The sequence below is a fragment of the Bombella saccharophila genome (assembly GCF_026385475.1).
Lineage (GTDB): Bacteria > Pseudomonadota > Alphaproteobacteria > Acetobacterales > Acetobacteraceae > Bombella > Bombella saccharophila.
The window spans coordinates 575,814-633,484 of sequence record NZ_JANIDW010000001.1 but is presented as its reverse complement, the minus strand read 5'-3'; the positions used below and the strand labels follow the sequence as shown (position 1 = coordinate 633,484).

Genomic DNA, 57,671 nt, shown 5'->3' with positions numbered 1-57,671 from the left:
TCCATTCGCAGTATCCAGGCCAAGCTGAACAGGGCCGCCACAACCTGACCAGAACATATAGCGAGTAATATGGGAAGGGAACCCGCATTTCCCAAGGCAGAAATCATACCTTGGAGGATAACGATACCCAACCCAGCTGCCATCACATATACAGGGAGAGGGGTTCTTAACCCCGCACGTGGTGGAATATATGTGATAGGCAACGTAACAAGAAGCATTACGGCCATCTGCAACGGCAAGAACAAGATAGCATATAGTGCCATAAAATAATTTGACTTAGGTAAATTTAAGGGGGCTTTTCCAGAAAAAATTTCTCGGAATTGATGGGGAGTATAATAAATTCCAGGAAGGGTCATATTAATGATCTCTGTTGGCGTGACCGCAAGAGACGGCGGAAAAAACTCAGACGTTATCTTTGCTTGCGTATTGTTTTGGTACAAATTAATGCGACTAAATGTCCCATGGGCCACCCATTGCTTATTTTCGTATGTTAAATTTTCGTAATATTGTGTGGCTGTAAGGGCTCCCCCTTCTGGATCACGGCGATAAAGCGTAACGTGCGATAATATATTCCCACCGTGACTTATGGATTCTATTCTAACAATGTCAGACCCCGTACGAAACCACAGACTATGGAGGTCATCTGTAGCATGAGCTTGAGTTGCGCCTTCATTCCACCAGCGGTTTAACTCCTGTTCAAAAGGAGGCACAACCCAAAATTTTAAAGCAATACAAATAATGCTTAGGAGTAATGGGCCAGGCAAAAGATAACGAAACATATTAAGTGTGGAAAGACCCGCGGCGCGTAATACAGCGATTTCGCTTGAAAGAGCCATTCTTAATAAGGTGAATAGACCGCCAATCATTACGGAAAGGGGCATAATCTCAACAAGTAGTGTGGGGAGATGTAGTCCTACATATTTTAAGATACCGATAAAGCCTAGATTACGATCAAGAATGGTCGAAGCATCATCTAACAAGGCTAGAATTTCAAGAAGTGCCGTCAATACGCAACAGCAAATGAGTATTTTAGAAATAAGAGGACGAAGGAAAACCTTCAATAAGGTGGTTTGGAAGAAGAGAAATCTCATATCATTAATCCATCTTTTTTAGATGTTTTTGCCGGCTATTGCGCCACGAAATTTGAGAGCGAGATAATAAAGCGGCCGTGCACCCAATACAAAAAATTGCTTCAGGCAACCAAAGTGTTAGCCATACTGAAGCTGTTCCGTTTGCAGCAAGGCTATCACCAAACAAAAGAACTTCGTCAAACCCAACGAGAATAACTGCAAGTAAAATTTGCCCAAGAGCAGACCGTCTGCGTTTCTTTCCAACAGCGAAAGCGATGGACAAAAAAGGAATAAACATAATGCTTATAGCGCGCGCTAAACGAAAATCTATTTCAGCACGAAGGCTTGTATGAGAAATATGTGATGAATTACTTCGTAAGGCTTGGATAAGCTCCATGGTGGTCAGTTCTCGCTCATCGTTACCGCGAGAGCGAAAAGCTTGTTGACTGCTAGAACGTTCAATCAAACGGGCAATATGTTCAAAATGGGTGACAGAAACATGACCATCTGGCTGTTGGGGTGATTGAGTCCGAACAATCTGACCATCCCAAAGGTCAAGTTGAGTGGATTTATCTCTTTCAGAGAGGGTAAGTAAGCCCTTGGGGGCTGTAATTAATTCCGTTGTACCATTTTCTTTCACGTCACGTATAAAAATCCGACGTAAACGGGAACCGCCATGATCAACATAATCGGCTGTTAAAAGAGTCGTTGTAGATGTTGTTGCAAACATATCAGATTGCAGGTGAGGAGCCCAGCCGGTATGTCTGGCAAAATAAAAACCCTCGCGATAATCATATCGAGCAATTGGTTGCAGATAACCGTAAAGTAAAACACTTAAAACAGCAAGAATAGTACCGACTTTGATATAAGGCTGGCTGATGCGGAGCAAAGAAATATGTCCTGCATATAACACGTCGATCTCATTATGCTCACTCATGCGATTAATCGTCATAAAAACGGAAATACAGAGTGCTGCAGGAAGTGCCAATCCCATGTAATGGGGAAGAAGATCACTCAAAAGAGTTAATAAGGTCGCAATAGAACTTCCACTGCTTGCAAGACGGTTGAAGAGAGCTAAGAGCCTATCCAGCAGTAAAGCAATGAGCATAGTCCCCAAAGCAATTGTGAAGGGAGGTATCAACTGGCGCAGCAAGTAGCGATCAAGAGTAGGCAGAGAACTGCGAATTAACATTCTACCCGCCTTAAAGAGGATGTAGCGGCAGTATGCCACGTAAAATGTGAAAAAGTATGCCCCGAAATGGTTTTACGTTGCACAGTAATGTTCCAACCTTCTCGGTCTGGTTTAAAGCTAAGATAATTCCAGCCAGCCATACGCCTTAGTTTTTGACTGTCCATCGCTGCGGCGCTAACCCCAAGTAAAGGTATGTTTGTGTTTTCAACCGTCGTGAAGGTAGCATCGTGGGAATGACCATGCAAAACTAGTTCAGCGCCACAAGAACTTAAAATTTCACCTAAGGCATGGGTATTGATAAGGGATTTTCTATAAGGGAGCAGGCCCTTGCGAGGAGGATGATGTAACATGACCACCCGGCAGTATCCCTCTTTTCCTAGTTCTGCAAGAAGTTTAGCTAAATTATTACGCTGTTTTTTGTTAATAAAACCATAAGCTGTAAAAGGAAGAGTTGGGAGTGCAGAGTTTAAACCAACAACAGCAACGCCATCAAAAAAACGAACAAAAGGAAATGTTTTTCCAGACCATTCTTCCCATAAGGCTAGACTGTTTTTATGAGAGATTGGCGCCATGAAATCATGATTCCCTGGCACGACGATTGGAAGGTTAGGTAAAGATTTAAGCCATGTTATAGCCTGTATATATTCTTCTTTTGTCCCAAAATTAGTTAGGTCGCCACTAATAAGTAAGGCACGTATGTGCGTATATGTAGAAATATTTTTAAGAAGTTGTTCAGTAATGATGGGGCGTAATAAATGACGTCTTTTGCTGGCCCATAACACACGACTCAATAATCTCTTATTGAGGAATGATGTCCATGGAATTGTAGGAGGAGGCAGGTGGGGATCTGATATATGAGCTAAATGAATTATGGAGTCGTGCCGATTAAGAGAGGAGGGAGGTATATTAAAAAACATTGTGGCACCATGGGTCACGATAGAGAACAGTCTTTACAGGGAAACTCCCTTCTGGTTCCTTTAACATAGTCATGTTAAAGGATTTCGACCAGCTTGTGAAACAAGATGGTATTCTGTTTCTGGGCGGGTGTGTGATGGATAATTGCAAGAGTTCTATGAAAAATTTACAACCAGCTCTGATCCATAATCCGAATAGTCGTAAAAACATACAAGATGATGGTCGTTTTATAAGGATGGCGCGTCGGAAGATGGGAGATTTTTGTGTCTCTACGTTAAATGATAGTTATCTTGCAGGCCATTTAGCCGAATTAAAAAAGAAAGGCGTCAATTTTATCGCTATTGATGGTGGCGATGGGACCGTAAGTGCTTGTCTAACAGCCATTGCCAATGCGTATCGTGGAATGCCTTTACCAGCGGTTGCTGTTTTGCCATCTGGCAATACAAATCTTATAGCTGGAGACGTGGGCTTTGGACTACGTGGAGAATTAGCTCTTGATAGAATTATGAATCCGGCGAGTTTAAGAAGTTCCATCCGAGCCCCAATTAAATTATCTTGGATAGGAAAAAACTGTCCTCCCGTATTAGGCATGTTTGGGGGGTGTACGGGCTATGCTCGTGCTGTTCGTATTGCTCATTCACCACATGTTTTAAGATTTGCCCCGCATGATCTAGCAGTTTTTTTCACAATCTTTAGTAGTTTGGCGAGTCTCTTGTTCCGTCGCAGTCGGAAATCTTGGATGAGGGGAAATGAATTATCTTGGCTTTCTGAAAATGATAATGGAATGAAAGAAGAAAAGAGAGGACGCAGTTTCCTTTACATGGCTACAGCTTTAGAAAAACTTTCTTACGGCATTTGGCCATTTTGGAATGCAGGATCAGGACGAAGTGGTTTTCATTTTTTAGATGTTAATGCCTGTCCTAAACGCCTTCCTTCGGCATTCTTTTATCTTTTGAGGGGGCGTGTCCCCGGTTGGTTATGGTCGCATGAAGATTATCAAAGTATGGTTGTAAAGAAGATGATTTTAGAAACTGATAGTGATTTTGTTTTAGATGGTGAGGTTTTTCCTGCGTCTGGGAATGAAAAAATTATGTTAGAAGAGGGGCCGAGCTTTCGGTTTTTACATGTTTGATCTAATAGATAAGATACTCATTAACGATTTAACCACATCAGTTCCTGAAGAAGTAGTAGAATTCTCAGAATCTATTGTTAATAGATTAAATGTGCTTCCGGTAGGAATATTGTTTTATGGATCCGTTCTACGAGAGCTGAATCCAGAAGGAATATTAGACTTTTACGTTATTACAGAGAAAACGTCTGTGTTTAACGGTAATGTTGTCTCGTGTTTGGCGAGTTATGTTCTTCCTCCTAATGTTTATTATATGGAACATAAGGTAAGAGGAGTAACGTTACGTGCAAAAGTTGCTTTTTTATCAGAAGAGCAATTTTTAAAAAGAAGTACCTTTTCTAGCATCGACACAACTATTTGGGCACGTTTTTGTCAACCTGTACGCTTAGTTTGGGTACAGAATCAGCAAGGGGCGGACTGTATTTTACGCAGTTTACGACAGTGTGTCATAACCGCGTCCTGTTGGGCAGCTTTATTAGGACCAGAGAGAGGAGAAGCCATGACTTATTGGCACAATCTTTTTTCACATACCTATGCCGTAGAGCTGCGTGTAGAAAAGAAAGGACGGAGTTCGACTTTATTAGAGGGGCGGGCAAGTCGATATACTGCATTACTTATAGGGGCATGGCAGAATGTAAATCTGCGATATTCCCAACAGGGTGATTTTTTGTACCCTCAATTAACTGCTTTATCTCGTAATAAAGCTAAGAAGAAATGGCAAAGAATTTTTTCTATTGGACGTCCATTAAATATAGCGCGTCTTATAAAAGCTGCTTTCACCTTCCAAGGTGGTATGGCGTATTTATTGTGGAAAATAAAAAGACACACTGGCATAGAGATTCATGTATCTGACTTTGAACGCAATCACCCTATATTAACCTTACCCCTCTTTTTATGGCGTATTAGAAGAATGAAGAAAAATATCAGTAAAATTTAAACGTTAATAGAAGCCCCCGTCAGTTGTTCTGATGGGGGCTTCGTGACTAAGCAATACCCAAATTTTTAGCAATTGCCCCGAAAGCTTCTACAGCACGGTCTATTTCCTCAAAAGAATGAGCAGCCATTACAGAACAACGCAATAATGGTCGATTATCCGGGGTAGCTGGTGGTAGAGAGAGATTAACATATACGCCAGCATCCAACAAAGCATTCCAAAAGGAAAGGGCCTGCGGCACGTCATCTAATGTTACAGCGATCACCGGAGAAATAAAATTACTGGTATTTAAGCCGACAGACTTAAATCCATTATGGAGGCGTGCCGCATTCCGCTGTAATTTTTCTCTTAGCTCCGGCGCGCTCTGAATTTCTTCTAGAGCTGCTAAGGTGGCAGCGATAATTTCTGGTGGCAGTGATGCTGTAAACATATATGGGCGTGAACACAGACGGATTAGGTCAATCTCATCGTGGTTCGTTACACAATAGCCCCCAACCGTTCCGAGTGACTTTGAAAATGTACCTACAACAAAGTCGATATCATCTTCACAATTCTGCATTTCTGCAACGCCTCGCCCATGTTGGCCGAGTACCCCAAAGGAATGGGCTTCATCAACCAGCAGTGGAATATTATGGCGTTTCTTAATTTCAATAAACTCATCCAGAGGAGCAATATTCCCTGTCATGGAATAAATACCCTCAGCAATGATAAGACGCGCTCCTGTTCCTTTATTGCTGCGAGCAACGCGTTTCTCAAGGTCAGCAGGGTCATTATGACGAAAACGAATAACTTGAGCGCCAGACAGGCGCGCGCCATCGTAAATAGACGCATGGCTATCCGCATCTAGGAAGAGCGTATCATCTTTATTTACGAGAGCAGAAATCGTACCTAAATTAGCCTGGTAGCCAGTAGAGAAAACCATAGCATGTTTTCTCTTAAATGTTTTGGCTAGGGCGTGTTCCAGCTTTTGATGCAAACTAAAGGTGCCGTTCGCAATTCGTGATCCGGTGGTCCCAACACCCATAGTCTTTGCCGCATGAATAGCCGCATCTCGGGCAGCATTGGATTGACTAAGCCCAAGATAGTTATTTGTCCCAAAAAGGAGCGTTTCACGTCCTTCAATAATGCCTACCGTAGCAGAGAGTGGCCGCTCTATAACAACACCAAAAGGATTGCGAGGACTCGCCGCCATGAGGGATTCATAATTCCCACGAAGAGTGGCATATTTATCAAACAACCCCACACTCATGCTTGCTCTGCCTTAATCGCGTGGAGGCATCCAGCTAGATCGTCAATAGTGCGGATGTCAGCGAGTTTATCAAGTGGGACAGAGACATCAAGCGTATCTTCAATTTCCATCACGAAATTCATGACAGCAAGACTATCAAAGGCCAGGTCCTCTACAATACGACTATCTCCGTTAATGTCACGTGGGACTTTAGGATTCTCCAATAACTTCTGGAGAATCATGTGGGAGATATCAGAAACACTATCGGTCATGTTTTGTCCCTTTGTAGCCTACGGAGGATGAGAGATTATAGAGCCATCCTTCGTAAGGAGATAGTCCTCTTGGACTTATTCAAATTCGTTGTTCAGATACATCGCTTTAGCGCGAGCCCTTGTCAACTTTCCGGAAGATGTCTGGGGGAGGGACCGGGGAGGGACCAACACAACATCTACATCGATTCCATGCATACGGCGGAAAAGAGCAATGAGTTCGTCTTTTAATGCGCGGCGAGGCTCATCATCGGTAAAACGACATTGCACCAAAGCGACTACAACTTCACCTTTTCCTGAATCAACAGAAAAAACAGCAACATCACGAGAGCGAAGAGAACTTATCTCATGTTCGGCAGCCCATTCCAAATCTTGGGGCCAGATATTACGAGCATTAATAATGATGAGGTCTTTTGCTCGGCCTGTAATGACGATTTGTCCGTCTAGCATATAGCCAATATCGCCAGTATTTAACCAGCCGTCAGGTGAGAGTACGGCTTCCGTTTCTTCTGGTCGGTTAAAATAACCTGACATTAAGCTTGGTCCGCTAACAAAGACAGTACCGACTTCACGCTCTTTTAGGGCATTACCGGAAGAATCGCGTACCTCAATCTGATGGTGTGGTAGGGGGAGGCCACAAAGGACAAAATCGCGCGCACTTTCCGTCCCTTCATGGGAGGGGCAGGCAAAATCCTCTCGCTCCATAGTCGCTAGATCAATCGTATCGACACGCAAACCCGTATTCAGCGGAGCAAAGCTGATAGCTAATGTCGTCTCGGCCATGCCGTAACTAGCAACGAAAGCGCGTTTATCGAAGTTACGCTTCTCGAATATTTCAGCAAAATTATGAATGATATGGGGGCGAATCATATCCCCACCAATACCGGCGACACGCCATGAGGACAGATCTATATCCTCCCGGGCACCACGTCGCGCGCACAACTCATATCCAAAAGAGGGACTATAAGACATAGTACCCTTATTACGCGCAATAAGCTCTAACCACACATTTGGCCGACGGGCAAACTCACGTGTTGGAAGCAAATCGACTGAAAGTTGACACGTCATGGGCGTAAGGAAAAAACCAACTAACCCCATATCATGATAAAGCGGCAGCCAAGAAACACAGCGATCCTCACGAGGATCATCACTAGGATAGACCTGCAGACCATATTTCGCGATAGCATGAGCGTTCGCCATCCCTGCCTTTTGGGTTACGCTGATTCCCATAGGGAAGCGCGTGCTGCCAGAGGAAAATTGCAGGTAGGAGAGTTCATCCCCAGTGACCTGGGGTAGAGGAATCTCCTTTTCTTCAAGGGCCATCAATTCTGCAGGGGAGCCACCGAAAACAAGGGAGAAGCCCTCAATAATATCAGCTGTCCATCCCCCGATGACGTCGGGCACCACAACAGCACGAGCATCTGCGCTAGTGATCATCCCACGTAGTGTGGCGATATAGCCTTCTTTCCCTCCAAAAGCGACCGGCAAGGGAAGGGGAGCAGGGACTAAACCAGCATACTGACAACCGAAAAAAATACGCGCGAAATCACCGTCGCTCTCGGCAATGATAGCGACTCTATCTCCAGGTTCTAAGCCTGCACTAAGCAAACGTCGAGCCGTTTTATGAGCCTGTTGGCGCAGCTTCCTGTAGGGTAAAGCCTCAAGGAGAGTGCCACGGCCTGAGTAAATGTTGAAACCACTTTCCCCCTGGGCTGCATAGTCCAAAGCAGCAGGAAAGCTGGGGAAATCTCCATAACGGCGTTCGATTCCTGAACGGCTCGGTGTGATGGAAAGAGCGGGGGGGGTATTTTGGTTGGCCTCGGTCAAACCTGAACTAGCTCCGTTCGGACCGTCAGATTAAGATATCTTAGGGCCCCTGCGAAATCAAAAAACATATCCCTTTTAACAGGGCAAAGGCTGTTAGGCCTATAGCTAAACAGCATCTGTGCCTGCTCTCTAATACAAAAAGGGGTTTCTCCTCAAGCTTATGTCATAATTTTCACGGACAAAATTGCAAAGAATGGCTATTTTAGTGCAATCTTTATAAAAGGTTGATGAGAAAGAACCTAAAAGAGGGGGCTTTGTGAAGCCATATTGCAAGCATAAGCAAGTGAGCGCACGTCTGATGGTGGACCTAGGGGCCGTTAGGCATAACCATGCATCCTTAGCGGCTTTTGCCTCGGGTGCGGAATGCGCTGCTGTTGTGAAAGCTGACGCATATGGCCTTGGAATGAAACAAATTTCGGCAGCCCTTGTTGGAAAGGTGAATACATTTTTTGTTGCTCACCCGGAAGAAGGTATTACACTGCGTAAATTATATCCAGATAAGACTATTTTTGTTTTGCATGGTTTCTTGCCTGGTTACGCTGAAGTCATGTCCTATTATAATTTATATCCTGTACTAAATAGTGTATCACAAGTACATAATTGGCAGTCTTTTTGTCATGATAAGGGATATAACTATCCTGCGGCTATACAATTTGATACAGGTATGTCACGTTTTGGTATTTCAGAGAGTGAGTTGCACAACGAATATGTACAAAGATTAAAGCCTGTGTTGGTTATGAGCCATTTAGCGTGTGCCGATCAACCAAATCATCCGGCAAATGCGGCGCAACGCGCGTGTTTTTTGAGGATGAGTGCCGCTTTCCCAGGTGTGCCACGCTCACTTTCGGCCTCAGCAGGAATTCTTTTAGGTAAAGAATATCATTTTGAAATGGTCCGTCCTGGAGTGAGTCTTTACGGATTGACCGAACAGCAAACACATATGTCGCTTCGTCCTGCAGTCGGGTTGGAGGCTCAAATATTACAGATTAGGGAAATTCCAGCAGGAGCAGCTATTGGCTATGGTTTAACCTATTGTGCTGAGCGCCCCACACGGGTTGCTACGGTAGGGATTGGTTACGCAGATGGGGTTTTTCGTTCTTTTGCTCAGAAAGGTTTTTTGTGGAAAGGAAACGTACCCCTGCCAGTAATTGGCCGAATTTCAATGGACAGTCTTTCTGTTGATATAACAGTTCTTTCCCCTGATTCTGTTTTAGAAGGTGATTGGTTAACATTGATTGGTCCTGAACAAGATTTAGCCCGTATGGCAGAGCAAGCTGGAACGATTAGTTATGAGATTTTAACGTCGCTGGGATACCGTTTTGATCGTTTTTATCAAGATTAAAAGAATAGCCTGTGTGTTTCGCAGAGCGGGTTTATGATTAGTTGGCATAATATATATTATAAGATTATTCCTAAGGAATCCTTTCTTGAGTGTGTTTAGATCAAAAGTGCTGTTATAACCTCCTGATGATTAGTCATTCATCTAACGAACGAAATTTAAACGCGACAGAAATTTGGGGACATCCTAAGGGCTTATGGGTGCTCTTTGGGACAGAAGGATGGTTATCGTTTGCCCAATATGGAATGCTCTCTATTTTAGTACTTTATCTCAAAGACCTCTTGCAGCATTCAGAACGAGTTCAGCATGTTATAGGGTTACAGTCCCTCCTGACTGTTAATCAATTTTTTTATAATCCGAGCGGTGTGGACGCCACTGCTGGTAGTCTTTCTGGATTCATAATGGCGGTGATTTTTGCCGCGCCTTTTATAGGAAGTTTTATAGCTGACCATGGTTTAGGACGCACGCGCTCCAGCTTAATTGGTATTAGCGTGTTAACAGTTAGTTTCGGCCTCATGGCCGTGGAAAAATACTTTATTATAGCGATAGGACTATTTTTAGTTGGTGTGGGTTTCTCAGGAAGTTTGAAAGCACAAGTTGGTGCACTTTATAGACTTGAGGATCGTCGACGGTCCGATGCTTATCAGATATATAGTCAGAGTATTCAAATTATGGCAATTATTTCTCCTCTTCTCTGCTCTTTTTTAGGTGCGATTGTATGGTACTGGGCTTTTCTTACGGCAGCTGCTGGAATGATTATTGCTTTACTTTTTTATCTTACAGGCTGCCACTATTTACCATCAGAAAGGCAATATCCCTTAGATTCCATTGAAAGTTCTCCTACAGCCCATTGTTCTAAAAGAGAAAAAAAACGCATTTTGTTTCTTCTTTGGCTTGTTCTTCTATTCGCAATAGGCGTGCTTCCCAATCAAGAAATTATGGACGGGTACCTTCTCTGGGGTGAAGAGCATTATCAGCTTACAATACTTGGTATTACGTGCCCTGTTAGTTCATTAATATCGTTAGACAGTATCATCAGTATGGTAACGGGGTTTGTCGTTTTGTGGTTCTGGCAATGGTACGATCTTCATCATGGTACTGTTCGTGATATGGCAAAAATCATTATTGGTAGTGCAATTGCAACATTGGGACCATTGTTTTTAATAAGCGGGGAATTCTTCTCTCCAAGACTGCATCAAGTGAGTCTTTGGTGGGGTGTGGCATTTCATATTGTTAACGATATAGGCTGCGGGATGACTTTTCCTATTGGTATGGCCCTCTTCTCCCGTTATGCACCATCGCGGTACAATACGACATTGATGTCGTGTTTCACACTGCATATCTTTTTGGGGAACCTCCTCGTTGGTAAATTAGCAGCTATGTTACATCAGATTCCCGATAGTATATTTTGGTTGCTGCATTCAGGAGGAGCTTTGCTTTCTACACTAGGTTTATTGGCATCCAATCGGCTATCGAAAAAACTATTCCCCATTAGCACTATGGTCTAATAAGAAGTTTACTATTTCTCAACATGGGGGGAAATAATAAAGCCGGCCTCATGAGCAGGAGAGATTGTTTCACCTTCTTTTGTAATAACAACATTGGCTCCTAAAGTACCCTCAAGGCGCATGTCATGCCGTCTAGTAATTTGACGTTTTACAATAGGGAACGTTTTTAACAATTTATCAAAATCAGCTTGGGGGATAGCAAGTAAATGAGAAAATTGTAAAGAGCGGACGGTATTCTGTGCGCGCTGTTTGAGTATATGGCTATTCGCCCCAATTAGATCCCCTGCCCCTAACATGACATCTTGAGTGTCCGTACTTGTAGCGCTTTCTACCAGTCCTGCCACTTGGGCATAGATTGTATGGATACGCTCTCCTTTGTGGATTAACACCTCACCTGGGGAGAGAAAACAGATAAAGACGCGCCCAGCCAGCTCATGCAACGCGCCATCAGGGACACCATTAAAAGCTTGAAACATCCGGAGGCGTTGCTCAATCCCACTCCGCAAATTGAAGCGCAGAGGTGTATCTAGTCGTGTTCTTTGTCGTTCGATAGAACGATGCAGTTCGCGGTGCAACTCTTGTGAAATAAGGTTATCTTTTGCGAGGGTTGTATATTCTTCATCTTCTAATCGAAGGGCTATTTGTCGCAATAGACGACTTTCCAAAGCTTCAGAATATCCAGAGTAATGTAGCCGCAACGTCGCTAAGGCATCTTCTAAGAGTTTACGCTGGCGGCCTAATACTTCAGAAACGATTTCTGTAATGCGGCGTCCTAATGTTGGCTCCATCCTTTCGCGAACAAAGCGAATCAAAGAGGTCGAAACAAGGTGAGAAATGATAAGTGTCTCGAAACGTTCCATCATGCATAGTGTTAATGGACGATCAATGTGGAAGCGTCGATGGAGCATTTGAGCAAAACGAAGGCGCCAGGAAGGCTGAAGACTTTTACGACGAGTTTTAACATAGCCGTACCGACCTTCTAATTGTGTGGCATCAACAATAGCTTCTATTGCGCGTAATAATGTCTCGATGACACGACGGCTTGACATCCCCTGGACACAAAAGAGGTCTAGTAAAAGAGAACGTTCTTGGTTGGCAATAGTCAGTAGGGCAAGATTCACCCTATCTCGGTCACTAAGAGCGGTCTCAAAATTATTACTAGCTTTCTCTTTTTCGGCTCGTTGTTCCAAACGCCCAATAACACCGCTGCGCGTGCGAAGACTAAAACTAAGTTCATCTGAAACATGCGCGACTCGCTGCGCAACATGGCTAAGACCAATACCGATAATCTGATTACGCAAAGCTTCATCAATGGGCGATAAGCGGTCTAATTTCAAAAATAAAACTAATGAGCGTAGCGTCGTCCCGTTTATAAGTAAGGTAACGAGCACAAAACCCGTCGCGACAATCCCTACAAAATGCGTGATGGAATCATTAATATGTGGGTTTTCATTAACTGCTAAAGCTAGGGCTAGAGTAATCGCTCCGCGCAAGCCACCCCATGCCATAGTAACTTTAAAACGCGTTGGGACGGGTGGAGATAAACGCGTAAATGTCAGAATTGGGAGCATGCCGAAGATCACAACAGCTCGTGCGAATAAACCAGCTAAACTGGCGATGACAATAAGGACTAGATCCCAGCGAGTAATGCCGATCATCATCCTGGGGACGAGTAATGCTGCAAGCATAAACACAAGGGTGCTCGCCCAGAATTCTAATTGCTCCCACAATTCTTTAAGAAAATGCCATGTTTGTGGACGGAACGTTGAAGGACCATATGCTGAGATAGTGAGACCGGCAGAGGCAGTGGCAACAACACCGGAAAACCCTAAAATATCATCACATAAAATATAAACACCGTATGGGAGTACGAGTGAAAGAGTAATTTCTGCGGCAGGATAACCACTAATTGAAGTGATCATAAGTAAGGCTAGCCGTGCAACGGCCACACCAATGATGATGGCCCCACCAAAATTAGCTAAAAAATCGGTACAGGCCTCACTAAAACTGATTTCATGATGTGCTGTAATAGCAGCGACAAGGATAGTGAAGATGGCAATAGCGGCAGCATCATTAAGAAGGGCCTCCCCTTCTACTAAGCGGCTTAACCGCGCGGCAGCCCCAATCTCACGAAAGATGCTTGCCACTGCCGAAGGGTCTGTCGTAGCAACAATAGCACCAAGTAAGAGACAAGCTACCAAGGTTTGTTGAGCAAAGGGGTATAAAGCAAAGCCGATTGTAGCTGTAGATACGATCACCGCTACAATAGCTAATAGCAGTACTGTTGCAATTTCATGTGTGAGGCTACGGACATTTATCCCCATCGCCCCTTTAAAAACTAACAAAGGGAGAAAGATGAGTAGAAAACCTTCACTATCGATAGGGAATGATAATAAAGCACTTGCTGGACCCTCCAATAGATCCAGCCCCATAGAGCTATTAATAAGGGAGGATATCCCTCCTAAGGCGATCCCTAAGAGAGCGATAATGACCGTTTCTGGTAGATTGATTTTCTTCGCCAGAGGGGGAATAAAACTGATTAGAGCGAGCAGAAAGGCAAGTGTTAGTAGAACCTCAGCAAGCCCCACTTCCATCAGACATCTCCCCTATCCATTTTGCTAGCCTTATTGTGAGATTACGCACAAAACCATTATTGCGCAACCCAGGCCCTCACCCCCTCTTGGATGCACTGAATTAGAAAAATATTAGTTCATTCAACTGTGACAGATTTTGCCAAATTGCGCGGTTGGTCCACATCCGTCCCTTTCAGCAAAGCAACCTCATATGCCAAAATCTGCACGGGGATTGTATAAAGGATGGGAGCTACAAAGGCATTAACATCCGGTAGGATAATAATATGTTCTGCAATATCCTTTAATTGCTCTGCTCCCTTGGCATCCGTAAAGACAAGGATGCGGCCGCCACGTGCACGTGCCTCTTGTAAATTGGAGAGTGTTTTCTCAAACAAAATAGTGGATGGTGCAATGGCTACAACCGGCACGCTGGGGTCAATAAGACTGATAGGCCCATGTTTGAGTTCACCTGCTGCATAAGCCTCAGCGTGAATATAACTAATCTCTTTGAGTTTTAGCGCTCCCTCCTGAGCAATGGGCATACAGATGCCTCGGCCTAAATATAAAACATCACGTGCTTGAGCGATGATGCGAGCCATACTACGAATTGCGTCGAATAACCCTAAAACTTCCATCGCGTGAGAAGGAAGATCCAAAAGACTATCGGTTAATTCACGTTCTTTAGCTTCATCAAGAAGAGAACGTTGACGAGCAAAATCAAGCGTTAAGGCTGCCAGAACAGAGAGTTGTGCGGTGAAGGCCTTCGTGGATGCGACTGAAATTTCTGGTCCAGCAACCATGCCAAGAACAAGGTCACTTTCACGGCCCATGGTAGAATGTTCTACATTTAAGACTGAAACAACATGCTGCCCCGCGGCTTTAAGCTCTCGTAAAACACCGAGTGTATCAGCTGTTTCGCCTGATTGGGAGATAAGTAGCGCGAGACCACGATCGGGTTGTGGCGGATTGCGATAGCGAAGCTCTGAAGCAACATCAATATCAATGGGAAGGCGTGCCAATTCCTCTAGCCAATAACGGCCTACCATTCCTGCATAAAAAGCAGATCCACAAGCAGTGATAGTTACCCGTGGCAAAGTGGCAACGTCAAAAGGCATAGGCGGTAAAGCAATACGCCGTGTAACGGGGTCTGTAATTCGTTGGAGAGTTTGTCCAATCGCTACAGGATGCTCATGCAGCTCTTTCTCCATAAAATGGCGATAGCCATCTTTACCAATCTGCCCTGTAGTAAGGGAAGCCGTCTGAATAGGACGATGAACAGCTTTGCCCTGCCCATCCAAAATCTCAATATGATCCCGTGTCAGGATGCACCAGTCGCCATCCTCTAAGTAGGTAATTTGATTAGAAAGTGGTGCTAACGCCAAACTGTCAGAACCGAGAAACATCTCCCCTTCCCCATACCCAACGGCTAGAGGAGCACCATGCCGCGCACCGATGAGCAAATTATCATGCCCCTCAAAAATCATGGCAATAGCGTAAGCCCCCTGCAACTGCTTGATTGTTGCAAAAGCGGCATCTTTAGGGGATAGTCCTTGTTGAATATAATCATCTAAGAGATGCGCTACGGCCTCTGAGTCCGTCTCTGTCTCAAAGGTGCGGCCTTTAGCTTCTAAGCTGCGTTTGAGATCAGCAAAATTTTCAATAATGCCATTATGGACAATTGCAACATGTCCAGCATGATGAGGGTGAGCATTTTGTGTTGTAGGGGCACCATGCGTTGCCCAACGGGTATGGCCAATCCCCGTTGTGCCAGAGAGCGGTGTTTTCTCCAACGCATGCTTTAAATTATCCAGCTTCCCTGCTGCACGGCACCGCGCAATCTTCCCATCTTTAACTGTAGCAATACCGGCAGAATCATAACCACGATATTCTAGCCGCCGTAATCCTTCAAAAACGATAGGAGTAGCGGGACGATGTCCAACAACACCACAAATACCACACATTAGCCCCGCTCCTTCTTTTTCTTCAACGCTGCTTGAAGGGCACGCCCTTGCTCCAGCTTATTTGCCTGACGTGCACGCCCAAAGGCAAGAGCCCCCGCTGGGACATCATGAGTGATGATACTGCCTGCAGCTGTCATCGCCTCATTTTCTATCTTTACAGGAGCCACCATAACGCTGTTGGAGCCTATAAAACAATCATCACCAATCATCGTTTTATGTTTAAAGACGCCATCATAATTACAGCTAATGCTTCCGGCCCCAATATTGCTGCGAGTGCCAACCTCACTATCACCCAAATAGCTGAGATGGTTAACCTTACTACCTGCTCCAAGAGTCGTATTTTTAAGCTCTACAAAATTACCAACATGCGTTTCTTCATGGCAAAGCGTCCCCGGTCGTAGGCGGGCATAAGGCCCTATCACTGCATTTGTTTTAACGTGACATCCCTCCAAATGTGAAAAAGCACGAATAAGACAGCCTTCCTCCAGCGTAACGCCGGGGCCAATGAAAACATGTGGCTCAATGGTGACATCAGTGGCGAGCTTTGTATCCGTACTGAGGAAAGTACTGGCAGGGTCAATTAACGTAACCCCCTGCTCCATAGCGTGAATACGCAATCTATCTTGGAGCCGTGCTTCAGCTTGCGCTAATTCCGCGCGGGAATTAATGCCCGCAAGTTCTTCCTCCCCACCCTCAACGCATGTTACATGGCCTTCACGTGCAGCAAAGGCGACAATATCTGTCAGATAATATTCATTTTGCGCATTATTAGGGGTAATTTCCGCTAACCACCGCTTAAGGTCGTTTACATCAGCACACATCATCCCAGCATTACAAAGGGTCGTCTGTTTTTCTGCCTCGGTGGCATCTTTATACTCAACAATACGTTCGACCATTCCCTTTTGGTCCACAATAATACGTCCATAATGCCCCGGATTGTGCGGACGCATACCCAAAAGGGATAGTTTGTTATCGTGCGTATGAGCCTCTAACAGACGTTGCATTGTATCTTCTGTGAGAAGGGGATTATCCGCATAGAGGATAACAGCTTTCCCCTCTGTCAGCGAAGAGACGCCTATTTTCGCTGCATGTCCCGTCCCTAACCGCTCGGTCTGAATAACAGTTTGATGCGGCTGAACATAATGGGTAAGCTCCTCCATCCCCGGGCCGACCACAACGATAATTTGGTCAACACTATGTTGGGCTGTCTCTAGCAAATGGCCAATCATAGGGCGGTTCCCTAGGCGTTGCATTGCTTTAGGGTAGCGGGACTTCATACGCGTCCCCATCCCGGCGGCCAAAATAATGGCAGTGGTTGTGGAACTCATAAATGACCTCGTAACATTATTTTGGAGCTGCTTGAGCAGGAACAGCCGATAAATAAGGGGGCGTTTGTAAGACGACCAAGAGCATCCCTATTTTGGGATGCGAGAATTGTAACCGTACTGGGATTAGCCCCGCTTTTGGGTCCCGAACAAACCATACAGACCCGGGATGAGGTGTTGCTTTTGCATCCTTAAAGGGGGAACCTATAGAGAAACCGCCAATCTGCTTCCCCGTAAAATCGCATCGCATCGCATCCCCGGTATAGAAAGGATGATGGTCTGTTGGAAGTGTTGTCTTAAAGGGGCCGTGCATATCCATGTAAGAAAGACGAATCCCATCAAAAACAGATTGTCCCGTAGTGCAGTTCTGACGAACATCCATGTGATGGACTAGTCCAACGAGATAGCTGAGCATATCCACAGACTGCCGAAACTCCACTTCTGGCATAGCTTCTCGCCCTGTTTCTGGCGGTTGAAGCACCGTGACATGAGGGCCTGTATGGTCGAACTCAATATGTGTATGCAGCTCTTCTCCTCGGGAGAAGCCACGATTATCATAAGATAGAGGCCGCGTGTCTACTTCATTGAAATGACCTTGCGCGGTGCTGAGCAAATTAACCGTAAAAAACCAACTTGCTAAACCAACACTATAAAGATGCGTCTGTATGCCATAACCCCAAGGTTGCAGCACATAATCAGCATCAACATTTACAAAATGATAACCACGTACATACATGTTGTAATGAAGATGAACATTCTGCCCTGTGGAGGTCTCTCTCGGCATCACAGCGGCGTGTGAGGGAGATGGTTGGGCCATCCCAACCCTTGCCCCCCCAAAGCAGCTCCCCCCTATTAAAAGAGCAGAGAGCCATGCGATGCGATAAAGACGATCCATAAAGCACTCAAACATCAAGATTAGCGACCTTTAGAGCATTATCGACGATAAACTCACGCCGAGGCTCCACAACATCCCCCATTAAGGTAGAAAATACTTGGTCAGCATCCTCACTATCACCAACCTGTACTTGCAGAAGGGTACGAGTAGCCGGGTCGAGCGTTGTGTGCCAGAGCTGCTCATCATTCATCTCACCAAGGCCTTTAAAGCGGTTGATAGCTAACCCGCGCCGACCTTGTGTAAGGACTTGCTCCATCAACAGCCCCGGACCAAAGAAGTGATGTTCTTTCTGGTCTAACTGCAATGTGACGGGCTGAGCAAAAATCTGCGCTAACCATTCTTGCTGCATACGGAGACGCCGTGCTTCACTAGAGCGCAGAAGCGTAGGCTCGAACACATAACGCTCTCCCACACCACGCAAGAAGCGGCGGCATATGATGGCATCGCCCTCACATTGAACCTGCCAGCCTCGTTCATTCTCAGGCGAGGCTTCTTCAAGCCGTGTACGAAAGCGATCAAGAGCTTGTTCACGCGCCGAAGCCTCAGCATCAATAATGCCACTCACAGCAGCTTGGTCCATAATCCACAGCGGAATCCGAGCAGAAAGCGCGCGTAAATCTTGAGCAATATTACTCAACCGATCAATGACTACACGCAACGCTTCCCCTGTTAAGGATTGACCATCATGCTGCGTAAGAGCGGCGTTATGGAGGGCTTTATCGAGCAGATAAGCATCAAGAGCCGGCTCATCTTTAAGATACCGCTCCTCTTGCCCGCGTTTAGCGCGGAAAAGCGGTGGTTGCGCGATATAAAGATGCCCGTTCTCAATAAGTTGCGGCATTTGACGGAAAAAGAAAGTTAGTAGCAAAGTCCGAATATGGGAGCCATCCACATCCGCATCAGTCATAATGACTATCTTATGGTAGCGAAGCTTCTCAATGTTAAAGCCTCCCTGCTCCACAGGGCCATGGCCAATCCCTGTCCCAAGGGCTGTAATAAGCGTACCAATCTCCGCAGAGCTTAACATGCGGTCAAAGCGGGCGCGTTCGATATTGAGGATTTTACCACGTAGCGGCAAAATCGCTTGGAAACGCCTATCCCGCCCTTGCTTGGCCGTTCCCCCAGCGGAATCACCCTCAACGATAAATAATTCTGCGCCTTCTGGGTTACGCTCCTGACAATCAGCCAGCTTCCCCGGTAGGGACGACACATCCAAAATGCCCTTACGACGTGTCAACTCACGAGCACGGCGAGCAGCCTCACGGGCATTAGCAGCATCGGCTATTTTCGCAATAACGGTGCGGCCTTCCTTCGGGTGGGTCTCAAACCAATGGCTAATCATATCAGCAGCAATGGTATGGACAACGGGCTGAACCTCGGAGGAAACCAGCTTATCTTTAGTTTGGGAAGAGAACTTTGGATCCGGCACCTTAACGGAGAGGACAGCAGAGAGACCCTCGCGCATATCCTCACCTGTGAGGTTATTTGTCTCTTTTCGACTACTTAATTGAGTCGCATATTTTCCAACGGCGCGCGTTAACGCTTGACGGAACCCCGCAAGATGCGTGCCTCCATCGCGTTGAGGGATGTTGTTGGTAAAGCACAACATCGTCTCGTGGAAGCTATCATTCCAGCATAATGCAAACTCTACACGAATACCGGAGGCCTCATCTTGCAACTCTCCTGTGATGGGAGGATCAATTAAGGCTGTTTTAGAGCTATTGAGCCATTGGACAAAGGCAGTCAGCCCACCTTCATAATGGAAGATAACTTCACGTGGTTCGCTATGGCGTTCATCCCGCAGGATAATCCGCATACCGGAATTAAGGAACGCTAGCTCACGCACACGCCGCTCTAAGATACTAAAATCAAACTCCGTTTTGGAGAATGTCTCAGCACTTGGTTTGAAGGTGACCTCTGTACCACCTTCCTCAGAGGACTCCCCGACGATTTCAAGCGGTGCTACAGGCTCCCCGTGACGGAAGCTGATACGATGTTCTTTCCCTTGTCGCCAGATGCGTACATCCATCGTTTCTGAAAGAGCATTAACAACAGCAGCCCCTACCCCGTGCAACCCACCGGAGACTTTATAGGAGTTCTGATTAAATTTTCCGCCAGCATGAAGTTTTGTTAGCACAACCTCAGCTGCGCTGATTCCCTCTTCTTCATGCATGTCTGTTGGGATGCCCCGGCCATTATCACGTACAGTGACAGAGCCATCACCATTCAGGGTGAGTTTACAGTAAGACGCAAAGCCCGCTTGCACTTCGTCCACAGCATTATCAATGATCTCAAAAACCATATGATGCAGGCCAGAACCATCGTCTGTATCGCCAATATACATCCCGGGGCGTTTGCGAACGGCATCTAACCCACGCAAAACAGAGATAGACGATGCGTCATACTCCTCATGATTGGAAGAGAGGTTTCCCGGTTGGTTTGGGGATTCTGACATGCCTACGCATTACTCCAGTTGGGGCAAGAGAAATTTGATATGAATATACTGTGAGAAGCTTCTTCTGACCAGTACTATTCCCCGTATTTGCTTAGGCAGAGGCATGCAATGTACCGTTACGAATGGTTATAAAATCTGCATGACCTCGAAGGGGAGAAAATAACGCGGCTTCTGTACCGGTTAAGAGGATGGTTGTTTTTAAAGCACGCAAACTTTCCATCAAATTAATACGCCGGTTTTCATCAAGATGAACTAGTGGTTCATCAAGCAAAATGAGCGGAGCATATCCTAAAAGATGCGTTATAGCTTCTGCATGAGAAAGGATAATACTTAGCAGCATGATTTTTTTCTGCCCACTGCTGGATTGTATAGCGTCCCGCCCTGTTGCTTGATCTTTTAAGCTCATATCAGCCCGATGTGCACCGAGGGACGTACTTTTGCGGGCTTGGTCCTGCTGACGTGCTTGCTTGAGGGCCTGGCGCAACCAGTCCTCAACCTCTATAGCTGGTTTTGCCCTAAGAGCCTCTGCAATGGGGCAATGCAGCTCCATTACCGTATGAGGAAAGGCCTTATTCCCAAAAGGGGTTGTGGTGAGCATCTCTATGAGATTCATTCGCCCAACTGTTGCTGCGACAGCGTGACGACTTATGGATGTTTCGAGCGAATCAAGCCAAGCTGTTTCTTGAGGATGCTCTTGTAAGACACGGTTACGGCTCGTCACGGAGCGTTCATGTGCGATAAGTTGCTGAGTATGGTCTGGGATAAGAGCCACAGTAAGACGGTCTAGAAAACGCCTGCGCCCAGAGGCTCCATCTAAAAATAAGCGATCCATTTGTGGGGTAAGCCACACACAAGAATAAAGCTGAGCAATCTCTGCGTGAGTGCGTGGTTTCTCCCCATCTAATAGGAAAACACGGCGGCCCTTCCCCGCTGCAACCCCAGTGGCGAGCTGAAAAGCATGCTCACCTCTCTCCAAATGTGCGGTTATACCCCAATCTGTCGTTCCATGACGCGGTAAAAGAGACGCCGGGGAACTTAACAAACCCTGCCCCGGCGCAAGGAGAGAAAGGGCCTCTAAAAGATTGGTCTTTCCGCTGCCATTCTCCCCGGTGAGGACAGAGATACTGGCAGCGGGCTCCCAAACACAACGGCGATAATTACGGAAATCCGTTAAGGTAAGACGGTGTAACCGCAAGGCGGCACTTAAACCCGGATAGGCATAAGAACGTAAAGAACAGCAGGCTGCTCCGTATCGCGAATCAATGTCGGTGAGGAGCTATCAGCTAGTGCAAATTCAGCTTCTGCATCAATTTGGTCGGTAATATCCGTCAAATAGCGCGCTTGGAAGCCGATCTCTACCTCATCACTATCGTAAGTGACGCTATTTTCATCCAACTCTTCTTGGGCAATCCCTTGGTCGGGACTGATCGCTGAGAGAGTGAGATGATTCTTTGTTACCGTCAGCTTGATAGGGCGAGAGCGTTCTTGGCTAATCGCTGCCACACGTCCAACGGCTGCTGCAAGATCCTGCTTACTAACGCGCAAGATGCGACTGTTATTCTGCGGGATAACGCGTGAATATTCCGGGAATGTCCCATCCACAAGCTTAGAGGTCAGCAAGATGGAACCAATACGAAATTGGATGCGCGTCTCAGAAAGAGCTACCTCGACATCCGCACTATCATTATCCAGCAGCTTTCGCACTTCTGTAACTGTTTTGCGCGGAACAATAATGCCGGGCATGGATTTAATACCGAGAGGGGCTTCCGTATCCACCTTGGCTAGACGGTGCCCATCTGTCGCAACTGCACGGAGATAATTTTTCTTCTCCTCCAACACGACATGGAGGTAAATACCGTTTAGGTAATAACGCGTTTCCTCATTAGACATAGCAAAGCGCGTACGGTCAATGAGAGTCCGCAACTCTCCCGCTTGAATGGTGAAATGATGAAGAAGGTCCCCTGCAACCATAGCAGGGAAATCATCCACCGGCAGAACATTCAAGCTCGTAGCGTACCGCCCGGCCCGCAGGTGAAGTGGCTCTTCTGCGCTCTCCTGATTAAACTCAATCTCTGCACCATCGGGCAATTTGCGGACAATCTCAAAAAGAACAGCAGCAGGGATGGTCACTGCACCCGCGCGTGTCGCTGTGGAGGGAATCTCCTCCACAACAGCAATCTCCATATCCGTAGCAGTTAAACGCAGGGTCTCGCCGTCATGCTCTAGCAAAACATTGGCAAGAATGGGGATGGTATTTCGCTTTTCGGCAACACCATTAACATGGGACAAAGCACGCAGGAGCGGCGCGCGATCAACCTTAAATTTCATGATAACCCCAAATCTTACCGAAAGCGTGTGGTACGGCCTTCTAACAAGGAAAAGAATATTTTGAAAGCGATTTTAGCTTTCTAGCATGTGCTTTAATAGCTCTACACTTTCTGCCAAGCCAGGGTCCTGTTCCATAAGCTCTGCGACGCGGTTAACGGCATGCATGACAGTTGTATGGTCTCGATTACCAAATTTTCGGCCAATTTCTGGCAGGCTCCGGCTTGTGAGTTGCTTAGCAAGATACATAGCAATCTGCCGTGGCCGCGCAACAGCGCGCGCCCTACGAGCGGAAGACATATCTGTTAGACGAATATTAAAATGCTCCACAACTTTCCGCTGAATTTCATCAATCGTAACGCGCCGCTCATGCGCTTTGAGCATGTCCTTAAGGACATCCTGCGTTGATTCCAGCGTAACAGGACGGCCAACCAAATCTGCATGGGCGATGAGGCGATTTAACGCGCCTTCCAGCTCACGCACATTAGTAGTGATTTTATGCGCTAAATATTCCAGAACTTTTGGCGGGACAGGCGTACCCGATGCTTTCGCTTTTGCCTCAAGGATGGAAATACGCAATTCAAAGGTTGTGGCATGAATATCCGCAACCATCCCGCAGCCTAGGCGAGTCCGCAGCCGGTCCTCCAACCCTGATAGATCGGAGGGGCTTTTATCTGCACTAACAATGATTTGCCGCCCTGCATCAACAAGCGCATTAAATGTATGGAAGAACTCTTCTTGTGTACTATTTTTACCAATGAGAAATTGCAGATCATCAATCATCAAAACATCGACAGACCTTAATTGTTCTTTAAACTCCATTTGAGATTTAGACTGCATCGAAGCAATAAAACGATACATAAATTTTTCGGCCGACATATAGGCGACAGAAATATTACCCCGGCTCATCAGTTTTAGACCAATAGCATGCATAAGGTGGGTTTTGCCCAGGCCGACCCCTCCATAAAGAAATAAGGGATTGAATCCGGGACTGGCGGGGTGATCTGCTACACGCCCAGCGCAAGCATAAGCAAACTCATTTGGTTTACCAACAACGAAGTTATCGAAGGTAAAGCGACGGTCTAGCGGGACAGAAAGATCATTACGCATTTCAATATTTGATGCAAAGGCGGGAAGTTCATCATGCTCTAACGCCACTGCATCATCATGAGCCATCTCACCTATAGTGGCTGTAGATGCAACTTCAACTTGTCGTTCTACAGCGCGATGAGTCTGCTCATTTATACGCTGTATCTTTTTGTCAATTTTTAATTCTACATGCTGGACGGATGAGCTTTCTTCTCGCCAAAGTGATTGGAGCCTTTGCCCATATTGAGCACGGACCCAATCCCTTAAAAAACGCTCTGGCAAATATAATGTGATCTCATCTTCGTCCAACGCCCCTAAGGTAATACGTTGAATCCACATACGATATTCAACGTCACCAACTTCATCTTTCAAGCGTTCGCAAATGCGAAGCCAAGCAGCCTTAAGAGCGGCAATATCAGAAGAGGCCATAGCAGCAGCATCCTGAGCTTTTTCCACTTCTGATCTCCATTATAATCGTATCTGAGTCCAGCAAGGGTAATGCCCGCTGGGAAGGCTAATCAAGTCTTTTTACCGCCGTGAGAAACAACTTTGCGTTTTCCTATCTCGACCGGCAGGGTTTATGTAATAATTAATCTATGGCTAACTCTCTAACCAGGAAAAAAGAACGCGCCATCAGGCGCGCTCCCAACCGTTCTAGCTAACGCCAGACGATAGGCGGACCATAGATCCACAAAGATAAATTAAGCCGCAGAAAGAGACTTAATACGTGCTGAAAGGCGAGACAACTTACGGCTAACCGTATTACGTGCGATCACACCTTTCCCTGCAGCACGCTGCATTTCCGGCTGTGCCGCGCGGAGAGCCTCTGAAGCAGCTGCCTTATCGCCAGAAAGAATTGCCTTTTCAACAGCTTTAATGAAGGTCCGCATACGAGAGAGGCGAGACGCATTACGCAGACGGCGGCGTTCATTCTGACGGATGCGTTTACGGGCGGATGCGTTATTTGCCATGAGCTTCAAGTTTCCTGCGGATAGTTCGCTAAAAATGATGCTTGCCATCTACCCTTCTGTTTAAGTCTCGTCAAGCATTCTCTTCATTTTTCTGACAATGAGGGCAGAAGAAGGTTGAACGCCCATTTTGCTTTATGCGTTCAATAAAAACGTCGCGTCCCACCTCAGTGCAAATAGAGCAAGATTCGCCCTCTCTCCCATAAACAAGGTGAAGTTTCTGAAATGCTCCCGGTGTACCGTCTGTATGTACATAATCCCGTAAGGTTGACCCTCCCGCTTTGATAGCAGCATCTAAAATCTCAATAATAGCGTGATGCAGCCTAACAGCGTCTTGCTGGGTTAAGCTTTTTGCCTCCCTTTGGGGATGCAATCCCGCACGGAACAGGGCCTCACAAACATAGATATTGCCAAGCCCTACGATTTTCCTTTGGTCTAGCAAGGCCGTCTTTAACGGCATCCGTATTGTACGGTACAGCCCGTAAAGGTAATCTGCTGTAAAATGGGACGATAGAGGTTCTATCCCAAGATGAGCAAGCTGGGGCTGCTGCCTCTCCTCATCTGTGCGGAACAAAACCACCATGCCGAAACGGCGCGCATCAACAAAAGCAATGCGCTGGTCATCATTCGTCCAAAATACGAGATGCTCATGTTTGCGCGAAGCGGGTGCGGATATAGTCGGATCGATAAAAAGACGGCCAGACATACCGAGATGAATCAGTAGGCTCCACCCATGTTGAAAATCGATCAAGATGTATTTAGCCCGCCGCCGTAACGCTATAATGGGGTGATGAAGTGGAATCGTTGCCAGCCCAGCGGGAAAAGGGGTGCGTAAATTAGGGCGATTTACGTCAATCTTCCCAAAACTCCGCCCCATAAGGCGAGGCTTCATATTTTGAAGGCTAGTTTCTACTTCTGGGAGTTCTGGCATAAATCCTCATAATGAGATAACGATGGTTTTATGACTGAGACCCATTCTTCCCATATTCCCTCCTCGCCGTCAGCCGATTTTGATAATGAGCGCGCTGATTTCGGCTATCGTGATGTTCCTCGCCACGAGAAGAAACCCCTTGTCAGGCAGGTTTTTGAAAGTGTTGCAGGAAAATATGACGTGATGAATGATGCGATGTCCCTAGGGATTCATCGCGTTTGGAAGCGCATTTTCGTCACTATGCTCTCGCCTCAACCCAACCATCACCTGTTGGATTTAGCCGGTGGGACGGGGGACATTACCTTTGGTTGGCTACGCCGTGGTGGAGGGCGCGCTGTCCTCTCAGATATTAACGAGGCCATGTTAGAGGTAGGGCGGCAACGCGCTATCAATGCCGGTTTGATCGGGAAGATGGATGTGTGCGTCATTGATGCCGAATCACTCCCCTTCCCTGATGCCTCAATGGATAGGGTCTCCATGGCATTTGGATTACGGAATTGTACGGATAAAGAGGCTGTATTGCGCGAAGTACGGCGCGTCCTAAAGCCCGGTGGTCGTTTTTTATGCCTTGAGTTCTCTAAAGTAGATATTGTAGCCCTCTCCGCGCTTTATGACCTCTGGTCCTTTCAGGTGCTCCCACGCATGGGCCAGATGATTGCTGGGGATGCAGAAAGCTACCAATATCTCGCCGAGAGTATTCGTATGTTCCCAGACCAAGAGACATTAGCGGGAATGATGCGCCAAGCAGGGATGGAGTGTGTCTCTTACCAAAATCTCTCAGGTGGGATTGTCGCTATTCATTCTGGTTGGCGGCTTTAAGAGATGGCCCGTATTCTACTCATCATAAGCGGTGGTATTGCCGCTTATAAAGCGTTGGATGTTGCACGGCAGCTCAAGCGTGATGGGGTAGAGGTTGTCCCCGTCATGACGCACGCCGCTCATCATTTCATTACCCCTTTATCGGTAGAAGTGCTGTGCGGTCAGGCTGTTCATACAGAGCTTTTTCAACCGGGAGGTGAGAGTGATATCGGGCATATTTCTTTAGCGCGCTCGGCTGATGCTATTGTAGTATGCCCTGCAACAGCAAATCTCATGGCACGCATGGCGCATGGTATGGCTGATGACCTCGCAACAACTCTTTTACTCGCCACGGATGCCCCCATCTTACTCGCCCCTGCGATGAATCCGCATATGTGGGAGAATCCTGCCACACAAGCCAATGTAGCTCTATTGCAACAACGAGGCGTAAAGATAATCGGCCCTGCGCATGGTGATGTTGCCTGTGGGGAAACGGGACGTGGTCGTCTAGCCGAGCCTGAGGTCATTCTTACTGCCATCCGAGACATTATCTCTCATAAGCAGGCTGATTTAAAAGGGCGGCGTATTTTGGTCACAGCCGGCCCTACAGTTGAACCGATTGACCCGGTGCGGTTTATATCAAACCGCTCATCAGGTTTGCAGGGCTATGCCATTGCAGAGGCCCTCGCTGCCCGTGGGGCGGAGGTGCATCTTATAAGTGGTCCTGTATCCTTACCAACACCCCCTCATGTTACGCGGATTAATGTCCAAACAGCACAAGAGATGTATGAAGCTTGTTTGGCTCACTTACCCGTTGATGCTGCCATTTGCGTAGCCGCTGTCAGTGATTGGCGCGCTGATACGATACAAGCCCATAAAATCAAGAAAAAGGGGGATGAAGCCGCCCCTACCCTCTCCTTAGTGGAAAACCCCGATATTCTCGCTACCCTCTCACATGCAGAGCAACGGCCTGCTTTGGTCGTGGGGTTCGCTGCTGAGACGACTCACCTACAAGACTATGCGCAGCAAAAGCGGCAAAAGAAAGGATGTGATTGGCTGTTAGCGAATGATGTCAGCAAGCATCAATTTGGCGGGGCAGAGAACCAGGTTCTATTCCTGACAGGCTCTGGGGTGGAACCATGGCCTGAAATGTCCAAGCAGGACCTTGCTCAGCACCTAGCGGATAAAATTGCTTCATTTTTTCATCAAGAGGCTCCTTAAATTATGTCAGCGTCTGTAACGGTTCGTATTGTACGGCTGCCTCATGGCCACGATTTAGACCTCCCCGCTTATGGGACAGCCGGGGCAGCGGGGGTGGATATGCAAGCCGCTGTGGAGGCCCCCCTCACCATCAAAGCTGGGGAACGTGCTTTAATTCCCACCGGCTTGTCTATCGCCTTACCAGCAGGGTACGAATTACAAATCCGCCCACGCTCTGGCCTTGCGCTAAAGTACGGAATTATGGTCCCCAATAGTCCCGGCACGATTGATGAAGATTATCGCGGGGAGATACGCATTATTCTCATTAATGCTGGGGCTGAGGATTTTGTGATACATCGTGGGATGAGGATTGCGCAGGCCGTCCTTGCGCCTGTTGTCAAAATAGCGTGGCAGGAATGTGAAAGCCTTGATACAACAGAGCGTGGCCATAACGGCTTTGGCAGTACGGGCCATTAACGGGAGTTTTTCTGCCCATGAGGAAGCATCTCCTCTCCTTTGCTCTTATCTCGCGCATTGAGGGCAGCTGTCTGCGTTGGTTGGTCGCACATGGCGGCAGTGGCTTATCCTGCTGTGCGTTAATGCTTGGGGCCTTATATGGGCTTTCCCTCGGCTTTGGCTTGAAGGCGTTTGCCTTTCTTCCCCCATTATGGAACGCTGCCTTTTGGACGCTAGGCGAAGTCGCCGCCGCTTTGTTAGGCGCAGCTATCGGTCAGTTCGCCCTATTATCCCTTGCAGCTTATTCAGCTTTTATCAGGCGGGGCCTCTCTGCAGTAACAGTAATTTTGGCAGAGATTCCCTCCCTTTGTTTGCTTGGCTTATTCTCTGCCGTGCTCCCCTCCTTTTGGAGCATCGCATGTATGGCCGCTTTTAGCCTCATTGCACGCAGCTTATATGCAACTTTAAAGACAGGGCACGACATCCCAACAGAGTTTTTGAAGACAGCACGCGCATTACGGCTGGGTTATGGGCAGATGTTCTGGCGATTACATGTACCTTTTGCCTTCCCGGAGCTTGTGCAGTCTGTCTTGTTAAATCTCCCAGATTTCTGGCTTTGCCTCTTTGGGGGGGAATATCTGCTCGCCTTCTGCCATCCAGAATGGCATCCGGGTTTGGGAGGCCATGCCTATACGGCTTTAGTGCAACATCATGTAGCGGCAATATGGCTTGTAATTATTATGAGCCTTGGTTTGATGGCCCTTGTTCAGCATGGCTTAATAGCCCCCTTGCTCGGGCATGGTAAACGCTATGCTGTGTGCAGCCTAGACAACTTCAAGAAAGCGCCCCCTGAATCACGCTTGATGATGAAATGGCGTGATTATAACGTTGTCTCACAAATGGTTATCCTCATTTTATCAGCTGGTTTTTTAACCTATCTGATGTGGCCATGGCCGGTTGATAGTCTCCGTTTTTTAGGGCCTCTAAGTTATGTTTTAGCGGCTGTCTGCATTATTGGGCTTTTCTGGAGCTATATAGGAGGCCTAATTTTAGGCTTACCTGAACCCTCCCAAAAGCTAATAAGCTATGTTGGCTTTGTTGTGAGCCTCTTTCCTATATATGTGATGTTCCCTTATTTAGAGAACATCATTCCTGCTATATCTTTGCCAGCACTAGCATCATTAGGTATTGTAGGATGGAATATCGCCTATAAATCGAAGAAAGAGGATATAAAACGACTATTCCTTATGGGTGAGCAATTACATTTACCCAGTTTGCCTCTATGGCAGAAGGTTAGATTGCCCTTACTATATCCCATCCTTTTTGAGTCCATTGCACTCGCCCTCCCTTTCTTCTGGGATAATGTGTATCTAGTGAGCTTTCTGGGCCATGATGGAGCACTATCGTCTCCAACATCTACGCTTTATGCGATGTTACATGGTCAGCATTATGGTCAAGAGATGCTCTTCCTCGCCTTAATGACCGCACTTGCCCTATCTGTACGCTGGGGAGTGTGTATGCCGTTACAAGAGCGCGTAACGCGCCGTTATGGGATTTAACTCATGAATACACTTCTACGCCTGGTTGACTGTACACAAGTTGCTCAAAAGGCCCGTAACCAAGACCTTCCTATTGTTGAGCAGATTAATATGGAGGTGCAAGAGGGTGAGATTCTAGGCCTTGTGGGGCGTTCTGGCTCTGGTAAATCAAGCTTATTAAAAATCATGGCCGGGCTTGAGCAGCCTAAAACGGGCACTATTTTTTGGAAGGATGATAAAGCCACTCCCCTAGCTTTGGAGGGGGTATCCATCATTTTGCAAGATGATGTTCTTTTCCCGTGGTTGACCGTACGGGAGAATATTCTCCTTGCCCTAGAAGCTAAACGCCAACCCAAAGCAGAGCGGGAAAAAATAGCCAGTGCGATTATCGAGGTGTTGGATATGGATGGCTATGAGGGGGCTTATCCGAGAGAATTATCCGATGCGTTAGCAGAGCGTACCTCTCTGACACGTGCCCTAGCTCGCCAACCTGAGATTTTGTTACTAGATGAGCCTTTTTTAAATATTGACCATCTGAGTGCCGAAAATCTGCGAACCGATTTGATTGAATTATGGCAGGAACATCGCCTAGGCCCGCTTAAAGCTATGGTTCTCGCAACCCATGCGATTGAAGAAGCCGTTTTAATGTGTGACCGGATATTGCTCTTTTCATCGGGGCCGGGGCGCATCACGCATGAAATCCGTGTCCCCTTCCCGCACCCGCGTAACCGGCATGATGAGCAGTTCCGTCATTTTGTGGACCAGATTTATACATTGATGACCTTGCGCGCCCCTAGTGTCTCGGAGGCGGAAGCCATGCCATCGGCAGAGATACAGGATGAAAGCGAGCTATTCCTTGTCTTGCCTGATTTATCTATCGAGATGTTGGTCGGGCTTATGGAGGCGTTGGAACATGCGCCTCATTCTGGCCGTGCTGACCTCCCAGAATTGGCCCAACATCTCCAAATGACCTTGGATGATCTTTTCCCATTAGGAGAAACATTGCAATTATTGGATTTCGCTGACCTTGAAGATGGCGATATTATCTTAACCCAAACCGGACGTACCTTTGTGGAAGCCGATGCCGATGCACGGCGCGATATTATGCGTGCCGCTCTGCTTCATGCTGTTCCACTGTTAAAATTGATTCGCGGTACATTGGATGAACGCAATAGCCACGCTATTGATGCAGACGTCTTTCGGCGGCGATTGGAAGAGTCTATGTCGATAAGCTTTGCTCGGCAGACATTAAACACGGCCATCTCGTGGGCACGTTATGCTAACCTATTCGATTATGATGAAGAGACGGACCGCATCTTACTAGAAAGTGAAGAATAACAGCCCGCCACCTTTTGGGGGAAAGACTATCCTAGTCTGCTGGCTTTAGACGATCGCGATAAAGCTTGCGTGCCTTAGCAACCTTAGGGGCCACTACGGCGGCGCAATAAGCGGTTTCGGGGTTGCGCGCAAAGTAATCATGGTGGTCTGCTTCGGCCTCCCAAAAATGAGCCGGACCTTCAATCGCTGTTACGATGGGGTCATTCCAAATCCCTTGCGCGGCAACCTCATCACGAATTGTCCGCGCTATGGCTTGCTGGGCCTCATCTCCAAAAATAACGGACCGATATTGCGTCCCCACATCATCGCCTTGTCGATTAAGTTGTGTTGGGTCATGCGTGGTGAAGAAAACACGCAGAATATCTTCAAGGCTAATCTCGCGCGGATCAAAACGAAGCTCTACAACTTCCGTATGGCCTGTATGGCCTGTGCATACCTCTTTGTACTGTGGATGCTCCGTATGCCCGCCTGCATAACCGGGTTTAGCGGTTATAACACCACGCAATCCCTTAAAAATCGCCTCAACACACCAGAAGCAACCGCCTCCGAGGATAATTGATGATGCCTCTGCCATAACGCCTCTTTGTCTCATAAATCATTCCCCTATCATATGGGGAGCTAAATGCATTTAGCTAGGGGAGCAAAGGGAAATGAGAGAGATGCTTTTCACATCTTTCATTTTTCTTATTTTATGTTACCTATTCTTACCACAACATGCCTTTGAGCGTTTCTTTTTAAACGAGGTTCCTCATGCCCGCCTATCGTTCTCATACTAGTACTCACGGCCGCAATATGGCGGGAGCTCGCGCTCTATGGCGTGCAACCGGTATGAAGGATGATGATTTTAATAAACCCATTATCGCCATTGCTAATTCCTTTACCCAATTTGTTCCCGGTCATGTTCACCTCAAAAATATGGGGTCATTAGTCGCATCTGCGGTGGAAGAAGCCGGCGGGGTTGCTAAAGAGTTTAATACAATCGCCGTGGATGATGGCATTGCAATGGGTCATGGCGGGATGCTCTATTCCCTCCCCTCTCGGGAATTGATTGCTGATTCTGTGGAATATATGGTCAATGCCCATTGTGCCGATGCGTTAGTCTGCATCAGTAATTGTGATAAAATTACGCCGGGCATGTTAATGGCCTCACTTCGGCTGAATATCCCGACCGTTTTTGTCTCTGGTGGCCCTATGGAAGCTGGCAAAGCGGATATGAACGGCATTGAGCGCGCAGTGGACCTTGTAACCTCAATGGTAGCCGCAGCAGATGAGCGCGTTAGTGATGATGTTTCCGCCCAAGTGGAGCGGTCGGCCTGCCCAACATGTGGGTCTTGCTCTGGGATGTTCACCGCTAATTCTATGAACTGCTTGACGGAGGCTTTAGGGCTGTCTCTGCCGGGCAATGGGTCCCTTCTGGCAACGCATAGTGAGCGGAAAAACCTCTTTCTTGAAGCTGGCCGTTTGAGCGTTGAGCTTGCCCGCCGTTGGTATGAGCAAGAAGATGAGCGCGCGCTCCCCCGTGGGATTGCGACAAAAGCAGCCTTTACCAATGCTATGACGTTAGATATCGCCATGGGAGGCTCCACCAACACCGTGCTGCATCTCCTCGCCGCCGCACACGAGGCAGGCGTTGATTTTAAGATGAGCGATATTGATGCTCTCTCCCGCAAAGTGCCACATCTCTGCAAAGTTTCGCCTTCTGTACCGAATGTTCATATGGAAGATGTCCACCGCGCTGGGGGGATTCCAGCCATCCTTGGGGAGTTAGACCGTGCTGGTTTGATTGATACGAGTGCGGCTACTGTTCATACGCCCAGCTTGAAAGAAGCCCTTGCAGAATGGGATATTGCCCATGGTAAGGAGAAATCAACAGTCTTCTTTAAAGCCGCACCGGGTGGTGTGAGAACTGTTGAGGCCTTCTCCCAAAAAAGCCAATATAAAACATTGGATACAGACCGTCAGGCTGGTGTATTGCGGGATAAGGATCATGCTTTCTCCCAAGATGGTGGGTTAGCTGTCCTTTATGGTAATTTAGCAACGGATGGAGCTATCGTAAAAACAGCGGGCGTTGCTGAGAATATCCTGACATTCAAAGGGCGCGCTCGAGTGTTTGATAGCCAAGATGCCGCCGTCACAGCCATTTTGGGTAAGCAGATTATCCCCGGCGATGTTGTTGTCATCCGTTATGAAGGCCCCAAAGGTGGACCGGGCATGCAGGAAATGCTTTATCCAACCAGCTACTTGAAATCTATGGGGTTGGGAGAAGCCTGTGCCCTCATTACTGATGGCCGCTTCTCTGGGGGGAGCTCTGGCCTCTCTGTTGGACATATGTCACCAGAAGCCGCAGAGGGTGGCTTAATCGGCCTTGTTGAGGAAGACGATGCCATCGTCATTGATATTCCCAAACGCGTCTTACATTTGGACGTTGCCGCAACGGAGATTGAAGCGCGGCGTGCAGCTATGGACGCCAAAGGGGCCGCAGGCTGGCAACCGCAGCGTGAGCGTATTGTGTCCACTGCTCTAAAAGCTTATGCCGCCATGACGACCAGCGCAGCACATGGGGCTGTGCGCGACCTATCTCAGATTATTATCAAAAAACGCTCCGTCTAAGCGTTAAGATTCCCCATAAAAAAGCCTGCCTCCAAAAGGGCAGGCTTTTTGATTCAGCATGATGCAACGCCTAGCTAATCCGGCTTAAAGCGGTTTTTTGTTTCTTCAACTCATGCAGGAAGGTTTCCAACCGCTCCCGGTTCTCTTGCACAACTTCCGCTTTAGCACGCGCGACAAAGTTCTCGTTAGAGAGCTTCTTTTCAACCTTCCCAATCTCGCTTTCAAGACGGGCAATTTCCTTATTCAAGCGCGTCTTTTCAGCTTCGAGGTCGATCACACCTTCAAGCGGCATGAAAATGGTTGCCTCATCTAAGATGATTTGCGCGGCCATTTTCGGCGGCTCATTGGTAAGAACTGTCACTTCAGACGCACGCGCCATTTGATCAATCGCCGCTTTCCAGCTCTGGGCACGCTCGATTGTCTGAGCCGAAGCATCACGCAAAAGAAGTGGTGCCTTTTGTGAAGGCGGCACGTTCATCTCTGCCCGCACGGTTCGCACCTCACTAATGAGACGAACCACCCAATTCACTTCATCCGCGGCAGCGTGAGCCTCTTTCCTCTCTGGAATAGTCGGCCAGTGCCCCACAATGGAGGCCCCATGATACCCCAATTTCTGCCATAAGGTTGCTGTGACAAAAGGAATAACGGGGTGCATCATCTGTAAGATGACACCCAGAACATAAGCAGCAGCCGCTTTTAACTCCTCCGCCTCTGCCCCACCGCTACGGAAAACAGGTTTGGAAAACTCGACAAACCAATCACAAAAGATGTTCCAGACGAACTGATAACAGCAGCGCGTATAATCATCAAAGCGTGATGCTTCCAGCGCGGCATCAGCTTGCACAACAGCCTTGCGCGCTTCCTCCACAATCCAACGCGCTAATGTTGATTCCACCTTAGCTGGATTAAACTCTGAGTGGGGCTTCACACCATTCATCTGCAAAAAGCGTGAGGCATTCCACAACTTGGTGATGAAAGCACGATGCTCCTCCACTTTGCCACGCCCAAGCTTAATATCACGCCCCAACCCGGCCCCAGCCGCAATAGCCAGACGTGTCGCATCGGCCCCATATTCAGCAATCAAATCCAGCGGATCGATCCCATTGCCGCGGGACTTGGACATTTTTTGCCCCTTTTCATCCCGCACCAGCCCATGAATAAGAATCTTCTGGAAGGGCACCTTCCCCATAAAGTGAAGGCCCATCATCATCATCCGCGATACCCAGAAGAAGATAATGTCAAACCCTGTGACCAATGTGCTGGTCGGATAATAAAACTCTAATGCCTCTGTCTTATCCGGCCATCCCAAGGTCGTAAACGGCCATAAGGCTGAGCTGAACCATGTATCGAGTACATCCTCATCCTGTGTTAAAGTTACAGAAGGGCCCGCTTGTTGTTGGGCTTCTTCCGCGCTCTCTGCCACATAAGTTTTACCATCGGAGCCATACCATGCGGGGATTTGGTGCCCCCACCATAATTGACGGCTAATACACCATGGTTGAAGCTCTCTCATCCACGCAAAGAAGGTGTTCTCCCACTGGCGTGGCTCAAAGCTCATAGCCCCGTTTTTAACCGCATCAACGGCAGGTTGAGCGAGTTTGGGCGCATCGCAATACCATTGCAGTGTCAGACGTGGCTCTACAACAGCCCCCCCACGCTCCGCAGTCGGGACCTGTAGAGTATGCGGCTCGATTTTCTCCAGCCATTCCATCGCCTCAAGCCGCGCGATAATCTTTTTACGCGCTTCATCACGGTGTAGCCCTTCTAGGGAATGAACAAACTCTAAATCGCTAATGCCGTCATGCTGAGTGAACTCTCCACGCACCTCATCCAACCAAATGCAAGCCCCTTCATCAAGGATAGTTGGAGCAGGGAGATTATGCCGCTTACCGACCTCAAAATCATTAAAATCATGAGCAGGAGTAATCTTAACAGCCCCTGTTCCCTTTTCTGGGTCGGAATGTTCATCCGCTACAATGGGGATAGAACGCCCCGTTAGAGGCAATATAACCTTCTGCCCGATAAAGGCTTGGTAACGCTCATCTTCTGGATTCACCGCTACGGCAACATCACCCAGCATAGTTTCTGGCCGGGTCGTGGCGATGGTGATATGCGCTCCGCTCTCTAACGGGTAGCGGATATACCACATAGAGCCTTTAGTTTCTTTATTATCCACCTCTAAATCAGAAATCGCAGAACGAAATACCGGGTCCCAATTCACCAAACGGCGGTCCCGATAAATAAGCCCCTCTTTATGAAGCTGGACAAAGACCTTACGCACCGCGCGTGAGAGGCCTTCATCCATCGTAAAGCGTTCACGCGTCCAATCAGCAGAGGCCCCTAACCTGCGTAATTGCTTGATAATCGTGCCGCCATATTCATTCTTCCACTCCCAGACGCGCTCAATGAAGCGCGGGCGGCCCAGCTCTTTACGGTTTATGCCCTCTTTATCCAACGCACGCTCAACCACCATTTGGGTGGCGATGCCGGCATGGTCTGTGCCGGGTTGCCATAAAACATTCGCCCCTTTCCCTCGCTGCCAACGAATAAGAATATCCTGCAAGGTAAAGGTCAGGGCATGACCGAGATGGAGTGTCCCCGTCACATTCGGCGGTGGGAACATGATAGAATAGGCTGTGCCCTTATCCTCAGGATGAGCCTCAAAAATACCAGACTCTTCCCATTGCTTATAAAGCGTATTTTCGTAATCAGCCGGGGTGAAGGCCTTCTCTAACTCAGAGGCGGCTAAGGGTGTGTGGGAGGTCTGTTTAGGCATGCGCTCACATCTTAATACATGGTCTTCATTGATAAGACCTTCATATCATCGACCGTGAGGCTTGCCGATAGGCCGCCCTGAGAAAAACCCCTTTTATCGTCCTGGAATATTCGTTTTATAATCGCCAATGCCCCATAGGCGGGTTTTTACAGCATTGTAATAAGCTTTCTCATCATAAAGTGGGACATCTAATTTCAGATCAATAGCGGTAAGACGCCCCATAGAGCGGGCAATATCGTATGAAGATGTTACTAAGGCGGCTGCGTTTTGAATTAATGCACGTTGCGCTTGCAACAAGGATTGTTGTTGTTGCAGGACGGATAAAGTCGTTGCTGTTCCTACCAAAGCCTGACGCTCCACCCCAGCAAGAGCCGCCAAATTGGATGAAACCGCAATCTTATTACTTTGCAATGTTTCTTGTGTTGCTACGTAATATTGCCAACTAGATGATGTTTGCTGCAAAGCTAGACGTCGCTGTACATCCACCTCATGCCGCGCCGCAATAGCTGTTTGCCGTGCCTGACGTACCGCCGAATATTCACTTCCCCCCTGATAAATGGGTACCTGCAAATTTAATGAAGCGAATTTATTATCTTGCAGAGAATCATCCGCCCCTTGATCTCGCGAGCGTTGATACCCCAGTCCCGCTGTTATCTTTGGAAGAATAGCAGCCATTTGGACGGAAATATTATCCTTCTGCTGAGCCTCATTAAATAATGCAGCGATGACATTAGGGTTATTACGCACGGCCTCTTCTACGGCTTCTTTCTCCGTTCGCACGGGCAAAACTAAAGGTTGTGGAGGCACAAGATCCGGAGGAGCAGGCACGCCAATTGTCTGTAGATAACTCGCTTGTGCAGCTTGGAATGTACCTTCAGCTTGTTGACGCTCCGCCGTAGCCGTCGCCAATGCCCCCTGGGCTTGAGCTACATCAGTACGGCTTAATTCACCGAGACGGAATCGCCTATTTGTTGCATCAAGCTGTTGTTGTAGGGAGCGCTCGTTATTAATGCTCACTTGTAAAAGTTGTTTATTGCCAACAAGTCTTACAAAGGCCTCCATGGCATCATATAAAACTTGCTGCTCTGTCGCGATGAGACGAGCACGCTGGGCAAAAATTTGGTTTTTTGCCATATGAATGCCAGCCACCGTTTTTCCGCCTTGATAAATCGGCTGGGTAATGGAGACATTGGCATTATACCCACCATTGCTATAGCGCTGTATATTGGGAATTTTTACATCGCGCCCCAGCAACTGCGTTGACTGGCTATAACGACTACTTCCTTTATAATAGGTTAGCCCTGCACTGCCAGTGATGGTTGGGCGCCACCCTGCCATAGCCGTTGACATCTGTTCATCCACAGCACGCAATTGAGCTCTTGCCTCGCGTAACTGCGGATTTGTAAGATACGCCATAGAAAGCGCTTCTTTGAGCGTACGAGGGATGAACTCTGAGTTTCCTGCACCTGTAATCGTTTGGGCTGAAACATGGCCTCCCTCTAGTCCCGCAACCACAACAAGCCCCAGCCCAAAATGAACAGAGCGTTTTATTATCAGGAGTGGGGAAAGGGAAAACTTCATAGCAGCGATCTATCAAAAGCCCATCAATCATAAAAAAGCATCCGGGAGAGTATAAGGCAGAATAAGGCAAAGAATAAGTAAAAAATTTCTTGAATGTTTTTTCCCTATTGACCCTCGAAGCATAATCTTTAATAGAAGGGGGCGCAGCTGAGGTCTGGTGGCAGAATGGCTATGCATCGGACTGCAAATCCGCGTATGTGGGTTCGATTCCCGCCCAGACCTCCAATGAACCATTCCCATGGTTCTATTACGCCAAACCCCTTGAAAAGCATCCATTCAGAGGATGATAACTATCCCGGCTGGTTCCCATGAGAGCCGGTATATCCTACGATTTTGGGGATAACACGCTGACAGACGCGCAATAAACGCGGGCAAAGCCACACAATCGGCAGCACAAAATTGCCAACTCTCAAGGCCTATATATGTATGTTGACTCAACCCAACAGGTTTAAATTATGGCAAGTAAAATACAAATTAGGCGAGAAAGAGGAAACCCTCTCGTTCGGAACGTATCCAGACGCCTACAAGATCAGACTAAGGCTAGGTCTATCGTGACCACATCAGAAGGATCACTCCTCCGCCCAGACATCGCTCTGGCAGCCATTCACCCTAGATAGCAAATACGCTCCTGCAAACTGGCTCCCTTCACAAAGCCAACCGAACAGCCTCACCAACCAAAGTCACCAACTTATTAGCAAAGCCCCTTGGGATGGCCTATGGCTACCCATCGCCATCCAACATGAAGTTTCAACAGAAATGCAAGAAGGCAAATGGCACACAACCATAGATTGCATCCGCACCAACCTCGGCCAAAAACCGTCCCTTCGATAGGAAATACCCTAATGCTTCATAAGCTTAAACACGCCTCCCTCACCATAACCCCTCTTGGGGATTTTGGTTCATATTATCCACATCACAAACCCCATCACCAACACCACTACCACCACCACCATTAGGATAGCCCCCAATGGTATAATACCCCTTATTTATCGCATCTACATGATGGGTAATATCTCCCCATTCATACCCCATATTATCCAACAACCCCCCTACAATAACCGCGCAACGCCAATAACGCCCCTTCTGTGCCAACACCAAATCTGCCGCATCCTCAGCATGATCCCATCGGACACCCACTTTCTTCAACCTCTTAATCGTCCCTTTCCGGTCCTCCCGAAAAGCCTTCAATAACCGCTCAATCGATGGCGCATAAGGGTCTTCCGCATTCGGGTCTTGGTACATCCGCCCAATGTCACAATCTCTTTCCGCTGTATTAGGATCAGGAGTATTCATCTCGCGCGCATCCTCTCGGCCTATTGGCATACCGGGCATCCTACGATAGATAATATTCTCTAACTCTTGAGCGCACTCTTTATATCTCCCTTTCTGTGAGCTCACGAGAATAGCCGCATTCTCCGCAACCGACCTATCAATTCCCCCTTCTACCATCTCATTAATTACACCCTGTCGGTCTTGCTGAAAATGCCGTACCATTCTCTGAACAGGATCATCCTCCGGGTTATAAACAGGCTTCGCAGGCGTCTTATCCAAAAAGGCCTTACTACAAATATGCACCTGCTCAATATCGTAAACAAATCGCCATGACCCAGAATTCGCTAGGCGAATACGCTCCTGCCTATCCTTATCCGGCGGCCCATCATCAGGGAACTCAGGATGCAACGCATCATACCCGCTCAACAGCAAACTCACATGCTGCGCGCACATAGACTCAGGCTTATACTTCGCCCCCCACAAAGCCTGCCGCGCTAACGCCGCACTCAAGCCCATCCGTTGCAACGCATATTGCTGCTGCGCCGCAACCATCTTCAACCCCTCCTCTATAGGCGGTATCCCATCAGCACAAACACCCAAACCAGGCATCAAAACAAACGCCACAAAACACAAAATACCCGCAACAAATCCCCGCATTAACCTCACCTCTAATCAACCGGACAGTCTCACCAACCAAAGCCATCAGCTTATCAGCAAAGCCCCTTGGGATGGCCTATGGCTACCCATCGCCATCCAACATGAAGTCTCAACAGAAATAGCGGAAGGCAAATGGCACACAACCATAGAGTGCATCCGCACCAATCTCGGCCAAAAACCATCCTAGAATTAGAGCAATCTAACCCACCGATAGATAGAACTGACCGACTTACCATAGCCCCTCCCGCGGGTCATGATTCACATTATCCACATCACAAACCCCATCACCAACGATACTCCCTATACTATAATAACCTTCATTTATCGCATCTACATGATGGGTAATATCTCCCCATTCATACCCCATATTATCCAACAACCCTCCTACAATAACCGCACAACGGCGATAACGTCCCTTCTGCGCCAACACCAAATCCGCTGCATTCTCTGCCCATACACGCCTAACGCCAACCTTCACAAGCTTCTTAATCGTCCCTTTCCGGTCCTCCCGAAAAGCCTTCTGCAACCGCTCAATCGATGGCGCATAAGGGTCAACCGCATTCGGGTCCCTATACATCCAGTTAATATCACAAGCCGTTTCCGCCGTATCAGGATTCCGCATATTCATTGCCCTAGCATCCTCTCGGCTTATTGGCATACCGGGTATCCGACGATACATATCAACTGCGACAACCGCGCACCCCGCATACATCCCTCGCTGAGAAGTGACAAGCACAGCCGCACTCTCCGCAACATTCTTCTCCACACCAGCCTGCACCATCTCATCAATCGTCCCCTGCCGGTCTTGTTGAAAACGCCGCGCCATAATCTGAACAGGATCATTCCCCGGGTTATAAGCAGGCCTCGCAGGCGTTTTATCCAAAAAAGCCTTGCTACAAATATGCACCTGTTCAATATCGTAAACAAATCGCCATGACCCAGAATTCGCTAGGCGAATACGCTCCCGCCTATCCTTATCCGGCGGCCCATCATCAGGGAACTCAGGATGCAACGCATCATACCCGCTCAACAGCAAACTCACATGCTGCGCGCACATAGACTCAGGCTTATACTTCGCCCCCCACAAAGCCTGCCGCGCTAACGATGCACTCAAGCCCATCCGCTGCAACGCATATTGCTGCTGCGCCGCAACCATCTTCAACCCCTCCTCTATAGGCGGTATCCCATCAGCACAAACACCCAAACCCGGCATCAAAACAAACGCCACAAAACTCAAAATCCCCGCAACAAATCCCCGCATTAACCTCACCTCTAATCAACCGGACAGTCTCACCAACCAAAGCCATCAGCTTATCAGCAAAGCCCCTTGGGATGGCCTATGGCTACCCATCGCCATCCAACATGAAGTCTCAACAGAAATAGCGGAAGGCAAATGGCACACAACCATAGATTGCATCCGCAGCAACCTCGGCCAAAAACCACCTCACAACGGAGCAACCTAACCCCTTGCTCTACCATCCTTCCCGCGGGTCATGATTCATATTATCCACATCGCAAATCCTATCCCCCATGCCACTACCTATATTATAAGAATCATCATTTATCGCATCTACATGATGGGTAATATCTCCCCACTCATACCCCATATTATCCAACAACCCCCCTACAATAACCGCACAACGCCAATAACGCCCCATCCGGGAAAGAACTAAATCTGCCGCCTCGCGCGCCCATCCCCTCAAAACGCCAACCTTCACAAGCTTCTTAATCGTCCCTTTCCGATCCTCCCGAAAAGCCTTCTGCAACCGCTCAATCGATGGCGCATAAGGGTCTTCCGCATTCGGGTCCTCATACATTACCCCAACATCACAATCATTCTCCGCTGTTCCCGGATTACGCGCATTGACCTCCCGCACCAACTGAGAATCCACATCTATACCCGGTGTACGATGCGCCCATAAGCTATAAATATTATCAACGCATCTCTTATATCCCCCTTTCTGAGAGGTCACGACTATAGCCGCACCCTCCGCAACCTCTCGTTCAACCCCCATGCGTAACATTTCATCAATCACACCCTGACGGTCCTGCTTAAACCACTTTAATAATATCTGCGCAGGATCATCCTCCGGGTTATAAACAGGCTTCGCAGGCGTCTTATCCAAAAAGGCCTTGCTGCAAATATGCACCTGCTCAATATCGTAAACAAATCGCCATGACCCAGAATTCGCTAAGCGAATACGCTCCTGCCTATCCTTATCCGGAGGCACATCATCAGGGAACTCAGGATGCAACGCATCATACCCGCTCAACAGCAAACTCACATGCTGCGCGCACATAGACTCAGGCTTATACTTCGCCCCCCACAAAGCCTGCCGCGCTAACGCCGCACTTAAACCCATCCGTTGCAACGCATATTGCTGCTGCGCCGCAACCATCTTCAACCCCTCCTCTATAGGCGGTATCCCATCAGCACAAACACCCAAACCAGGCACAAAAACAAACGCCGCAAAACCCAAAATACCCGCAACAAATCCCCGCATCACAACCCCCAACCGTAACATGTCTTCACCCCCCTACAACGAAATTATGCTACAACATCAAAAAGGCATGAAGAAACGGGCCCACACTCGACATGACCGATGCGCTAATTCCACACCTTACGGGGCAGCACCTATATAATGTATTTAAGGCTGACTTTTTGAGAATTCTTTTAGTATAGATTTTGCTTGAGCAAACCCTTGCTCCGCTGCTTTTTGGAACCATCCAATAGCTTTCGTATAATCCCTTGGAACTCCTCGGCCAATAGCATAGAAAAGTCCTAACCTATACTGAGCTGAGGCAGACCCTTGGTCAGCAGCTTTTTGATACCACTCCGCTGCTTTCTTATAATCCTGCGGAACTCCTTCGCCGTTTTCGTAAGAAATTCCTAAATTATACTGAGCGTCAGCCAACCCTTGCTCTGCTGCTTTCTGGTACCATTCAATGGCTTTCTTATAATCCTGCGGAACTCCTTCGCCGTTTTCGTAAGAAATTCCTAAATTATACTGAGCGTCAGCCAACCCTTGCTCTGCTGCCTTTTGGAAACACTCAACAGCTTTCTTATAATCCTGCGGAACTCCTCGGCCATCATAATAAAGGATCCCTAAATTATACTGAGCGTCAGCCAACCCTTGTTCCGCTGCCTTTTGGAGCCACTCAACAGCTTTCTTATAATTCTGCGGAACTCCTTCGCCGTTTTTGTAAGAAATTCCCATATTATACTGAGCGTTAACATCTCCTTGCTCCGCTGCTTTCTGGTACCATTCAATGGCTTTCTTATAATCCTGCGGAACCCCTCGACCAATATCGTAGACAACTCCTAGATTAAACTGAGCAAGAGCAAACCCTTGCTCCGCTGCTTTCTGGTACCACTCAGCAGCTTTCTCATAATTCTGTGGCACGCCTCGGCCGTGATTATAAAAAATCCCCAAATTATACTGAGCTTCAGCCAACCCTTGCTTCGCTGCTTTTTGCAACCATTCAAATGCTTTCTTATAATCTTGCGGAACTCCTTCGCCGTTTTCGTAAGAAATTCCTAAATTATACTGAGCGTCAGCCAACCCTTGCTCTGCTGCTTTCTGGTACCATTCAATGGCTTTCTTATAATCCTGCGGAACTCCTTCGCCGTTATCATAAGAAATTCCTAAATTATACTGAGCGTCAGCCAACCCTTGCTCTGCTGCTTTCTGGTACCATTCAATGGCTTTCTTATAATCCTGCGGAACTCCTTCGCCGTTTTTGTAAGAAATTCCCAAATTATACTGAGCTTCAGCCAACCCTTGTTCCGCTGCCTTTTGGAAACACTCAACAGCTTTCTTATAATCCTGCGGAACTCCTTCGCCGTTTTTGTAAGAAATTCCCATATTATACTGAGCCTTAACATCTCCTTGCTCCGCTGCTTTCTGGTACCATTCAATGGCTTTCTTATAATCCTGCGGAACCCCTTCACCGTTTTCGTAAGAAACTCCCAAATTATACTGAGCCTTAGCATCTCCTTGCTCCGCTGCTTTTTGCTCCCGTTCAAATACTTTCTTATAATCCTGCGGTATTCCTCGGTCGCTTTCATAGGACCTCCCCGAATTATACTGCACATTATCTTTTTTAACTTTAGGAGATCCATATGCTTTTAGGGGTAAGAAACTTGAGAGAATAAATAAACCAATTACGCTCTTTCTCAATATTAAGCTCCATATGAATCCATTATTGACATTATAATTATACTGAATCACTGAAATAGAGAAGGGATTATTAAGAAGCAATCCTCTCACCAAACCCCGAATTGTATAGCAACATTGGGTAACTTTATTCGCAGTCCCTCATAACAAGGATGACACTGCAAAGGAGCCTCTAAACTGAATAAAATCTAGCTTTTATGCCCAGTGCACGCATACGCCTAGCTACGGGGCAACAGTCTCCATCAATCGAGTTGCAAATGCTTCACCTGCCTTAATATCGGACGCCCAGTGCATCCCACAAATCACGCGACTTTCTGCAAATTGATGGGCTTTTGCTAGGAAGGCAGATCGATGTTCGGGGTATAATTTCGATAAAGTCAAAGCTAGCGCGTAGGCACGTACCGTATGGCCCGAGGGATAGGACCAACTTGTAAGAAAGCGTTGAATATCAATAACGCAACTTTGTCCGCCATAATCTATAAAGGGGCGGCGGCGTTGCCATATATATTTCTCTCCCCCCATAGCGTGACGTGCCATAGCCTGCACAGCTCTCAATCGCTGTATGAGGGCTTCTTTTTCCACCGGGGAGAGATGAAGTTGTTCAACATTCACAAAAGCCTGAACAGTTTCCTCATCATTTAGTTTTGCATCTTCGACAGCTTGTTGCCATCGAGGGGAACCAACCAAGCGCTGGGTTGTTATGTAAATTTGTTTATCAGTTTCGGCTTCAGGTGAGCCAAAAGCAGGCGGTGGTGGAAGAAGAGACGATTTATGGGGTAAGTGATGGTGCCCTGTTATAAAACCAGCATAGCCAGCCATTGCAGCAAATAGCATCATGAGTAAGGGAGATAATCGCACTTACAATACGCCCTTCAATAATAAGGGGGAGTCTCCTCATCACGGAGCCCCCCCCATAGCAACGCCCTTAATTAAGGATGTGCAGCAAAGGCAAGTTTGCTCGCATAAGCAGCAGCAGCCCCATAAAGACCAGGTTGAGGATGTGTGATAATCTTAACTGGCATTTCACTCATCATGGTTTCAAAACGTCCTTTCGCGAGGAAACGTTCTGCAAAACCAGAATGAGGCATAATATTCGCTAATCTTTGCCCAAGCCCCCCAGCAACCACAACGGCGTGTGCGCCATGAGATAAAGCTAGATCGCCAGCAACAGCCCCTAAGCTAAGGAAAAACCGCTCTAACGCTGCAGCAGCCAAATTATCGCTTCCCTCCATGGCTGTTGTCCATAACGCACGGTTATCCTTAATTGTAATCGGCCGGTCCTGTAACTCAGCGATAACTTCATAAAGATTTGTCAGTCCTGGACCAGATACGATCCTCTCAACAGACACACGGCGGAAGCGCGCCCTTAAAGCGCACAAAATATGGTCATCAATAGCATCTAGAGGAGAGAAATCCATATGTCCCCCCTCTGTCTCAATGACGTGATATTTGTCTTCCTTGCGAAGAAGAATCGCCACACCTAACCCAGTACCAGGGCCTAAGATTGTAATCGTACCGGTATGAGGTAGGTCTGTATTAGGTCCACAAAGATGATTCATAAATTCCGGCCCTACCTGCGCTACAGCATGACCGATGGCACCGAAATCATTTACCAAAATGAAATCATCTAACTTAAGGCGGGCACCTAATTGAGCGGGACGAATAATCCAAGGGTTATTCGTCATTTTTAGGATATCACCTGTGATAGGACACGCTACAGCAATGCCTGCCTCACGCGGTGCCGGACGACCCAAGGATCGCTCAAACGCCTCCCATGCTAAAGCTAATGAAGCATGTTCTGCACATTTCAAAGTCGTCGCCTCGCCAAGAGAAACAACTTTTCCCCCTTTGATCTGCGCGATAGCAAAACGGGCGTGAGTTCCGCCAATATCAACAGCAACGATTTCTTTCATGGATTTGTCCTTTACTCCGCAACGAGGCATATTCCTCCCCTTTTCCCACGCTATTTTCAGAGCTGCAAGCGTATGTGATCCATCCACCCTATAACTACGCTGTGAGGCCCTTAACCTTCGGGATGTTGCATCACATCAAGGCGCCTTAAAATTCTATGTGCAATAGGCCGCGGAAGGAGCATTTCCAGAAGGCGCGTAAGCTGAAATACCCATGGGAATACCAAGACAGCCTTACCAGCATTGATGCTCCGTGCAATTTTACGTGCAGCTTTATCAACAGGGACAAGGAAAGCCTGCTCCCCATCAAGCCGCTGGCTCATAGGTGTATCAATAAAACCCGGTGCGATAAGGCAAATACGCACATTATAAGGATCCATTGCCGCACGTAATGCCGTGCTGAAACGTCCGATTCCCGCTTTAGAACCGCTATAAACCGTTGCCAAAGGAAGATCATGAAAAGATGCAACTGACCCCATAAGGGCAATACGACCATGCCGCCGTTGTGCCATGCGATTTGCCATCTCTGTCGCCATAGCAACAGGTGTAGCAAAATTAACCATAGACATTTTAAGTGCGGTCTCAGCAGATTCGGCAAGAGCATTATGCGGACGAATATCGGCCATTCCTGCAGAGAGAATTAAAATATCAATCGGACGCTTATCATCAGCTGCGATTAAAGCTGCAAGTGCCGCATCGGCCTCAGTAAGATCGATGCAAAGCGTTTCGACATTCGCCCCCTTAGCACGTGCGATGGACGCCGTATTTTCGAGACGCTCCTCATTGCGTCCCCATAATGTCAGACATACGCCAGAACGGGCATAATAAGCGGCGAGAGCTGCCCCAATACCGCTGGATGCTCCCGTAATAAGGATATGATGTCGTACTGTCAGTGTCTTGTTTTCTGGTCTGGACATGGTGGCCCTTTCATTTTTTACCCTCTAGCGGGAAAGGTCATGTACGCGTATAGCCATTGCTATGCAATGTGAAGCGTCAAATCCTCAATCTGCTGAGATCGATGTTCGTCCCGTTATAACACGGGGAGATTTACGTCGTTTTATCACACTTCCGCGCCATATCTATAAAGGGATGGCTGGCTTTGTCCCCCCATTAGATATGGAACAGAGGCATTTGCTTAGCCCAAAGGAATCTCCTGTTTTTCGGCATGCTGAGATTCAATACTTCCTTGCATGGCGTGATGGCAAGCCAGTTGGACGAATCGCCGCAATTGTTGATCTCAAAGCCATCGAACATTGGCAGGAAGTTATTGGTCAATTTGGTGCTTTAGACGCATTGCCTGAGTTTTCCATCGTTTCAGCCCTTCTACAGAAAGCTGAAGAATGGTTGAGAAAACGGCAGATTTCCAAGGTACGCGGCCCTGTAACCCTTAGTGGAAATGCGGAGACCGGCACCATGGTAGATGGGCAATGTTCTGCCCCTATGATTGCGATTCCCTGGCACCCTGAAGGTTTAGATGAGCTCATTCGTCAAGCTGGATATAAAAAGGCACAAGACCTTCTCAGTTACCGACTCGAGCTTACTGACGATACAGAAGAGCGGTTTAAAGTTCCCGGCAATTTGAAGCTTGGCGAAGGCCGTTTAAGCAGCATCACAACCCGTGATCTTTCCAAAAAAGAAATCACCACCCAGGGTGAAGTTCTACGGAAACTCTATAACGATGCGTGGTCGCATAAATATAATTTTGTGCCGATGCAAGATTACGAAATGACGGCCATGATTGAGCAGATCAAACCGCTGCTTCGTCCCGAGCATTATGTGCAAATCGACCAAAAGGGCGAACCTGTTGCCATGGCCATGGTACTTCCCAATCTTTACGATATTGCTGGTGATCTAGGAGGCGCGCCAAGTCCTTTGGGATGGATGCGCTTAGGTTATCGCCTAGCCACACATAAATTTCGGTCTGCGCGTGTCATTTTGCTTGGCGTGACGAGTAAACTGCGGGGCACGATGTTAGGGTCCCTACTTCCTTCTCTCGCAATTGTAGAACTTATGCGACGAGGGCATAATCTACCCTATAAATGGGTTGAATTAGGATGGGTTTTAGAAAGCGACGTCGGCATGAGGAATCTTGCCGAATCGCTCGTTCCTCATCCACATAAGAGGCATCGTCTCTACGAGAGAGAAATTTTAACTTAAATACTAAGGCTATTTCTAAAAATGTTGCCAGCCTATGCGTGAGAAATGCAGGGGCTTTCCTGCATGATTTAACATTCTAACCCCTGCTCCTTTTGATACTTCACCTATCCTTGTAATAGGGACAGCATGAGTAGCACAATGTGCTTGAAGGGCGGCTTCCTTTTCTGGGGGGCAGGTAACAAGCAACTCATAATCATCACCACCAAGTAAGATGCGTTCTTTATGATGGCTTAAATGCTGTCGCACCGCCGGAGATAGCGGCACTTTATCTTCATATAATGTAATGGCAACGCCTGATTCTTCAGCAAGATGTCCACAATCTTGGATTAACCCATCTGATATATCCATAGCAGCACTAACAATCCCATAAAGGGAAAGGCCAATTCGTGGTGTCGGAACACGATAGGCTAGGGTTAATGAGCCATCTTCATCTTTTAATTGCCCTAAGCGTGCTTGTAATCCAAGAGCCGCCCGACCGAGACTTCCTGTAACCCAAACGCCATCCCCTTCATGACTACCATCTCGTCGAAGAGCTTCACCCTGGCGTACACTCCCCAAAATCGTAACCCCTAAAACTAAAGGTGAGGGACTGCCCGTTGTATCGCCCCCTAAGAGATGAAATTCGAACTTCTTTTGATCCTCGGCGAGCCCTGCGGCAAAATCTGTAAACCATGATTCATCATAGTGACGGTTAGGAGGAACACTAACATTCAACATATAACCACGTGGGCGACTTCCCATAGCCGCAAGATCAGAGAGATTGCAGCGCAAAAGCTTCTGCGCGATAGTCTTGGCGGGGTCATCGGGGAGAAAATGCAGCCCTTCGACCATCGTATCGCTAGAGAGGACAAGTTCCTCCCCCGCGGGGAGGTTCATCACAGCGCCATCATTACGCAGCTCCATGGCACCAGCTCCCGCTAAGGGGCGAAAATGCCGTGCTATGAAATCGAACTCACCCATAGATTTTGCCTCTATGTCGCGCTGTTACCTTCAACTTTTTGACGCGCGAATTTATCTAAAATGCCATTGACCATCTTCGGCTCATCTCCGTTAAAGAAGCCATGAGCAACATCAAGATATTCATTAATAGCAATTTGCACGGGCAAATCAGCCATCAACTCACCAAGGGCGGCCCGTAACAAGGCACGGAGGACGGGGTCCAGCCGCGCTAAAGGCCAGCTCTCAGGTAATAACCTCACCAGAGCAGCATCAATAGAATCTTGCTTTGCTACAGCCTGAAGGACAATTTCCTCCAATAAAGGGAGATCAGCATCAGGAATGTGCCCATCCTCAAAACTGCTCTGTGGGGCCCCCTGCCGATAGCGCAGAAACTCTGCAAGAACGCTCTCCGCATTATTGCCAGTTTGTTCACATTGATACAGGGCCTGCGTCGCGGCCATACGGGCTATGGTACGGCTACGTTTGCGAGAGGAAGTGCCGGATTCGTTGGTCATGAGTTTTCCTCAGACGGATTGGAGGGCATATTCATATCGGCAAGAATTTTCGAAAACGCCTCAATTTCTCGAAAGTCCTTATATACACTGGCAAAACGAACATAAGCCACACCATCAAGATGACGAAGGGCTTCCATAGCAAATTCACCAATGCGCTGTGATGGTATTTCTTGATCTCCAGAAGCCTCTAGCTGACGTACTAATTTGTTGAGCAAATGCTCTTGCTGCACGTCATCGATAGGACGCTTGCGCAAAGCAATACGTATAGAGCGAGCAAGTTTATCTCGATCAAAAGGAATACGACGCCCATCAGTTTTAATAACAGTCAGTTCACGCAGTTGGACACGCTCAATTGTTGTAAAGCGTTGGATACATGCACAACAGACACGGCGACGGCGAATAGCCGCACCATCCTCTGTGGAGCGACTATCCTTCACTTGTGTTTCCTGATGTCCACAAAAAGGGCAGTGCATAACATATTCCACGAACAAAACAGCAGGGCCACGCTTGATTGCTTGACCGAACATCCTGCGCAGTTTATCGAAAACAATGGCATTGAGGAATATAAAAGGGTCTTTTTTCTTTTAATCCTCGGACTCTTTTTCACTCATGCTGTAGGCATTAGAAGGCGAGAAGTATGAAGAAAATATCTTTTGTTGTAACTGCCTTATTTATGATCTTTGGGTCGAGATTAGCTGTAGCAGCCAATATCACTCTCCCCTCTGCTAAAGATATTACAGTGACTGATACTGCCTTACATACGCGTTATAAGGAAGCCCCTTTTGCTTTTGGGACATTCACCCTGACCAATCATAGTAAAATAGATCTGCTTTTGCGTGGCATTTCTTCTCCCGGCTGTGAGACAGTGACCTCAAACCGCAACAGCCAAGTGGCCATTCAATCACCTAACGATATGGATGATATGTTCCAGCACATGGCTATCCCGCATGAAAGTACGCTTGTTTTCCCCACAAGTGAATATCATCTCATCTGCCATGGATTAAAAGTCCCCTATCAACCTGGGCAGTCCTTGGACTTCACCTTCCATTTTCAGAATGTTGGAAACGTGACGGCAGCTTTTAAAATGCAACCAATTGTGGAAGAGAAAAATGTTGGCCCCTAAAAGGCCATTCTTCTTTACCGCTATTGATCATTCAAAATGGCCAGAACAGCATCCCCATAACGATCAATCTTACTTTGACCAACTCCCCGCACCTCACCTAAAGCTTGCTTACTCGCTGGTCGTGCCCGAATAATCTCTCTTAGCGTTATGTCTCGGAAAATATGGTAAGGAGGAATGGCTTGCTGGTAAGATTCCTCCCTTCTCCACATTTTGAGAGCTAAGAAATAGCGTTGTTCTTCCTCTGATAAATCTGCCGTTGGGTCTATTTTCTTAGTCGTAGTTGTTATCGCATTAAGAGAACTATCTTCTCTTAATGTAACAGGGATATCACCGCGCAAAATAGGACGCGCAGTATCACGTCTTAAACTCAATCCGCCATGCTCTCCGACCATACCTAATGCACCACGAGCGATTAGTTGGCGTATGACCATGCGCCACCATATATCGTTTTTGTCCTTCCCGATGCCAAAAACAGATAAATGCTGCAAAGCGTGTCGTTCTACAGCTTCAGTCATTTTCCCTTTTAAAACAGCAATAAGTTGGACAACACCAAAGCGTTCTCCTGTCCGATAGACAGTAGATAAAACTTTTTGAGCAGCTTCTGTCGCATCAAAGGTAGAGGGCGGCGTAAGGCAGTTATCACAATGCCCGCAAGGTTCATGCAAACTTTCGCCAAAACACGCTAAGACAGCCTGTGTACGACATCCCGTTGTTTCAGTTAGGGATATCATACTTTCTAATCGTCCTTGCATGGCACGTTTTTCACTTTCTGGTGCCTGAGATTCTTCCAACCAATAACGCGCCCGTGCCACCCCTTCTCCACTATAAAGCAATAAGGTGTGTGATAGTTCTCCATCACGACCAGCGCGACCAATTTGTTGATAATAACCCTCTGGCGATGTGGGCATTTCCAGATGGATAACGGTACGAACATCAGGACGGTCAATGCCCATACCAAAAGCGATAGTCGCCGCAATCACCATCGGCTCGCCAGAGCGAAAGCGAAATAACACTTCTTTTTTATCCGCAGGAGACATTCCTGCATGAAAAGCAAAGGCCGTGTAACCTTTCTCTCGAAGTTGTCGCGCTATGATCTCTGTCTTTTTACGACTACCGCAATAAATAATAGCCGCCCCCTGCCCCATATGCCGGCTTAAGGCGGTTAATACCTGCTGCATCTCAGCAATTTTGGGTTGAGCTTGAAGAAAAAGATTCTCTCTATGAAAACTCCCCATAAAAATATGAGCATGGGGCATATCTAGAGCAGTCAAAATATCACGACGCGTTCGTGGATCCGCCGTTGCTGTTAAAGCAATGCGAGGCACATTAGGAAAAAATTGCTTAAGATGTGCTAGTTCACGATATTCGGGACGAAAATCATGCCCCCACGCCGAGACACAATGCGCTTCGTCAATCGCTATAAGTGATAAATGACAGCGTTTAAGCAAATTAAGAGTATAGGACGTTAAAAGCCGCTCTGGGGAGATATAGAGAAGATCCAACTGATCACAGGTTAGATCCTCTTGGACTGTCAGCTGATCCTGATACTCCATTTCAGAGTGGAGAGCCGCTGCTCTAACGCCAAGCTGTCGTAACCCCGCGACTTGATCTTCCATCAAGGCGATTAAGGGGGAAATGATTAACCCCACACCATCCCGGCATAAAGCCGGCACCTGATAACACAGGCTTTTCCCCCCACCTGTGGGCATGAGGACCAAAACGTCCTCATGATTCATAACAGCGCGGACGGCTTCTTCTTGTAAACCACGAAATGTTGCAAAGCCAAACACTTGATGCAACACATCTTCTGCCGCTTCGCCAACATAACGAGGGAAATTATCTATTGGGTTACCAACACCCGTGTAAACTTCCCCCGTGTGGTGATCATAGTCAGAGATCAACGTGTACCTAAGTGAATTGTTACACGCCGGAAAGCTACGTGCGAATCTTCAACACGCGATGGAACGAAAGACCCTTTATGGATATCGGCCGGTTTAACGCCATTTTGCTCCAATAGGGCAATAACCTTATCGGCGCGTGCATCAGCGAGCTTCTTCAACACATCCTCATCTCCGCTTTTCCCAGCTGAACCAGAAACGGTAAACTGGGAAATATGCCGTTTGCGAGCATCTTCTACGGCATTAGCAATAATAGCCACACCCGTTGCACTCGGCTTGACGGATTCTGTGTCAAAAAAGACGACATAGTCATTCCGCGGGGGATGAGACACGCAGCCAGCTAGCACAGTAACGGCCAAGAGCAAGGCCGTCCCCATAGGAGCCAACTGACGTATAAAAGCAGAAATCTTCCTCATGGGAACGTCCTTCTCATTCAATGGGAGTTTCCTCCCCAATTACAGGCTAACAGTCTGTTCCTTATGGGATATGGGATGTCAATAAACCATCCTGAAGGGTCCATAAGCGATCAAGCTGCTCTATACCTGTCAAACGGTGTGTGATTAGCAGAATAGTGCGGGAGCGGTCTAGTTGGTTCAACGTCTTAAGGAAGGCCCGCTCTGTATCGATATCCAGCCCCGTGCAGGGTTCATCAAGAATTAAGATGGGAGCGTTAGAGAGCAGCACCCGTGCCAAAGCAATACGCCGCCCCTGCCCACCTGATAATTGAGAGCCATTTTCACCAACCCAACTCTCCAATCCATCAGGTAAAGAGCGTACAAAATCAGCTATCTGCGCTTGCTCTAACGCCGCCCATATCACTTCATCTGATGGAGCTTCGCGCCCTAGGAGAAGATTAGCCCGGATTGTATCATCAAATAAATGGCTCGCTTGTGATAGCCATGCGATGCGCTCTCGCACAATCTCGGTTTTAATGTCTGCAATGTCAGCTCCACCAAGGGTAAGACACCCCTCTTGAGGCGAAACAACCTTTAAGAGCAAAGCAGCAAGGCTGGACTTCCCGGCCCCGGAAGGACCAATAAGAGCTACTCGCTCCCCTTCGCGAAGGGTGAAGTTAATGTTCTTGAGCGTGCTACGGCCTTCCGACCACCCGAAGGAAAGAGCCTGCGCTGTAATGTCATACCCTTTGGGAGCAGGACGACTCCCTTCTGGCGGCTGAGACACGGGCATTTTTGTCGCCTCTATAATGCGCTCTGCCGCATGGCATACTTGCCCAGCAATAAGACCAGCGCGCGGAAGGTCCACAATATTATCAAGAGCTGTCATCACAACAAAGAGTACGGTGATGCCTATCACTGCTTGCTCTTTAGAGAAGAACAACCCTGCACAGCCTCCTAGAGCGCAAATCACTCCTAAACGTGTCAGGAACAAAGCCAACGTATGAGTCCGCGCCATAGCACGGCTTTGTTGGCGTTGGGCTTGGTAAAAGGCCTCCTCTGCGGCAAAAAGACGTGCCTTCGCGGCATCCTCTTGCCCAAAAATACGAAGCTCCTTCATACCGCTTACCAGCTCAAGAGCTTGATTATTCATCTCTGATTGAGCCTGCTGCAAGACAGGCCCCCAACGATATGACATACGCGCCATAAAGGCTGGTAAGATAAAGGCTGTCAGGCAAAAAATGATAGCAATGCTGAACGCTAGCAGCATACTGCCTTTCAGGCAGATAAAGATAACAATCGGCAGGCTTAATAACGCCGTTGCTAAGGGGATAATAATCCGCAGGTAAAGACTATCGAGGCTTTGCACATCGGAGACGAGACGGGTGAGTAAATCCCCAGTACGGCGAAACCCCAACCCTGCCGCCGCACCCCGCGCTAGACGCCGATAAAACCAAAGACGAATATCCGCCAAGACGCGGAATGTGGCATCATGCGTCGCTAGCCGCTCTCCATAACGTAGGATGAGACGTGCCGAACCTGCCCAGCGCAACAGCCCAAATGTGACGAACGCCCCCGCTGTAGCGATTAACCCCAAGCGAGACCCTGTCTGCCCCATTAATAAAAATGCAGCGCAGATGGAGAGTTCAGCCAAAATCAGCCCAATGAATAAGCGCAGCCAACGGGCCTGCCAAACTTTGATTAAAGGGGAAAACCGCTTCATGACTGGCCCTCCTGCACTGTAAGCCGGCCCTGCTCCATAAGAAGATGGTACCTCTCACCAATCCCTTGAAATTGCTGGGAATGGGTGGAGATAACTGCCGTACGACCCTGCAATAGCGGCTTTAAAGCCGTAAGAATATCACCCTCGGTCTCGGGGTCGAGATGCGCTGTAGGCTCATCCATGATCAGGAGCGGCGCATCTTTCAGAAAAGCGCGCGCAATCGCAATGCGCTGCGCCTGCCCACCAGAGAGGCCGAAGCCCCCTTCCCCTAAGCGCGTCTCCACCCCTTCCGGCAAGAGGGGGAGGTAATGCGTAATCGCCGATGCCTCTAACGCAGCTTGGAATTGCGCCTCCGAGGCATGAGGGGCGGCAAACATGATATTCTCTTTCAATGAGCCTGCAAAAAGAACGGGTTTCTGCCCTATCCAACTTATCTGACGTGTTACATCAGCAGGATGGAGGGTCTGAATATCAACACCGCCAAGGCTAATCTGCCCTTCTAGCGGACGAATAAAGCCAAGCAACGCCTCTATGAGGGTTGACTTCCCCGCTCCAGAAGGCCCCGTTAAAAGCGCAATCTGACCCGGCTCTAAGTGAAAACTCACATGGTCCAACGCAAGTGGGCGGTCTTCCACCCATCGATAAGACACGTCCCGCACATCCAACGCGATTCCCGCCTTTGTACGCTCTGGCGCGGCAGAGTTTGTTCTCTCCGGCGTGATTGATGCTTGTAAAGCGGGAAGTTTTTGCAAAGCCTCCCCGCTATGGGTAATTTGTGCCCGGTCTTGATAAGCTGCGGATAAAGCACGGAATGGTGCGAAAGCTTCCGGTACCATCAAAACGGCAAAAATAATGCTCTCTATTGATGAAAAAGACCCCTGTTGCAGCCTATGATGTTGGTCAATCACAATCCCTATCAAAGCCACAATCATGGCAAGGTCCGTTGAGGCAGACGTTAGGAAGGCAACACGCAGCACTTTCATAGTTCTTTGGCGTAGCTCATCTGCTGCGTGGCCAAGTTCTTCTGAATCCTTTACCACATTGCCAGAGAGAACGATGGTGGCAATCCCACGGATACGGTCTAAAAAGCGGACTTGTAAGCGATTAAGGGCTAAAATCTGCCGCCGTGAAGCTATAGCCGTGGCTATCCCAAAAACAGCTTGGAAAACGGGTAAGAATAAGCAACATGCGCCTAAGATATAGCCAGCATGATGGTTCTGCCAAAACACCACCACAACAACAGACCATTGCGCTACAACCCACAAAGCGGACGCTGGCAACCAACGGGCGAAATAACCCTCCAACGCTTCCACGCGGTCCGTCACCATCGCGGCAAGAGCTGCACTATGCTGATGGCGTAATAAAGATGGACCTTGTGCAAAAAAACGCTCTACTATGCTGCGCCGCAAACGTTTACGGGCCTCCTCCCCCACATGAAGGGCAAGCGTCTCTTGCAGATATCCCAAAAAGACACGCACGAGAGAGGCAATGATAAAAAGCACCACCATAGGATACGGTGTGGCATGTTGGCCGCCCGCAAGCCATGTAGCGAGCATGGACGCTAGGCTCCACATTAAGACCATACCGGTCACAACATTGAGCATCCCTATTAGGGCAAGACTCATTGTGGCCGAGCGATTAGCGCGATTTTGCTGCCGTACCCAGCCTTTTAGCATCTTCTTATCTGCCTTCATGCTGCGATATATACAAGGGAAGGCTTTAAAAGAACAACAAACAAAGCATAAGTTTTGTATCGGGAAAATCTTTCTCTCTGCCTTTTGGCGGTTTTAGGTTGCAAATCTTCATTCTTTTGCGCACATCAAAGCTATGTCTGCACCAATCTTGAATCTCCAAAATATCAGCTACACGCTCGGCGGTCGTCCTTTACTGGATGGTGCGGAGCTTTCCGTCCAACCGGGGGAGCGGCTATGCCTTGTCGGGCGTAATGGCTCTGGTAAATCTACCTTACTCCGCATTGCCGCAGGGGAGCTGGAGCAAGATAGCGGGGAACATTTTCTCCAACCGGGGTTAAAGGTGTATTACCTCCCCCAAGAGCCTGACCTCTCCGCTTGGCAGACTGTTTTTGACTACGTCACTTCTGGCTTAGACGAAACCGCTCATTACAAAGCGCGCGCTATGCTCAGCGAACTAGGGATGGATGGTAGCGAGCGTTGCTCCGCCCTCTCTGGCGGGGAAGCGCGGCGTAGTGCCCTTGCTCGCGCCTTGGCCTCCGAGCCTGACCTTCTCCTCCTTGATGAGCCAACTAACCATTTAGACCTCCCTTGCATTGCTTGGTTAGAACGAGAACTCCTCGCCTCTCAAGCGGGAATGGTTATCATCAGCCATGACCGCCGCTTTTTAGAAACATTATGCCGTGCCGTCTTATGGTTGGAGCAAGGCAAAACCCAACGCTTAGAGGCTAATTTCTCTCATTTTGAATCATGGCGAGATGAGCAAATCGAACTTGCCGAGCGCGCCGCTCATAAATTGGACCGTCAAATCGCACGGGAAGAAGATTGGATGCGCTATGGCGTCACCGCGCGGCGTAAACGCAATGTTCGGCGCGTTGCAGAGCTTGCGGACTTACGAGCTGAGCGGCGCGATATCGCCTCCCGTCAGCGTGGGACGCTCAAATTAGCAGTCAGTGAGGCAGAAAATACGAGTAAAATCGTCA

At 47.8% G+C, this 57,671-nt stretch carries 46 protein-coding genes and 1 tRNA gene (2 of these 47 cut by a window edge); 14 read left to right on the top strand and 33 right to left on the bottom strand.

Annotation, left to right across the window (positions count from 1 at the left end):
• The 3 genes in view from NQF64_RS02810 to NQF64_RS02800 are tightly spaced (at most 4 nt apart) and all read right to left on the bottom strand, a layout consistent with a single transcriptional unit that may run on beyond the window.
• On the bottom strand, window positions 1-1,091 hold the 5' portion of the coding sequence (locus NQF64_RS02810) for an LptF/LptG family permease (RefSeq protein WP_099027308.1). 10 nt of this gene lie to the left of the window's left edge; the window shows 1,091 of its 1,101 coding nt (coding positions 1-1,091); its start codon is at window positions 1,089-1,091; its stop codon lies off the left edge, out of view.
• Window positions 1,092-1,095: 4 nt separating this feature from the next.
• A complete protein-coding gene (locus tag NQF64_RS02805; RefSeq protein ID WP_266106392.1) occupies window positions 1,096-2,262 on the bottom strand; it encodes an LptF/LptG family permease in 1,167 nt (388 codons plus the stop codon).
• Window positions 2,256-3,197: a metallophosphoesterase family protein gene (locus NQF64_RS02800; RefSeq protein WP_266106391.1), complete on the bottom strand. Its 942-nt coding sequence runs from the start codon at window positions 3,195-3,197 to the stop codon at window positions 2,256-2,258. The genes NQF64_RS02805 and NQF64_RS02800 overlap by 7 nt, the downstream gene beginning before the upstream one ends.
• Window positions 3,198-3,274: 77 nt before the next feature.
• Here NQF64_RS02800 and NQF64_RS02795 point away from each other — a divergent pair, with 77 nt between their 5' ends.
• Both NQF64_RS02795 and NQF64_RS02790 read left to right on the top strand, forming a co-directional pair.
• Entirely contained in the window at window positions 3,275-4,309 is a 1,035-nt protein-coding gene (locus NQF64_RS02795; protein WP_266106390.1) for a diacylglycerol/lipid kinase family protein, read from the top strand.
• Entirely contained in the window at window positions 4,302-5,243 is a 942-nt protein-coding gene (locus NQF64_RS02790; RefSeq protein WP_266106389.1) for a hypothetical protein, read from the top strand. The genes NQF64_RS02795 and NQF64_RS02790 overlap by 8 nt, the downstream gene beginning before the upstream one ends.
• Before the next feature lie 46 nt (window positions 5,244-5,289).
• Here NQF64_RS02790 and spt read toward each other — a convergent pair whose 3' ends face one another.
• From spt to NQF64_RS02775, 3 genes are all read right to left on the bottom strand, one after another.
• Window positions 5,290-6,489 (bottom strand): serine palmitoyltransferase, encoded by a 1,200-nt coding sequence (spt, locus tag NQF64_RS02785; protein ID WP_407651784.1) that lies wholly within the window; start codon window positions 6,487-6,489, stop codon window positions 5,290-5,292.
• The gene (locus NQF64_RS02780; RefSeq protein WP_099027313.1) at window positions 6,486-6,740 is read right to left on the bottom strand and encodes an acyl carrier protein; all 255 of its coding nucleotides are present in this window, start codon (window positions 6,738-6,740) and stop codon (window positions 6,486-6,488) included. The genes spt and NQF64_RS02780 overlap by 4 nt, the downstream gene beginning before the upstream one ends.
• Before the next feature lie 75 nt (window positions 6,741-6,815).
• Window positions 6,816-8,564 (bottom strand): fatty acyl-AMP ligase, encoded by a 1,749-nt coding sequence (locus NQF64_RS02775; protein WP_266106388.1) that lies wholly within the window; start codon window positions 8,562-8,564, stop codon window positions 6,816-6,818.
• 283 nt (window positions 8,565-8,847) lie between these two features.
• Here NQF64_RS02775 and alr point away from each other — a divergent pair, with 283 nt between their 5' ends.
• Complete coding sequence (alr, locus tag NQF64_RS02770; RefSeq protein WP_266106387.1) at window positions 8,848-9,906, top strand: alanine racemase; 1,059 nt, start codon at window positions 8,848-8,850, stop codon at window positions 9,904-9,906.
• A 125-nt stretch (window positions 9,907-10,031) separates the two neighbouring features.
• Entirely contained in the window at window positions 10,032-11,411 is a 1,380-nt protein-coding gene (locus tag NQF64_RS02765) for a peptide MFS transporter (protein ID WP_266106386.1), read from the top strand.
• A gap of 11 nt (window positions 11,412-11,422) precedes the next feature.
• Here NQF64_RS02765 and NQF64_RS02760 read toward each other — a convergent pair whose 3' ends face one another.
• From NQF64_RS02760 to mutM, 10 genes are all read right to left on the bottom strand, one after another.
• Window positions 11,423-14,005 (bottom strand): cation:proton antiporter, encoded by a 2,583-nt coding sequence (locus NQF64_RS02760; RefSeq protein ID WP_257875186.1) that lies wholly within the window; start codon window positions 14,003-14,005, stop codon window positions 11,423-11,425.
• A 116-nt stretch (window positions 14,006-14,121) separates the two neighbouring features.
• Window positions 14,122-15,945 (bottom strand): glutamine--fructose-6-phosphate transaminase (isomerizing), encoded by a 1,824-nt coding sequence (gene glmS, locus NQF64_RS02755; protein ID WP_266106385.1) that lies wholly within the window; start codon window positions 15,943-15,945, stop codon window positions 14,122-14,124.
• Window positions 15,945-17,273 carry a bifunctional UDP-N-acetylglucosamine diphosphorylase/glucosamine-1-phosphate N-acetyltransferase GlmU gene (gene glmU / locus NQF64_RS02750; RefSeq protein WP_266106384.1) on the bottom strand — a complete coding sequence of 443 codons (1,329 nt, stop codon included), beginning with the start codon at window positions 17,271-17,273 and terminating at the stop codon, window positions 15,945-15,947. The genes glmS and glmU overlap by 1 nt, the downstream gene beginning before the upstream one ends.
• A 16-nt stretch (window positions 17,274-17,289) precedes the next feature.
• Window positions 17,290-18,180: a DUF3108 domain-containing protein gene (locus NQF64_RS02745; RefSeq protein ID WP_099027319.1), complete on the bottom strand. Its 891-nt coding sequence runs from the start codon at window positions 18,178-18,180 to the stop codon at window positions 17,290-17,292.
• A complete protein-coding gene (gene gyrB, locus NQF64_RS02740) occupies window positions 18,173-20,620 on the bottom strand; it encodes a DNA topoisomerase (ATP-hydrolyzing) subunit B (RefSeq protein WP_266106383.1) in 2,448 nt (815 codons plus the stop codon). The genes NQF64_RS02745 and gyrB overlap by 8 nt, the downstream gene beginning before the upstream one ends.
• 91 nt (window positions 20,621-20,711) lie before the next feature.
• Window positions 20,712-21,815, bottom strand: a complete 1,104-nt coding sequence (recF, locus tag NQF64_RS02735) for a DNA replication/repair protein RecF (protein ID WP_266106382.1) — start codon at window positions 21,813-21,815, stop codon at window positions 20,712-20,714.
• 8 nt (window positions 21,816-21,823) lie between these two features.
• Window positions 21,824-22,948 (bottom strand): DNA polymerase III subunit beta, encoded by a 1,125-nt coding sequence (gene dnaN, locus NQF64_RS02730; protein WP_266106381.1) that lies wholly within the window; start codon window positions 22,946-22,948, stop codon window positions 21,824-21,826.
• A 72-nt stretch (window positions 22,949-23,020) separates the two neighbouring features.
• Window positions 23,021-24,463 carry a chromosomal replication initiator protein DnaA gene (dnaA, locus tag NQF64_RS02725; protein ID WP_219431078.1) on the bottom strand — a complete coding sequence of 481 codons (1,443 nt, stop codon included), beginning with the start codon at window positions 24,461-24,463 and terminating at the stop codon, window positions 23,021-23,023.
• Between the two features lie 272 nt (window positions 24,464-24,735).
• Window positions 24,736-25,005 (bottom strand): 30S ribosomal protein S20, encoded by a 270-nt coding sequence (gene rpsT / locus NQF64_RS02720; protein ID WP_099027397.1) that lies wholly within the window; start codon window positions 25,003-25,005, stop codon window positions 24,736-24,738.
• 70 nt (window positions 25,006-25,075) lie between these two features.
• A complete protein-coding gene (gene mutM, locus NQF64_RS02715) occupies window positions 25,076-25,933 on the bottom strand; it encodes a bifunctional DNA-formamidopyrimidine glycosylase/DNA-(apurinic or apyrimidinic site) lyase (protein ID WP_266106380.1) in 858 nt (285 codons plus the stop codon).
• A 30-nt stretch (window positions 25,934-25,963) separates the two neighbouring features.
• On the opposite strand from mutM, the gene NQF64_RS02710 reads away from it, so the two are divergent.
• From NQF64_RS02710 to NQF64_RS02690, 5 genes are read left to right on the top strand one after another with little or no spacing between them, the layout of a single operon-like run.
• On the top strand, window positions 25,964-26,752 hold the full coding sequence (locus NQF64_RS02710) for a class I SAM-dependent methyltransferase (RefSeq protein ID WP_266106379.1): 789 nt from the start codon (window positions 25,964-25,966) through the stop codon (window positions 26,750-26,752).
• A gap of 3 nt (window positions 26,753-26,755) precedes the next feature.
• The gene (gene coaBC / locus NQF64_RS02705; RefSeq protein WP_266106378.1) at window positions 26,756-27,952 is read left to right on the top strand and encodes a bifunctional phosphopantothenoylcysteine decarboxylase/phosphopantothenate--cysteine ligase CoaBC; all 1,197 of its coding nucleotides are present in this window, start codon (window positions 26,756-26,758) and stop codon (window positions 27,950-27,952) included.
• A 3-nt stretch (window positions 27,953-27,955) separates the two neighbouring features.
• Window positions 27,956-28,408: a dUTP diphosphatase gene (gene dut / locus NQF64_RS02700; RefSeq protein WP_155579327.1), complete on the top strand. Its 453-nt coding sequence runs from the start codon at window positions 27,956-27,958 to the stop codon at window positions 28,406-28,408.
• A 17-nt stretch (window positions 28,409-28,425) separates the two neighbouring features.
• Complete coding sequence (locus tag NQF64_RS02695) at window positions 28,426-29,946, top strand: ABC transporter permease subunit (RefSeq protein ID WP_266106377.1); 1,521 nt, start codon at window positions 28,426-28,428, stop codon at window positions 29,944-29,946.
• Window positions 29,947-29,949: 3 nt separating this feature from the next.
• Window positions 29,950-31,263: an ABC transporter ATP-binding protein gene (locus NQF64_RS02690; RefSeq protein WP_266106376.1), complete on the top strand. Its 1,314-nt coding sequence runs from the start codon at window positions 29,950-29,952 to the stop codon at window positions 31,261-31,263.
• Window positions 31,264-31,294: 31 nt separating this feature from the next.
• On the opposite strand, the gene msrA is transcribed toward NQF64_RS02690, so the two are convergent.
• Entirely contained in the window at window positions 31,295-31,837 is a 543-nt protein-coding gene (gene msrA / locus NQF64_RS02685; RefSeq protein ID WP_266106585.1) for a peptide-methionine (S)-S-oxide reductase MsrA, read from the bottom strand.
• Between the two features lie 176 nt (window positions 31,838-32,013).
• Between msrA and ilvD the strand changes: the two genes are divergently transcribed.
• Entirely contained in the window at window positions 32,014-33,873 is a 1,860-nt protein-coding gene (gene ilvD, locus NQF64_RS02680) for a dihydroxy-acid dehydratase (protein WP_266106375.1), read from the top strand.
• 70 nt (window positions 33,874-33,943) lie between these two features.
• On the opposite strand, the gene NQF64_RS02675 is transcribed toward ilvD, so the two are convergent.
• Complete coding sequence (locus tag NQF64_RS02675) at window positions 33,944-36,649, bottom strand: valine--tRNA ligase (protein ID WP_266106374.1); 2,706 nt, start codon at window positions 36,647-36,649, stop codon at window positions 33,944-33,946.
• Window positions 36,650-36,742: 93 nt separating this feature from the next.
• Window positions 36,743-38,200: a TolC family outer membrane protein gene (locus NQF64_RS02670; protein WP_407651804.1), complete on the bottom strand. Its 1,458-nt coding sequence runs from the start codon at window positions 38,198-38,200 to the stop codon at window positions 36,743-36,745.
• 181 nt (window positions 38,201-38,381) lie between these two features.
• Between NQF64_RS02670 and NQF64_RS02665 the strand changes: the two genes are divergently transcribed.
• Window positions 38,382-38,455: transfer RNA gene (locus tag NQF64_RS02665), tRNA-Cys, on the top strand.
• Between the two features lie 645 nt (window positions 38,456-39,100).
• On the opposite strand, the gene NQF64_RS02660 is transcribed toward NQF64_RS02665, so the two are convergent.
• From NQF64_RS02660 to NQF64_RS02630, 7 genes are all read right to left on the bottom strand, one after another.
• Window positions 39,101-40,159, bottom strand: a complete 1,059-nt coding sequence (locus NQF64_RS02660) for a hypothetical protein (RefSeq protein ID WP_266106372.1) — start codon at window positions 40,157-40,159, stop codon at window positions 39,101-39,103.
• Between the two features lie 229 nt (window positions 40,160-40,388).
• A complete protein-coding gene (locus NQF64_RS02655; RefSeq protein ID WP_266106371.1) occupies window positions 40,389-41,420 on the bottom strand; it encodes a hypothetical protein in 1,032 nt (343 codons plus the stop codon).
• 211 nt (window positions 41,421-41,631) lie between these two features.
• Window positions 41,632-42,684, bottom strand: a complete 1,053-nt coding sequence (locus NQF64_RS02650; RefSeq protein ID WP_266106370.1) for a hypothetical protein — start codon at window positions 42,682-42,684, stop codon at window positions 41,632-41,634.
• A gap of 123 nt (window positions 42,685-42,807) precedes the next feature.
• Window positions 42,808-44,430 carry an SEL1-like repeat protein gene (locus tag NQF64_RS02645; protein ID WP_266106369.1) on the bottom strand — a complete coding sequence of 541 codons (1,623 nt, stop codon included), beginning with the start codon at window positions 44,428-44,430 and terminating at the stop codon, window positions 42,808-42,810.
• 129 nt (window positions 44,431-44,559) lie between these two features.
• Window positions 44,560-45,174, bottom strand: a complete 615-nt coding sequence (locus NQF64_RS02640; RefSeq protein ID WP_266106368.1) for an acid phosphatase — start codon at window positions 45,172-45,174, stop codon at window positions 44,560-44,562.
• Window positions 45,175-45,266: 92 nt separating this feature from the next.
• Entirely contained in the window at window positions 45,267-46,250 is a 984-nt protein-coding gene (locus NQF64_RS02635; protein ID WP_099027336.1) for a glucokinase, read from the bottom strand.
• A gap of 110 nt (window positions 46,251-46,360) precedes the next feature.
• Window positions 46,361-47,164, bottom strand: a complete 804-nt coding sequence (locus NQF64_RS02630) for an SDR family NAD(P)-dependent oxidoreductase (protein ID WP_099027337.1) — start codon at window positions 47,162-47,164, stop codon at window positions 46,361-46,363.
• 61 nt (window positions 47,165-47,225) lie between these two features.
• On the opposite strand from NQF64_RS02630, the gene NQF64_RS02625 reads away from it, so the two are divergent.
• A complete protein-coding gene (locus tag NQF64_RS02625; RefSeq protein WP_099027338.1) occupies window positions 47,226-48,404 on the top strand; it encodes a GNAT family protein in 1,179 nt (392 codons plus the stop codon).
• Between the two features lie 15 nt (window positions 48,405-48,419).
• On the opposite strand, the gene thiL is transcribed toward NQF64_RS02625, so the two are convergent.
• The 3 genes from thiL to nrdR are packed head-to-tail and all read right to left on the bottom strand — an operon-like array spanning window position 48,420 to window position 50,331.
• Window positions 48,420-49,364: a thiamine-phosphate kinase gene (thiL, locus tag NQF64_RS02620; protein WP_266106367.1), complete on the bottom strand. Its 945-nt coding sequence runs from the start codon at window positions 49,362-49,364 to the stop codon at window positions 48,420-48,422.
• Window positions 49,365-49,375: 11 nt separating this feature from the next.
• Window positions 49,376-49,858 carry a transcription antitermination factor NusB gene (gene nusB / locus NQF64_RS02615; RefSeq protein WP_266106366.1) on the bottom strand — a complete coding sequence of 161 codons (483 nt, stop codon included), beginning with the start codon at window positions 49,856-49,858 and terminating at the stop codon, window positions 49,376-49,378.
• A complete protein-coding gene (nrdR, locus tag NQF64_RS02610) occupies window positions 49,855-50,331 on the bottom strand; it encodes a transcriptional regulator NrdR (RefSeq protein WP_266106584.1) in 477 nt (158 codons plus the stop codon). The genes nusB and nrdR overlap by 4 nt, the downstream gene beginning before the upstream one ends.
• A gap of 164 nt (window positions 50,332-50,495) precedes the next feature.
• Here nrdR and NQF64_RS02605 point away from each other — a divergent pair, with 164 nt between their 5' ends.
• On the top strand, window positions 50,496-50,981 hold the full coding sequence (locus NQF64_RS02605; protein WP_099027340.1) for a copper chaperone PCu(A)C: 486 nt from the start codon (window positions 50,496-50,498) through the stop codon (window positions 50,979-50,981).
• Window positions 50,982-51,001: 20 nt separating this feature from the next.
• Here NQF64_RS02605 and recQ read toward each other — a convergent pair whose 3' ends face one another.
• The 4 genes from recQ to cydD all read right to left on the bottom strand — a co-directional run bounded on the left by recQ (window position 51,002) and on the right by cydD (window position 56,691).
• Window positions 51,002-52,825: a DNA helicase RecQ gene (recQ, locus tag NQF64_RS02600; RefSeq protein ID WP_099027399.1), complete on the bottom strand. Its 1,824-nt coding sequence runs from the start codon at window positions 52,823-52,825 to the stop codon at window positions 51,002-51,004.
• 53 nt (window positions 52,826-52,878) lie between these two features.
• Complete coding sequence (locus NQF64_RS02595) at window positions 52,879-53,295, bottom strand: OmpA family protein (protein ID WP_266106365.1); 417 nt, start codon at window positions 53,293-53,295, stop codon at window positions 52,879-52,881.
• Window positions 53,296-53,356: 61 nt separating this feature from the next.
• The gene (cydC, locus tag NQF64_RS02590) at window positions 53,357-54,997 is read right to left on the bottom strand and encodes a thiol reductant ABC exporter subunit CydC (protein WP_266106364.1); all 1,641 of its coding nucleotides are present in this window, start codon (window positions 54,995-54,997) and stop codon (window positions 53,357-53,359) included.
• On the bottom strand, window positions 54,994-56,691 hold the full coding sequence (gene cydD / locus NQF64_RS02585) for a thiol reductant ABC exporter subunit CydD (RefSeq protein ID WP_266106363.1): 1,698 nt from the start codon (window positions 56,689-56,691) through the stop codon (window positions 54,994-54,996). Before cydD ends, cydC begins: the two co-directional genes overlap by 4 nt.
• A 133-nt stretch (window positions 56,692-56,824) precedes the next feature.
• On the opposite strand from cydD, the gene NQF64_RS02580 reads away from it, so the two are divergent.
• Window positions 56,825-57,671, top strand: the start of a protein-coding gene (locus NQF64_RS02580) for an ABC-F family ATP-binding cassette domain-containing protein (protein WP_266106362.1). It continues 971 nt past the right edge of the window; 847 of the gene's 1,818 nt are visible here — the first part of the coding sequence; it begins with the start codon at window positions 56,825-56,827; its stop codon lies off the right edge, out of view.

Bases quoted from the DNA above. Each gene is read 5' to 3' on its own strand.
- NQF64_RS02805 (WP_266106392.1), bottom strand. From the start codon at position 2,262: ATGTTAATTCGCAGTTCTCTGCCTACTCTTGATCGCTACTTGCTGCGC.
- NQF64_RS02790 (WP_266106389.1), top strand. From the start codon at position 4,302: ATGTTTGATCTAATAGATAAGATACTCATTAACGATTTAACCACATCA.
- spt (WP_407651784.1), bottom strand. From the start codon at position 6,489: ATGAGTGTGGGGTTGTTTGATAAATATGCCACTCTTCGTGGGAATTAT.
- NQF64_RS02780 (WP_099027313.1), bottom strand. From the start codon at position 6,740: ATGACCGATAGTGTTTCTGATATCTCCCACATGATTCTCCAGAAGTTA.
- NQF64_RS02765 (WP_266106386.1), top strand. From the start codon at position 10,032: ATGATTAGTCATTCATCTAACGAACGAAATTTAAACGCGACAGAAATT.
- NQF64_RS02760 (WP_257875186.1), bottom strand. From the start codon at position 14,005: ATGGAAGTGGGGCTTGCTGAGGTTCTACTAACACTTGCCTTTCTGCTC.
- glmS (WP_266106385.1), bottom strand. From the start codon at position 15,945: ATGTGTGGTATTTGTGGTGTTGTTGGACATCGTCCCGCTACTCCTATC.
- glmU (WP_266106384.1), bottom strand. From the start codon at position 17,273: ATGAGTTCCACAACCACTGCCATTATTTTGGCCGCCGGGATGGGGACG.
- NQF64_RS02745 (WP_099027319.1), bottom strand. From the start codon at position 18,180: ATGTTTGAGTGCTTTATGGATCGTCTTTATCGCATCGCATGGCTCTCT.
- gyrB (WP_266106383.1), bottom strand. From the start codon at position 20,620: ATGTCAGAATCCCCAAACCAACCGGGAAACCTCTCTTCCAATCATGAG.
- dnaN (WP_266106381.1), bottom strand. From the start codon at position 22,948: ATGAAATTTAAGGTTGATCGCGCGCCGCTCCTGCGTGCTTTGTCCCAT.
- dnaA (WP_219431078.1), bottom strand. From the start codon at position 24,463: ATGGCCTCTTCTGATATTGCCGCTCTTAAGGCTGCTTGGCTTCGCATT.
- rpsT (WP_099027397.1), bottom strand. From the start codon at position 25,005: ATGGCAAATAACGCATCCGCCCGTAAACGCATCCGTCAGAATGAACGC.
- mutM (WP_266106380.1), bottom strand. From the start codon at position 25,933: ATGCCAGAACTCCCAGAAGTAGAAACTAGCCTTCAAAATATGAAGCCT.
- NQF64_RS02710 (WP_266106379.1), top strand. From the start codon at position 25,964: ATGACTGAGACCCATTCTTCCCATATTCCCTCCTCGCCGTCAGCCGAT.
- coaBC (WP_266106378.1), top strand. From the start codon at position 26,756: ATGGCCCGTATTCTACTCATCATAAGCGGTGGTATTGCCGCTTATAAA.
- dut (WP_155579327.1), top strand. From the start codon at position 27,956: ATGTCAGCGTCTGTAACGGTTCGTATTGTACGGCTGCCTCATGGCCAC.
- NQF64_RS02695 (WP_266106377.1), top strand. From the start codon at position 28,426: ATGAGGAAGCATCTCCTCTCCTTTGCTCTTATCTCGCGCATTGAGGGC.
- NQF64_RS02690 (WP_266106376.1), top strand. From the start codon at position 29,950: ATGAATACACTTCTACGCCTGGTTGACTGTACACAAGTTGCTCAAAAG.
- msrA (WP_266106585.1), bottom strand. From the start codon at position 31,837: ATGGCAGAGGCATCATCAATTATCCTCGGAGGCGGTTGCTTCTGGTGT.
- ilvD (WP_266106375.1), top strand. From the start codon at position 32,014: ATGCCCGCCTATCGTTCTCATACTAGTACTCACGGCCGCAATATGGCG.
- NQF64_RS02675 (WP_266106374.1), bottom strand. From the start codon at position 36,649: ATGCCTAAACAGACCTCCCACACACCCTTAGCCGCCTCTGAGTTAGAG.
- NQF64_RS02660 (WP_266106372.1), bottom strand. From the start codon at position 40,159: ATGCGGGGATTTGTTGCGGGTATTTTGTGTTTTGTGGCGTTTGTTTTG.
- NQF64_RS02655 (WP_266106371.1), bottom strand. From the start codon at position 41,420: ATGCGGGGATTTGTTGCGGGGATTTTGAGTTTTGTGGCGTTTGTTTTG.
- NQF64_RS02650 (WP_266106370.1), bottom strand. From the start codon at position 42,684: ATGTTACGGTTGGGGGTTGTGATGCGGGGATTTGTTGCGGGTATTTTG.
- NQF64_RS02640 (WP_266106368.1), bottom strand. From the start codon at position 45,174: ATGATGCTATTTGCTGCAATGGCTGGCTATGCTGGTTTTATAACAGGG.
- NQF64_RS02635 (WP_099027336.1), bottom strand. From the start codon at position 46,250: ATGAAAGAAATCGTTGCTGTTGATATTGGCGGAACTCACGCCCGTTTT.
- NQF64_RS02630 (WP_099027337.1), bottom strand. From the start codon at position 47,164: ATGTCCAGACCAGAAAACAAGACACTGACAGTACGACATCATATCCTT.
- NQF64_RS02625 (WP_099027338.1), top strand. From the start codon at position 47,226: ATGCAATGTGAAGCGTCAAATCCTCAATCTGCTGAGATCGATGTTCGT.
- thiL (WP_266106367.1), bottom strand. From the start codon at position 49,364: ATGGGTGAGTTCGATTTCATAGCACGGCATTTTCGCCCCTTAGCGGGA.
- nusB (WP_266106366.1), bottom strand. From the start codon at position 49,858: ATGACCAACGAATCCGGCACTTCCTCTCGCAAACGTAGCCGTACCATA.
- nrdR (WP_266106584.1), bottom strand. From the start codon at position 50,331: ATGCACTGCCCTTTTTGTGGACATCAGGAAACACAAGTGAAGGATAGT.
- NQF64_RS02605 (WP_099027340.1), top strand. From the start codon at position 50,496: ATGAAGAAAATATCTTTTGTTGTAACTGCCTTATTTATGATCTTTGGG.
- NQF64_RS02595 (WP_266106365.1), bottom strand. From the start codon at position 53,295: ATGAGGAAGATTTCTGCTTTTATACGTCAGTTGGCTCCTATGGGGACG.
- cydC (WP_266106364.1), bottom strand. From the start codon at position 54,997: ATGAAGCGGTTTTCCCCTTTAATCAAAGTTTGGCAGGCCCGTTGGCTG.
- cydD (WP_266106363.1), bottom strand. From the start codon at position 56,691: ATGAAGGCAGATAAGAAGATGCTAAAAGGCTGGGTACGGCAGCAAAAT.